General features: G+C 68.6%; 61 protein-coding genes, 1 tRNA gene and 3 pseudogenes (2 of these 65 running past the window's edge). 32 read left to right on the top strand and 33 right to left on the bottom strand.

Annotation, left to right across the window (positions count from 1 at the left end):
* A protein-coding gene (locus LW587_RS00805) for a heavy metal translocating P-type ATPase (protein ID WP_232627751.1) crosses the window boundary here: on the bottom strand, positions 1–1,543 show its 5' portion. 596 nt of this gene lie to the left of the window's left edge; the window shows 1,543 of its 2,139 coding nt (coding positions 1–1,543); its start codon is at positions 1,541–1,543; its stop codon lies off the left edge, out of view.
* Between the two features lie 62 nt (positions 1,544–1,605).
* Here LW587_RS00805 and LW587_RS00810 point away from each other — a divergent pair, with 62 nt between their 5' ends.
* The 6 genes from LW587_RS00810 (at position 1,606) to LW587_RS00835 (ending at position 6,225) form a co-directional block, all read left to right on the top strand.
* Positions 1,606–2,028, top strand: coding sequence for a MerR family transcriptional regulator (locus tag LW587_RS00810; RefSeq protein ID WP_056096954.1), 423 nt, complete (start codon positions 1,606–1,608; stop codon positions 2,026–2,028).
* A gap of 82 nt (positions 2,029–2,110) precedes the next feature.
* Positions 2,111–3,085, top strand: a complete 975-nt coding sequence (locus LW587_RS00815; protein ID WP_232627752.1) for a cation diffusion facilitator family transporter — start codon at positions 2,111–2,113, stop codon at positions 3,083–3,085.
* Positions 3,086–3,092: 7 nt separating this feature from the next.
* Positions 3,093–3,779 carry a ZIP family metal transporter gene (locus LW587_RS00820; RefSeq protein WP_232627753.1) on the top strand — a complete coding sequence of 229 codons (687 nt, stop codon included), beginning with the start codon at positions 3,093–3,095 and terminating at the stop codon, positions 3,777–3,779.
* A 14-nt stretch (positions 3,780–3,793) separates the two neighbouring features.
* The gene (locus LW587_RS00825; protein ID WP_232627754.1) at positions 3,794–4,543 is read left to right on the top strand and encodes a response regulator transcription factor; all 750 of its coding nucleotides are present in this window, start codon (positions 3,794–3,796) and stop codon (positions 4,541–4,543) included.
* Positions 4,540–5,868 carry an ATP-binding protein gene (locus LW587_RS00830; protein ID WP_232627755.1) on the top strand — a complete coding sequence of 443 codons (1,329 nt, stop codon included), beginning with the start codon at positions 4,540–4,542 and terminating at the stop codon, positions 5,866–5,868. Before LW587_RS00825 ends, LW587_RS00830 begins: the two co-directional genes overlap by 4 nt.
* A gap of 99 nt (positions 5,869–5,967) precedes the next feature.
* Entirely contained in the window at positions 5,968–6,225 is a 258-nt protein-coding gene (locus LW587_RS00835; protein WP_232627756.1) for a hypothetical protein, read from the top strand.
* 481 nt (positions 6,226–6,706) lie between these two features.
* Here the strand turns inward: LW587_RS00835 and LW587_RS00840 are convergent, their stop codons facing one another.
* Complete coding sequence (locus LW587_RS00840; protein ID WP_232627757.1) at positions 6,707–6,877, bottom strand: hypothetical protein; 171 nt, start codon at positions 6,875–6,877, stop codon at positions 6,707–6,709.
* 176 nt (positions 6,878–7,053) lie between these two features.
* Here LW587_RS00840 and LW587_RS00845 point away from each other — a divergent pair, with 176 nt between their 5' ends.
* The 7 genes from LW587_RS00845 to LW587_RS00875 all read left to right on the top strand — a co-directional run bounded on the left by LW587_RS00845 (position 7,054) and on the right by LW587_RS00875 (position 15,733).
* Positions 7,054–7,302, top strand: a complete 249-nt coding sequence (locus LW587_RS00845) for a hypothetical protein (RefSeq protein ID WP_056096972.1) — start codon at positions 7,054–7,056, stop codon at positions 7,300–7,302.
* Positions 7,303–7,872: 570 nt separating this feature from the next.
* The gene (locus LW587_RS00850; RefSeq protein ID WP_056096976.1) at positions 7,873–9,279 is read left to right on the top strand and encodes an efflux RND transporter periplasmic adaptor subunit; all 1,407 of its coding nucleotides are present in this window, start codon (positions 7,873–7,875) and stop codon (positions 9,277–9,279) included.
* Between the two features lie 11 nt (positions 9,280–9,290).
* Positions 9,291–12,539 (top strand): efflux RND transporter permease subunit, encoded by a 3,249-nt coding sequence (locus tag LW587_RS00855; RefSeq protein WP_056096979.1) that lies wholly within the window; start codon positions 9,291–9,293, stop codon positions 12,537–12,539.
* A 383-nt stretch (positions 12,540–12,922) separates the two neighbouring features.
* On the top strand, positions 12,923–13,378 hold the full coding sequence (locus tag LW587_RS00860; RefSeq protein ID WP_232627758.1) for a threonyl-trna synthetase: 456 nt from the start codon (positions 12,923–12,925) through the stop codon (positions 13,376–13,378).
* A gap of 305 nt (positions 13,379–13,683) precedes the next feature.
* Positions 13,684–13,950, top strand: a complete 267-nt coding sequence (locus LW587_RS00865) for a metal-sensing transcriptional repressor (RefSeq protein ID WP_056096985.1) — start codon at positions 13,684–13,686, stop codon at positions 13,948–13,950.
* A gap of 7 nt (positions 13,951–13,957) precedes the next feature.
* Complete coding sequence (locus LW587_RS00870) at positions 13,958–15,283, top strand: MFS transporter (protein ID WP_056096988.1); 1,326 nt, start codon at positions 13,958–13,960, stop codon at positions 15,281–15,283.
* A gap of 189 nt (positions 15,284–15,472) precedes the next feature.
* Positions 15,473–15,733 carry a hypothetical protein gene (locus LW587_RS00875; RefSeq protein WP_056096991.1) on the top strand — a complete coding sequence of 87 codons (261 nt, stop codon included), beginning with the start codon at positions 15,473–15,475 and terminating at the stop codon, positions 15,731–15,733.
* A gap of 404 nt (positions 15,734–16,137) precedes the next feature.
* On the opposite strand, the gene LW587_RS00880 is transcribed toward LW587_RS00875, so the two are convergent.
* Together LW587_RS00880 and copM are read right to left on the bottom strand one after the other, a co-directional pair.
* Positions 16,138–17,574, bottom strand: a complete 1,437-nt coding sequence (locus LW587_RS00880) for a YncE family protein (protein WP_055958914.1) — start codon at positions 17,572–17,574, stop codon at positions 16,138–16,140.
* Entirely contained in the window at positions 17,571–18,026 is a 456-nt protein-coding gene (gene copM / locus LW587_RS00885) for a CopM family metallochaperone (RefSeq protein ID WP_055958917.1), read from the bottom strand. Before copM ends, LW587_RS00880 begins: the two co-directional genes overlap by 4 nt.
* Positions 18,027–18,208: 182 nt before the next feature.
* Here copM and LW587_RS00890 point away from each other — a divergent pair, with 182 nt between their 5' ends.
* The 5 genes from LW587_RS00890 to LW587_RS00910 are packed head-to-tail and all read left to right on the top strand — an operon-like array spanning position 18,209 to position 21,176.
* Positions 18,209–18,592 carry a COG4315 family predicted lipoprotein gene (locus LW587_RS00890; RefSeq protein WP_055958920.1) on the top strand — a complete coding sequence of 128 codons (384 nt, stop codon included), beginning with the start codon at positions 18,209–18,211 and terminating at the stop codon, positions 18,590–18,592.
* Positions 18,593–18,605: 13 nt separating this feature from the next.
* Positions 18,606–19,115 carry an RNA polymerase sigma factor gene (locus LW587_RS00895; protein WP_055958922.1) on the top strand — a complete coding sequence of 170 codons (510 nt, stop codon included), beginning with the start codon at positions 18,606–18,608 and terminating at the stop codon, positions 19,113–19,115.
* Complete coding sequence (locus LW587_RS00900) at positions 19,112–19,921, top strand: anti-sigma factor family protein (protein WP_055958925.1); 810 nt, start codon at positions 19,112–19,114, stop codon at positions 19,919–19,921. Before LW587_RS00895 ends, LW587_RS00900 begins: the two co-directional genes overlap by 4 nt.
* Complete coding sequence (locus tag LW587_RS00905) at positions 19,918–20,808, top strand: LysR family transcriptional regulator (RefSeq protein WP_055958927.1); 891 nt, start codon at positions 19,918–19,920, stop codon at positions 20,806–20,808. The genes LW587_RS00900 and LW587_RS00905 overlap by 4 nt, the downstream gene beginning before the upstream one ends.
* The gene (locus tag LW587_RS00910) at positions 20,805–21,176 is read left to right on the top strand and encodes a YidH family protein (RefSeq protein ID WP_055958930.1); all 372 of its coding nucleotides are present in this window, start codon (positions 20,805–20,807) and stop codon (positions 21,174–21,176) included. Before LW587_RS00905 ends, LW587_RS00910 begins: the two co-directional genes overlap by 4 nt.
* 3 nt (positions 21,177–21,179) lie before the next feature.
* On the opposite strand, the gene LW587_RS00915 is transcribed toward LW587_RS00910, so the two are convergent.
* The 17 genes and pseudogenes from LW587_RS00915 to LW587_RS00995 form a co-directional block, all read right to left on the bottom strand.
* On the bottom strand, positions 21,180–22,265 hold the full coding sequence (locus LW587_RS00915) for a molybdopterin-dependent oxidoreductase (RefSeq protein ID WP_056096995.1): 1,086 nt from the start codon (positions 22,263–22,265) through the stop codon (positions 21,180–21,182).
* A 78-nt stretch (positions 22,266–22,343) separates the two neighbouring features.
* Entirely contained in the window at positions 22,344–23,327 is a 984-nt protein-coding gene (locus tag LW587_RS00920; protein WP_055958936.1) for a beta-propeller fold lactonase family protein, read from the bottom strand.
* Positions 23,328–23,512: 185 nt separating this feature from the next.
* Positions 23,513–23,851, bottom strand: coding sequence for a c-type cytochrome (locus LW587_RS00925; protein ID WP_055958939.1), 339 nt, complete (start codon positions 23,849–23,851; stop codon positions 23,513–23,515).
* 11 nt (positions 23,852–23,862) lie between these two features.
* Entirely contained in the window at positions 23,863–25,086 is a 1,224-nt protein-coding gene (locus LW587_RS00930; protein WP_055958942.1) for a molybdopterin-dependent oxidoreductase, read from the bottom strand.
* Between the two features lie 244 nt (positions 25,087–25,330).
* Positions 25,331–26,392: a YeiH family protein gene (locus LW587_RS00935; protein WP_055958946.1), complete on the bottom strand. Its 1,062-nt coding sequence runs from the start codon at positions 26,390–26,392 to the stop codon at positions 25,331–25,333.
* Between the two features lie 182 nt (positions 26,393–26,574).
* On the bottom strand, positions 26,575–27,213 hold the full coding sequence (locus LW587_RS00940) for a 2,3-bisphosphoglycerate-dependent phosphoglycerate mutase (RefSeq protein ID WP_055958948.1): 639 nt from the start codon (positions 27,211–27,213) through the stop codon (positions 26,575–26,577).
* A gap of 284 nt (positions 27,214–27,497) precedes the next feature.
* Positions 27,498–30,656, bottom strand: a complete 3,159-nt coding sequence (locus LW587_RS00945) for an efflux RND transporter permease subunit (RefSeq protein WP_056096999.1) — start codon at positions 30,654–30,656, stop codon at positions 27,498–27,500.
* On the bottom strand, positions 30,653–32,158 hold the full coding sequence (locus tag LW587_RS00950; RefSeq protein WP_056097001.1) for an efflux RND transporter periplasmic adaptor subunit: 1,506 nt from the start codon (positions 32,156–32,158) through the stop codon (positions 30,653–30,655). Before LW587_RS00950 ends, LW587_RS00945 begins: the two co-directional genes overlap by 4 nt.
* On the bottom strand, positions 32,155–32,550 hold the full coding sequence (locus tag LW587_RS00955; RefSeq protein WP_056097005.1) for a FixH family protein: 396 nt from the start codon (positions 32,548–32,550) through the stop codon (positions 32,155–32,157). The genes LW587_RS00950 and LW587_RS00955 overlap by 4 nt, the downstream gene beginning before the upstream one ends.
* Positions 32,551–32,632: 82 nt before the next feature.
* A complete protein-coding gene (locus LW587_RS00960; RefSeq protein WP_056097130.1) occupies positions 32,633–33,028 on the bottom strand; it encodes a hypothetical protein in 396 nt (131 codons plus the stop codon).
* A gap of 53 nt (positions 33,029–33,081) precedes the next feature.
* A pseudogene (locus tag LW587_RS00965) lies at positions 33,082–33,306 on the bottom strand (MFS transporter); the annotation flags it as partial.
* Positions 33,307–33,316: 10 nt separating this feature from the next.
* A complete protein-coding gene (locus LW587_RS00970; protein WP_056097008.1) occupies positions 33,317–34,297 on the bottom strand; it encodes an arsenic resistance protein in 981 nt (326 codons plus the stop codon).
* Positions 34,294–34,680 carry an ArsR/SmtB family transcription factor gene (locus LW587_RS00975; protein ID WP_056097011.1) on the bottom strand — a complete coding sequence of 129 codons (387 nt, stop codon included), beginning with the start codon at positions 34,678–34,680 and terminating at the stop codon, positions 34,294–34,296. Before LW587_RS00975 ends, LW587_RS00970 begins: the two co-directional genes overlap by 4 nt.
* Positions 34,681–34,759: 79 nt before the next feature.
* Positions 34,760–35,965 carry an MFS transporter gene (locus LW587_RS00980; RefSeq protein WP_056097014.1) on the bottom strand — a complete coding sequence of 402 codons (1,206 nt, stop codon included), beginning with the start codon at positions 35,963–35,965 and terminating at the stop codon, positions 34,760–34,762.
* 7 nt (positions 35,966–35,972) lie between these two features.
* Positions 35,973–37,268 carry an arsenic transporter gene (locus LW587_RS00985; RefSeq protein ID WP_056097017.1) on the bottom strand — a complete coding sequence of 432 codons (1,296 nt, stop codon included), beginning with the start codon at positions 37,266–37,268 and terminating at the stop codon, positions 35,973–35,975.
* Positions 37,269–37,303: 35 nt separating this feature from the next.
* Positions 37,304–37,729 (bottom strand): arsenate reductase (glutaredoxin), encoded by a 426-nt coding sequence (gene arsC, locus LW587_RS00990; RefSeq protein WP_232627759.1) that lies wholly within the window; start codon positions 37,727–37,729, stop codon positions 37,304–37,306.
* A complete protein-coding gene (locus LW587_RS00995; RefSeq protein WP_056097023.1) occupies positions 37,729–38,076 on the bottom strand; it encodes an ArsR/SmtB family transcription factor in 348 nt (115 codons plus the stop codon). The genes arsC and LW587_RS00995 overlap by 1 nt, the downstream gene beginning before the upstream one ends.
* Positions 38,077–38,123: 47 nt before the next feature.
* Here LW587_RS00995 and arsH point away from each other — a divergent pair, with 47 nt between their 5' ends.
* Positions 38,124–38,876, top strand: a complete 753-nt coding sequence (gene arsH, locus LW587_RS01000; protein ID WP_056097026.1) for an arsenical resistance protein ArsH — start codon at positions 38,124–38,126, stop codon at positions 38,874–38,876.
* Positions 38,877–39,028: 152 nt separating this feature from the next.
* On the opposite strand, the pseudogene LW587_RS01005 reads toward arsH, so the two are convergent.
* Positions 39,029–39,604: pseudogene (locus LW587_RS01005) on the bottom strand (aldo/keto reductase).
* Between LW587_RS01005 and LW587_RS01010 the strand changes: the two are divergent.
* Positions 39,546–39,890: pseudogene (locus LW587_RS01010) on the top strand (LysR substrate-binding domain-containing protein); the annotation flags it as partial. The pseudogenes LW587_RS01005 and LW587_RS01010 sit on opposite strands and share 59 nt — an antisense overlap.
* A 5-nt stretch (positions 39,891–39,895) precedes the next feature.
* Here the strand turns inward: LW587_RS01010 and qatD are convergent.
* From qatD to LW587_RS01035, 5 genes are all read right to left on the bottom strand, one after another.
* Entirely contained in the window at positions 39,896–40,633 is a 738-nt protein-coding gene (gene qatD / locus LW587_RS01015) for a Qat anti-phage system TatD family nuclease QatD (RefSeq protein WP_056097030.1), read from the bottom strand.
* Between the two features lie 14 nt (positions 40,634–40,647).
* A complete protein-coding gene (gene qatC / locus LW587_RS01020; RefSeq protein WP_156384040.1) occupies positions 40,648–41,883 on the bottom strand; it encodes a Qat anti-phage system QueC-like protein QatC in 1,236 nt (411 codons plus the stop codon).
* Between the two features lie 116 nt (positions 41,884–41,999).
* Positions 42,000–42,920 (bottom strand): Qat anti-phage system associated protein QatB, encoded by a 921-nt coding sequence (qatB, locus tag LW587_RS24115; RefSeq protein ID WP_306424559.1) that lies wholly within the window; start codon positions 42,918–42,920, stop codon positions 42,000–42,002.
* Positions 42,920–44,896, bottom strand: a complete 1,977-nt coding sequence (gene qatA, locus LW587_RS01030; protein ID WP_056097040.1) for a Qat anti-phage system ATPase QatA — start codon at positions 44,894–44,896, stop codon at positions 42,920–42,922. The genes qatB and qatA overlap by 1 nt, the downstream gene beginning before the upstream one ends.
* A 232-nt stretch (positions 44,897–45,128) precedes the next feature.
* Positions 45,129–45,533, bottom strand: coding sequence for a hypothetical protein (locus tag LW587_RS01035; protein ID WP_157085675.1), 405 nt, complete (start codon positions 45,531–45,533; stop codon positions 45,129–45,131).
* On the opposite strand from LW587_RS01035, the gene LW587_RS23960 reads away from it, so the two are divergent.
* Together LW587_RS23960 and LW587_RS01040 are read left to right on the top strand one after the other, a co-directional pair.
* Complete coding sequence (locus LW587_RS23960) at positions 45,532–45,663, top strand: hypothetical protein (protein WP_265223593.1); 132 nt, start codon at positions 45,532–45,534, stop codon at positions 45,661–45,663. The two genes, LW587_RS01035 and LW587_RS23960, sit on opposite strands and share 2 nt — an antisense overlap.
* 233 nt (positions 45,664–45,896) lie before the next feature.
* On the top strand, positions 45,897–46,211 hold the full coding sequence (locus LW587_RS01040) for a hypothetical protein (RefSeq protein WP_056097041.1): 315 nt from the start codon (positions 45,897–45,899) through the stop codon (positions 46,209–46,211).
* 210 nt (positions 46,212–46,421) lie between these two features.
* On the opposite strand, the gene LW587_RS01045 is transcribed toward LW587_RS01040, so the two are convergent.
* The 3 genes from LW587_RS01045 to LW587_RS01055 form a co-directional block, all read right to left on the bottom strand.
* Positions 46,422–47,051 (bottom strand): hypothetical protein, encoded by a 630-nt coding sequence (locus tag LW587_RS01045; RefSeq protein WP_056097044.1) that lies wholly within the window; start codon positions 47,049–47,051, stop codon positions 46,422–46,424.
* 89 nt (positions 47,052–47,140) lie between these two features.
* Positions 47,141–47,950 carry a hypothetical protein gene (locus tag LW587_RS01050; RefSeq protein WP_056097047.1) on the bottom strand — a complete coding sequence of 270 codons (810 nt, stop codon included), beginning with the start codon at positions 47,948–47,950 and terminating at the stop codon, positions 47,141–47,143.
* The gene (locus tag LW587_RS01055) at positions 47,950–48,882 is read right to left on the bottom strand and encodes a hypothetical protein (protein WP_056097050.1); all 933 of its coding nucleotides are present in this window, start codon (positions 48,880–48,882) and stop codon (positions 47,950–47,952) included. The genes LW587_RS01050 and LW587_RS01055 overlap by 1 nt, the downstream gene beginning before the upstream one ends.
* A 427-nt stretch (positions 48,883–49,309) precedes the next feature.
* On the opposite strand from LW587_RS01055, the gene LW587_RS01060 reads away from it, so the two are divergent.
* From LW587_RS01060 to LW587_RS01100, 9 genes are all read left to right on the top strand, one after another.
* Complete coding sequence (locus LW587_RS01060; protein WP_056097054.1) at positions 49,310–49,714, top strand: hypothetical protein; 405 nt, start codon at positions 49,310–49,312, stop codon at positions 49,712–49,714.
* Positions 49,711–50,001: a hypothetical protein gene (locus LW587_RS01065; RefSeq protein WP_056097056.1), complete on the top strand. Its 291-nt coding sequence runs from the start codon at positions 49,711–49,713 to the stop codon at positions 49,999–50,001. Before LW587_RS01060 ends, LW587_RS01065 begins: the two co-directional genes overlap by 4 nt.
* The gene (locus LW587_RS01070; RefSeq protein WP_056097059.1) at positions 49,998–50,219 is read left to right on the top strand and encodes a hypothetical protein; all 222 of its coding nucleotides are present in this window, start codon (positions 49,998–50,000) and stop codon (positions 50,217–50,219) included. The genes LW587_RS01065 and LW587_RS01070 overlap by 4 nt, the downstream gene beginning before the upstream one ends.
* Before the next feature lie 66 nt (positions 50,220–50,285).
* Entirely contained in the window at positions 50,286–50,627 is a 342-nt protein-coding gene (locus tag LW587_RS01075; RefSeq protein WP_056097062.1) for a hypothetical protein, read from the top strand.
* A 77-nt stretch (positions 50,628–50,704) separates the two neighbouring features.
* A complete protein-coding gene (locus LW587_RS01080) occupies positions 50,705–51,985 on the top strand; it encodes a hypothetical protein (protein ID WP_056097065.1) in 1,281 nt (426 codons plus the stop codon).
* Positions 51,985–52,242, top strand: a complete 258-nt coding sequence (locus tag LW587_RS01085) for a hypothetical protein (protein WP_056246687.1) — start codon at positions 51,985–51,987, stop codon at positions 52,240–52,242. Before LW587_RS01080 ends, LW587_RS01085 begins: the two co-directional genes overlap by 1 nt.
* Positions 52,229–52,423, top strand: coding sequence for a hypothetical protein (locus LW587_RS01090; RefSeq protein WP_056500594.1), 195 nt, complete (start codon positions 52,229–52,231; stop codon positions 52,421–52,423). The genes LW587_RS01085 and LW587_RS01090 overlap by 14 nt, the downstream gene beginning before the upstream one ends.
* Positions 52,424–52,433: 10 nt before the next feature.
* Positions 52,434–52,613 carry a hypothetical protein gene (locus LW587_RS01095; RefSeq protein WP_156384043.1) on the top strand — a complete coding sequence of 60 codons (180 nt, stop codon included), beginning with the start codon at positions 52,434–52,436 and terminating at the stop codon, positions 52,611–52,613.
* 229 nt (positions 52,614–52,842) lie between these two features.
* Entirely contained in the window at positions 52,843–53,385 is a 543-nt protein-coding gene (locus LW587_RS01100) for a hypothetical protein (RefSeq protein ID WP_056097074.1), read from the top strand.
* Here LW587_RS01100 and LW587_RS01105 read toward each other — a convergent pair.
* The gene (locus LW587_RS01105; protein ID WP_056097078.1) at positions 53,382–53,945 is read right to left on the bottom strand and encodes a metallophosphoesterase family protein; all 564 of its coding nucleotides are present in this window, start codon (positions 53,943–53,945) and stop codon (positions 53,382–53,384) included. The two genes, LW587_RS01100 and LW587_RS01105, sit on opposite strands and share 4 nt — an antisense overlap.
* Positions 53,946–54,267: 322 nt before the next feature.
* Positions 54,268–54,534 carry a hypothetical protein gene (locus tag LW587_RS01110; protein WP_056097081.1) on the bottom strand — a complete coding sequence of 89 codons (267 nt, stop codon included), beginning with the start codon at positions 54,532–54,534 and terminating at the stop codon, positions 54,268–54,270.
* A gap of 61 nt (positions 54,535–54,595) precedes the next feature.
* On the opposite strand from LW587_RS01110, the gene LW587_RS01115 reads away from it, so the two are divergent.
* Positions 54,596–54,793 carry a hypothetical protein gene (locus tag LW587_RS01115; protein WP_056097086.1) on the top strand — a complete coding sequence of 66 codons (198 nt, stop codon included), beginning with the start codon at positions 54,596–54,598 and terminating at the stop codon, positions 54,791–54,793.
* Between the two features lie 182 nt (positions 54,794–54,975).
* Here the strand turns inward: LW587_RS01115 and LW587_RS01120 are convergent.
* Positions 54,976–55,008, bottom strand: a tRNA-Met gene (locus tag LW587_RS01120) (it continues 44 nt past the right edge of the window).

Consider the following 55,008-nt stretch of genomic DNA (forward strand, 5'->3'; position numbering starts at 1 on the left):
CGCCCTGCAGGGTGGAGATCCGCGCCTCCTGCTCCGCCTCGAGGGTCACGCGCGCTGCCGCCTCCCGCGGCGATCCGAGGAACAGGTCGAGGCCGCCGACATTGCCGGTGATCCCCTTGCCGCCGAGCGCCTTCGACCCGAATGCCGGAGGCATCGGTGCGCCGGCTTCCGCGGCCTTGGCAAGCACCGCCTTGGCGAGCGGATGCGAGGAGCCTGCCTCAAGCGCGGCAGCCAAGGAGAGGACCTCCCGTTCGGACCGGCCGAACGCTAGGACGTCGGTGACCACGGGCTTGCCCTCGGTCAGGGTGCCGGTCTTGTCGAAGGCCACCATGGTAACGGCGGCCAGCCGCTCCAGGACGGCGCCGCCCTTGATGAGCAGGCCCCGGCGGGCGCCGGCCGAGAGCCCGGCCGCGATGGCGGCGGGCGTCGAGATGACCAGGGCGCAGGGGCAGCCGATCAGCAGGATGGCGAGCCCCTTGTAGACCCACTCGTTCCACGAGCACCCGAACAGCAGCGGCGGCAGGATCGCGACGAGCGTGGCCACCGCGACCACGGCCGGTGTGTAGACCCGTGAGAATCGGTCGATCAGGCGCTCGGTCGGGGCCTTCGCCTCCTGGGCATCCTCCACCAGCCGCACGACCCGGGCGATGGTGTTGTCCCGCGCCGCCGCGGTCACCCGCACCCGAAGCGCGCCGTCCCCGTTCACGGTCCCGGCGAACACCGCATCGCCCGGTGCCTTGCGCCGCGGCACGCTCTCGCCGGTGACCGGCGCCTCGTCCACCGCGCTCTCCCCGTCGAGGACGGTCCCGTCCGCCGGGACCCGGTCACCCGGCCTCACCAGGACGGTCGCCCCGACCCGCAGGCTCGCCGCGGGCACCCGCTCCGTCGATCCGTCGCCCTCCAGCAGGGCCGTGTCCGGCACCAGGCCGGTGAGGCCGCGGATGCTCGCCCTGGCCCGGCCTGCGGCCACCCCTTCCAGCACCTCGCCAACCAGGAACAGGAAGACGACCGTGGCCGCTTCCTCGGTCGCCCCGATGGCGGTCGCGCCGATGGCGGCCACGGACATCAGTGTCTCGATGGAGAACGGCGTCCCGTGCCGGGCGGCTGCGACGGCACGTCGTGCAATCGGCACCAGGCCGACCGCCATGGCCGCCAGGAAGGCCCAGCGCTCCGTCGCCGGCGCGGCATGGCCGACGGCGAAAGCCAGCACCAGGGCCGCCCCGCAGGCGAACGCCAGCAGCGCCTTCGGGGCACGCCACCAGACCGGCTCCGGCCGTTCGGCATCCGACACCGCGTCGTCGGCAGGGTCCTCCGCGCCGTAGCCCAGGCTTCGGACCGTTTCGGCTATGGCCCGGGCGTCGGTGGCGGGTCCATGCCGCACCGTCAGCGTCTCGGTCGCCACCGAGACCGAGATGTCCTCGATGCCGGGTAGGCGCCGAACGGCGTTCTCGACCTTGGCGGCGCACGAGGCGCAATCCATCCCCGACACGCGCAGGCGCGTCGGGGGGCTATCGGTTCGGTCCAAGGTCGTCGCGTCTTTCATGAGGTGCCTTCCGCAATTCCCCAGGCACCCTACTTCCTCCAGCGACTAGAGGAGCAAGCGGCATGAAGTCCATCGCCATCGGGGAGTTGTCGCGCCGCGCCGCGGTGAAGGTCCCCACCATTCGGTTCTACGAGGAACGCGGATTGCTGCCGACGCCGGTGCGTACGGAGGGCAATCGCCGCACCTACGGAGAGGGCGACGTCCGGACGCTGCGGTTCATCCGGCACGCCCGCGAGCTCGGCTTCGAGATCGAGGATATCCGAACCCTTCTCGACCTGGCCGGACATCCGGACCGGCCTTGTGGGGAGGCCGACGCCATCGCCCGGAAACATCTCGCCGACATCGACGACCGGATCGCCCGGCTGACCGGCCTCCGGCGGGAGATGCAGGCCATGGTCGAGCAGTGCTCGGGCGGCGACGTCGGGGAATGCCGGATCATCGAGGTGCTGGCCGACCACGGCGAGTGTCTCAGCGACCGGCACTGACCGAGGCCGAAACGGGCGCTTGCTCCTCTAGTGGGTAGAGGAGTTAGGCATCAATGCTTGCATCCTCAGACCGGAAGCCGAGATGACGGAACACCACGACCACGCCGGACACGACCACGCCGGACACGACCATTCCCAAGCCCACGCCGGGCACGCCCACGGCCCCGGGCACAGCCACGCACCGGCGAGCTTCGGGAAGGCGTTCGCCATCGGCATCGCCCTCAACGTCGGCTTCGTCGTCGTGGAAGCCACCTACGGGGTGCTGGCGAACTCGATGGCCCTGCTGGCCGATGCCGGGCACAACCTCTCGGACGTCCTCGGACTGGTGGTGGCCTGGGTCGCCATGGTGCTGGCGAAGCGCGCCCCGAGCGCGCGCTACACCTACGGGATGAAGGGCTCGTCGATCCTGGCGGCCCTGTTCAACGCGGTGTTCCTGCTGGTCGCCGTCGGCGCCATCGCCTGGGAGGCGATCCAGCGCTTCGGCGAGCCAGCCCCGGTCGCCGGCAAGACCGTGATGGTCGTGGCCGCGGTCGGCATCCTGGTGAACGGCATCACCGCCTGGCTGTTCGCCTCGGGCGCCAAGGGCGACATCAACATCAAGGGCGCCTTCCTGCACATGGCCGCCGACGCCGCCGTCTCGGCGGGCGTGGTCATCGCCGGCCTCGTCATCCTCTACACCGGGTGGACCTGGCTCGATCCCGTCGTCAGCCTCGCCATCGTGGCGGTCATCGTCTGGAGCACCTGGGGCCTCCTGCGCGACAGCCTCACGCTGTCCCTCGCCGCCGTCCCGCCGGGCATCGACCCGGCCGCCGTCCGAAGCCACCTCGAAGGACTGCCGGGCGTCACCGCCCTCCACGACCTGCACATCTGGGCGATGAGCACCACGGAGACATGCCTGACCGCCCACCTCATCATGCCGGGCGGCCGTCCCGACGACGCCTTCCTGATGGACGCGGCAGGCGGCATCAAGAAACGGTTCGGCATCGGCCACACCACCCTGCAGGTGGAGCTGAGCGCGGACAACGCCTGCGCCCTCGCGCCCGACCACGTCGTCTGAGAGCGTGATGCAAGCCTGGGCCTACACACTGATCCCCGCGGCGGCGGCCGTCATCGGCGCCGCGGTCGCGGTCAACCTTCGACCCGGACCCATCCTGGTCAGCGCCATCCAGCACTTCGCGGCGGGCGTGGTCTTCGCCGCGGCGGCCGGCGAGATCCTGCCGGACCTCAAGCATGCCGGCTCGCCCTTGGCCATGCTGGCAGGCGGCGCGCTCGGCGTCGCGGCGATGCTGCTGGTGAAGACGCTGGGGAAGCGGGCGAGCGGCCCCGTCGGGCTGATGGCTGTCACGGGCATCGACATCCTCGTCGACGGGCTCGTGCTCGGCATCGCCTTCGCCGCCGGCGCCAAGGCCGGCATCCTGCTCACGGTCGCCCTCACCATCGAGGTGCTGTTCCTCGGCCTGACGGTCGCGAACGAGCTCGGCGCCGCGGGGACCTCGAAGCGCAAGGTCGTCGGCATGACCGCCGGCCTCGTCGTCCTGTTGCCGCTGGGGGCGTTGCTGGGAGGACCCGTCGCCACCCTGTCGTCGCCGATCCAGGCCGCCTTCCTCTCCTTCGGCCTGATCGCCCTGCTGTACCTCGTCACCGAGGAACTCCTGGTCGAGGCGCACGAGACCGAGGACCGTCCCTGGGTGACGGCGATGTTCTTCGCCGGCTTCCTGCTGCTGCTCATGCTCGACCAGGCCATCGCCTGAGCGGGGGGGAATCGATGGCTTCGCAAGACCCTCAGATCCCACCGGCCGTCGACGGGGGCCACATCGTGCTCGTCGAGGACGACGACGGCCTGCGCATGCTCGTCACGCGTCTCCTCGGGGAAAGCGGCTACCGCGTCACCGGCTGCAGGAACGCCATCGATTTCTGGCGGCACCTGCCTGCCGGTGGCATCGACCTCGTCCTGCTCGACGTGATGCTGCCCGGAACCTCGGGCCTCGACCTGCTCCGGGCGTTGCGGGCCAGGAGCACGGTACCGGTGATCATGGTCAGCGCCAGAAACGAGGAGGCAGACCGGGTGCTCGGGCTCGAACTCGGCGCCGACGACTACGTCGCCAAGCCGTTCGGCCGTCCCGAACTCCTGGCCCGGGTCCGTGCCGTGCTCCGCCGCGCCTCCATGGCAGCGTCGTCGCCCTCGACCCCGACATCGGAGGTCCTCACGTTCTCGGGGTGGAGGCTCGACATGCGCAGCCGGTCGCTCGTCGATCCCGAGGAGGCGGCCGTCGACCTGTCCGGCGCCGAGTACGACCTCCTTCTCGTCTTCCTCGAACACCCGGGGCGCGTGCTCGGCCGGGAGACGATCCTCGAACTGTCCCGTGCCAGGCTCGGGTCGCCCACGGACCGAAGCGTCGATACCCTGGTGAGCCGCCTTAGACGTAAGCTCGAACCGCCCGAGGGCATGCCCCCGGTCATCAAGACCGTGCGCGGGGCCGGCTACATGCTCGCCGCGAAGGTCGAGCGCGCGTGAGGCGCCTCGCACCCTTGGCCCGCAGCCTCGAAGCCCGCACGGTCGCCGTCCTGCTTCTCGCCATCCTCGCCGTCCACGGCGGGGCCCTGCTTCTCTATCGGCAGTCCGCGACCGCCGCGGCGGACGATGCGTTCGCGCGACAGGTCGCCAATCAGCTTACCCTGGCGCGCGAGGCGGTGCTCCGACGCCCCCGGACCGAGCGCGACGCGGAGGCGAAGGCCCTGTCGTCCGCGCATTTCGAGCTGGGGTGGTCCGCGACCTCGCCCCTGCGCCAGGACGAGGCCGGCGATCCGGTGACGTGGTCGCTCAGGTCCCGGATGATCGCATCCGAGCCGAGCCTCGGGCCCGGTCTCGCACTGGCGATGGACGGCGGGGACGAGGCCCTACACCAGGACGACCTCGGCGGCGCGCTCGCCCTGGCCGACGGAAGCTTCCTGACCTTCCGCTCGGCGCATGGCCCCGGCCTCGCCCGGCTCGGATCGTGGGCCTACCTCGCCACCGCGATGGCCATCCTCGTCGGCGTCGCGGCCGTCGTCCTGATGCACCGGATCGCGGGACCGCTGCGCGACCTCACCCGAGCCACGGGGGAGATCGGGCACGGCAAGGTCGTTCCTGTGCGGGAAGCCGGCCCGGACGAGACCCGAGGGATCGCCCGGGCCCTCAACGCGATGCAGGACCGCATCCATCGGCTGGTGACGGAGCGGACCCAGGCCCTGGCGGCCGTCTCCCACGACCTGCGCACCCCCATCGCGCGGCTACGCCTGCGCCTCGACGGCCTGCCCGAGGGCGACGAGACCCGGGCGATGGGCTCTGACCTCGACGACATGCAGGCCATGGTCGATTCGACCCTGGCGTACCTCAGGGGCGACGCCGATCCCGAACCGCGCCAGGTCACGAACGTCGCGAGCGTCCTCATGAGCATCGCCGACGCGTCCTCGGACGCGGGCCGCGACGTTTCCTATGCGGGGCCCGGCCGCGCCCTCGCGACGGTGCGCCCGGTGGCCCTGAGACGCGCGCTCGACAACGTCGTCGACAACGCCGTGCGTTACGGGACCCGTGCCCGCATCTCGCTCGCGGTGGAGCCGGAGGAACTCCTGCTCTCCATCGAGGACGACGGTCCCGGCATCGCGCCCGACGAGGTCTCCCGCGCCTTCGAGCCGTTCACCCGCCTGGAAGCGTCGCGGAACCGAAACACCGGCGGCACCGGCCTCGGCCTGACCATCGCGCGTCGGATCGTCGAGGCGGAGCGCGGGGACATCGTCCTATCCAGTCGACCAGAAGGCGGCCTGCGGGTGCTGATCTCCCTGCCGCGCGCCGGTCGCTGACACACTTCGTCACGAACCGGGCGTCCGGGTGTCAAACAGGGTCGCTATCTCAGGTGTCGAGGCGGTCGCAGCGGCCGCCGAGCCCTGGAGACCATCATCATGAAGCGTACCGTCGCCGCCCTTCTCGCCGCCGGCCTGCTGGCGAGCCTCTCGGCTCCCGCCCTCGCCGCCGAGGACGGGCATGGGAACGCGAACAATCCCGAGCGCTCCGTGCCGAACACCGGCGGCGTCGCGGGTGGCCCGGCCCATCGCGACGACCCGCGCAAGAGCGAGGCCCGCGAGGTCGGCAAGGACGGCAAGCCGATCCATTCCGACAAGGACGGGCATGCCCACGGTCACTCCCACGACAAGAAGTGAGCGGACGTCGCCGACCTCGCGCGGCCGGGAGGATGCACCGATGCGTATGCTTCCCCTCCTGGTCGCCTTCGCCTTCCTTGCGGTCGGCATCGGCTACGCCCTGGCGGGGGGATGACCTGTCCGCTCCCGCCCGACAGCTTCATGGGACCGTTGTGCCCCCCTCGGTCCCGTGAACCGCCCGCCTCGGCCCCGTGCCGGGGCGGGCACCCCGCGATCCCCCCGGGCTTACACGGTCGATGAAGGCCGGCTGCACGGTCATGCCGTGATCCGCATGCCGGCGCCATCGAGGATCATCGCCCAAGCAAGCATCGCGGATGATCCGGCGACGCACGAATGCCCGTTGCCGAATATTCCCGGGTCCCACCGGGATAATTCGGATCGGTTTCCCCTATCGGTACGTTCCTGCGTCGTCATCGATAGAGGGGAACCCAACATGAAGACCAAGTTCGGAGCCATCGCCGCCATCGTCACCTTGGCCCTTTCACCGGTCGCGGCCCTGGCCCAGCATATCGACGTCGGCCCGGGCGGCGTGGGCGTCCACGGCGACAGCCACGGCGAGCGCCATGGCGAGGGTCACCGGGATCGCCACGACGACCACCATGAGGTCGTTCGCGAGCATCACCACCATGACGACCACCATGACGATCATCATGGCGGCGAGCGTCGCACGACGATCATCGAGCGCAACTGATCCCTTCCGGTCCGGGACCTCGTGAACCGCTATCACGGGGTCCCGGATCTCCATCCGCATTTCGATGAACGGGGGTTTCAGGGTCCGTTCAACTCAAGGGGCCCATCCTGCCGCCATACCCTCTTGAGGAACGAGCCATGCGAGTTCGCATTCCGGCCCTGGTCGCCGTCAGCCTGATCCTGGCGCCCGCCGCCGCGTCCGCCCAATACTACGGCGGCGACTTCGACCGGCGCGGCGACGTCCACGTCGACCGGTACCACCATGGCGACCACGACGACGTCGTCATCCACCGTCCGCATCGGGATTACGGCGACCGGGCGTTCTACGGGGAACGTCGGTTCTACGGCGAGCGCAGGCACCACCATCACCATCACGACGATGACTAGGCTCGGCCCTCGTCTTCGGCCATCCGGCATGTACGGGCGGCCCTGAATCGTTCATAAGGCGACCATGACAAAGGGACCCCGGATCAGGGCCTGCGAGACAATGCGCGGCTGGTGGGCGACCACCGTCCGCGTGCTCTCGCTCGTCCTTGTCCTGGCGCTCGTCGTCCCCGGCGCCATCCACTCCGCCGAGGCCCATCGTCCGGCCGGTCACGAACTGTCCGTGTCCGCGCCGACGCAGGCGGCCGGCGCCGATCACGCCGATGCCTGCCCGGCCTGCCATGCCAATTGCGGGTGCCACCAGGCCCTGAACGTGGACGGGACGCCCGCCTTGCCATCCCGCGGGACAGCGCGCGCCTCCTACGCGACCGAGATTACCCCCGTCGGTTCGGTTTCGCCCGACCGCCTTCCCAGGCCGCCTCGCGCCTGAGGCGACGTCGCCACGTCCGTGGCGCGTCCCGGTCGGCCCCTCACGGGTCGCGGCCGCCTCGTCATCGCGAAATACCCAGTACGGGACCGTCCCCTGCCGCATGAGCGGAGGTGCGACGTCCCTGGCGGACCCGGCCCATTCCCATGCGTGCATTCCTCTCCGTGGCCTTCCTGGCCATCGGCATCGCCATCGGCGGTGCCTTCCCCCGCGTGTCCGAGGTCGTGCAAGGCGCGCTCGCCGCCGCCGGCCTCACGAACGCCCGGGCGGCGCCACCGACCAACGCCGCCATGACCAAGCCGGCGACACCCGCAGCCGACGATGGCCACGGTCATGGCGAGCATGGCCACGAGCATGCCGAAGGCGAGCCCAAGCCTGCCGGGGAGCACAAGCATTCGGATGGCGAGGCCAAGCCGGAGGCCGGAGGCCACAAACACGCCGAGGGCGAGGCGCACGGCCACGACGAGGAGGGCGAGGGCAAGATCAAGATGACGGCCGAGCAGGCCGCCGAGCAGGACATCAAGCTGGCGACGGTCGAGGGCGGCATCCTCTCGCGCCACCTGCTGGTGCCGGGCACCATCACCCAGGACGCCGACCGGATCGCCCGGGTGCCCGTGCGGGTGATCGGCACCGTGTCCGAAATGCGCAAACGCCTCGGCGAGGCGGTGGCCAAGGGCGAGGTCGTCGCCGTCCTCGACAGCCGCGAGGTCGCCGAGGCGAAGAGCGACTTCCTCACCGCGACGGTGAAGGCGGACCTGGAGAAGACGAACTTCGACCGCCAGCAGGCCCTCTGGGACAAGCGTATCTCGGCCGAGTCGGCATTCCTGAACGCCAAGGCCGCCTACTCGGAGGCGACCCTGCGCGTCGACCTCGCCCGGCAGAAGCTGTCGGCCCTGGGGCTGAACGCGGCCGAGGTCGCCACCTCCGCCAAGAAGGACGAGACCACCCCGAACCTGTCGAGCCTGCGCCGCTACGAACTGCGGTCGCCGCTGGCCGGTCGGGTGGTCGAGCGCAAGGTCGACGTCGGCACCGCCGTCGGCAAGGAAGGCGATCCGGCCGACGTCTACACCGTCGCCGACCTGTCCTCGGTGTGGATCGAGCTTTCCGTCCCGACCACCGAGCTGTCGAAGGTCCGCGAGGGCGCCAAGGTGACCATCGTCGGCGGCGACGACGCCTCCCGCGCCGAGGGCAAGGTCGTGTTCGTCAGCCCGATCCTCAACCCGGAGACCCGCTCGGCCCGGGTCATCGTCTCCCTGCCGAACAAGGACATGGCCTGGCGGCCCGGCACCTTCGTGACCACCGAGGTCGAGATCGCCCAGGACAAGGTCGGGGTCCGGTTGCCGAAGTCCGCGATCCAGACCATCGGCGGAGAGAAGGTGGCTTTCGTACGCACCCAGGAGGGCTTCGAGCGCCGGGACGTGACCATCGGCAAGGCCGACGACGACGCCTTCGAGATCCTGTCCGGCCTCAAGCCCGGGGACGAGGTCGCGGTGGCCAACTCCTTCGTCCTGAAGGCCGAGCTCGGCAAGGCCGAAGCCGACCACGCGCACTGAGGGCGGCCATCATGATCTCCAAGATCCTCGACTTCTCCGTCCACCAGCGCTGGCTCGTGGTGCTCCTGTCGCTGCTCGCGGCGGGCTTCGGCGTGTTCTCGCTGACCAAGCTCCCCATCGACGCGGTGCCGGACATCACCAACAACCAGGTGCAGATCAACACCACGGCGCCGTCGCTCTCCCCGGTCGATATCGAGAAGCAGGTCACCTACCCGGTCGAGACCGCGCTCGCCGGGATCAAGGGCCTGGAATACACGCGCTCGCTCTCGCGTAACGGCTTCTCCCAGGTCACGGCGGTCTTTTCCGAAAAGTTGGACATCTATTTTGCCCGCCAGCAGGTTGCCGAGCGCATCGGCGAGGCGAAGTCGACCCTGCCGCCGGGGGCCGAGCCGCACATGGGCCCGATCTCGACGGGCCTGGGCGAGATCTACATGTGGTCGATCCACTACGCCCAACCGAAGGATCGCAAGGTCTCCCCGGACGGCAAGGCCGGATGGCAATCGGACGGGAGCTACCTGACTCCCGAGGGCCAGCGGCTCACGACCGAGCTCGAACGCACCGCCTACCTGCGCACGGTCCAGGATTGGATCATCCGACCCCAGGTGAAGACCGTGCCGGGGGTCGCCGGCGTCGACAGCATCGGCGGCTTTGACAAGCAGTACCACGTCCAGCCGGACCCGATGAAGCTCACCGCCCTCGACCTGTCCTTCGCCGACATCGGACGGGCGCTGGAGGCCAACAACGCCAACCAGGGCGCCCGCTACCTGGAGGACAACGGCGAGGGCTACGTCGTCCGTGCCGCCGGCCGCCTGGAGACCATGGAGGACATCGGCAACGTCGTCGTCACCACGCGTGGCGGCGTGCCGGTCCGCATCTCCGACATTTCCGAGGTGCGGATCGGGCGCGACCTGCGCACCGGGTCGGGCAGCGAGGACGGGCGCGAGGTCGTCATCGGCACCGCCCTGATGCTGATCGGCGAGAACAGCCGCACGGTGGCGGCCACAGTCGACAACAAGATGACCGAGATCCGCCGCTCGCTACCCCCGGGCGTCGAGGTGCAGACCGTCCTCAACCGCACGGTGCTGGTCGAGGCCACCATCAGGACCGTGGCCAAGAACCTGGCCGAGGGCGCCGCCCTCGTCATCGTCATCCTGTTCCTGCTGCTCGGCAACATCCGGGCGGCCATCGTCACCGCGCTCGTCATCCCGGTGGCGATGCTGATGACCATGACCGGCATGGTCCAGGGCCGCATCAGCGCGAACCTGATGAGCCTCGGCGCCCTCGACTTCGGCCTCATCGTCGACGGCGCGGTCATCATCACCGAGAACGCCCTGCGCCATCTCGCCGAGCGCCAGACCGAGCTCGGGCGCAAGCTCGACCTGGAGGAGCGCCTGGTCACCGTGCGCGCCTCGGCCGAGGAGATGATCAAGCCGTCCCTCTACGGGCAGGCCATCATCATCCTCGTCTACGTGCCGCTCCTCACCTTCACCGGGGTCGAGGGCAAGATGTTCGAGCCGATGGCGCTCACCGTCATTATCGCGCTGGTCTCGGCCTTCGTGCTGTCGCTGACCTTCGTGCCCGCGATGATCGCCATCGTCATCACCGGCAAGGTCACGGAGAAGGACAACGTCCTCATCCGCGGGATCAAGGCCGCCTACCGCCCGGTCCTCGGCGCGGCGCTCAGGATTCCGATGACCTTCGTCGCGGTCGCCCTGGTGCTGCTCGTCGGGGCCGGGTTCCTGTTCACCAAGCTCGGTCAGGAGTTCATCCCCCAACTCGACGAGAAGAGCATCGCGCTCAACGCGCAGCGCATCCCGTCGACCTCCCTGACCCAGTCGCAGGCGATGCAGCTGAAGGTCGAGCAGGCGATCAGCCGCTTCCCCCAGGTCGCCTACGTCTTCTCGAAGACCGGCACCGCGGAGGTCGCTTCCGACCCGATGCCGCCGAGCTCGTCCGACACCTTCGTCATCCTGAAGCCGCAGGAGGAGTGGCCCGACCCGAGCCTTTCCAAGGCAGACCTTCAGGAGGAGATCGAGAAGGCGGTCGGGGCACTCGCCGGCAACGTCTACGAGTTCTCGCAGCCGATCCAGCTTCGCTTCAACGAGCTCCTGGCCGGCACCCGCGGCGACCTCGCCGTGAAGGTGTTCGGCGAGGAGTTCGAACCGATGCTCAAGGCGGCCAACCAGGTCGCCACGATCCTGCGCGGGACCGAGGGGGCCGACGACGTCAAGGTCGAGCAGACGGCGGGCCTGCCTTTCCTGGAGATCAAGATCAACAAGACGGAGGCGGCGCGCCTCGGCCTGAGCACCTCCGCGATCCAGGACGTCATCGGCGCGGCCATCGGCGGCCGGGAGGCCGGCATGGTGTTCGAGGGCGATCGCCGCTTCCCCATCGTCGTGCGCCTGAACGACAAGGTCCGCGAGGACCGCGAGGCCCTGGAGAACATCCCCGTGCCGCTGCCCCCTGGCGTCAACGGGCGGGCGTCGTCGGTACTCCTGAAGCAGGTCGCAAGCTTCTCGGTCACCGAGGGCCCGAACCAGATCTCGCGCGAGAACGGCCGCCGTCGGGTCGTGGTGACCGCCAACGTGCGCGGCCGCGACATCGGCTCGCTCGTGGCCGAGGCCCAGGCCAAGGTCGCGTCCGGGGTGCAGCTTCCGGCCGGGTACTACGTGACCTGGGGCGGGCAGTTCGAGAACCTGGCCTCGGCCCGGCAGCGCCTGATGGTCGTCGTCCCGGTGTGCTTCTTCCTGATCTTCCTGCTGCTGTTCTCAGCCCTGAACTCGGCCAAGGACGCGTTGCTGGTGTTCAGCGCGGTTCCTCTGGCCCTGACCGGCGGCATCGCCGCCCTGTGGCTGCGGGGGATGCCGTTCTCGGTGCCCGCGGCGGTCGGGTTCATCGCCCTGTCCGGGGTGGCGGTGCTCAACGGCCTGGTGATGCTGACCTACATCAAGCAGCTGATCGCCGAAGGGAAACCCCGCCGCGAGGCCATCCTCGAAGGGGCGATGACCCGGCTCCGGCCGGTGGCGATGACCGCGCTCGTGGCGTCGCTCGGCTTCGTGCCGATGGCGCTGGCCACCGAGACCGGGGCCGAGATCCAACGGCCCCTGGCAACCGTGGTGATCGGCGGCCTCATCTCGGCAACCCTGCTGACGCTGGTCATCCTGCCGGCGCTCTACGCCCGCTTCGCCGGGGACGTCCTCCCTGCGAAATCCGCCAAGTCGGACGCAACCGGTCACGCGGTCGCGGTTCCCGCCGAATGAGCCCCCTCGCATCTTCCGGAGACGTGACATGAACGTCGCCACCCTCGTCCTGGCCTCCGCCATCTCCCTCGTCGGAACTCCCGACGCGGCTCGTAGCGGATGCATGGTGCACGACCACCAACCTCTCCAGGTCAGGCGCATGCCGATCACGCCGGCGACCACGTCCAAGCCGCGTAATCCGCTGGAGGACGAAGCCGTCCACTGCGAGGAGGGACAGGGCGTTCCCTCGCCTCATGAAGGCCCGACCAGTCCGAAGGGTCGGCGTTGATGGGCGGGCAGGCGACATGAAGCGACGTCGCGTCCGTTCACCGCTTGCGATGGCGTTGCTGGCGTGGAGCGGAGCGGCCATGGCTGACCCATCCGTCGGAGAGGGGCCATTCGGATTGGCGTGGGGTCCTGTCGACCGGATCGACAAGCCCTCGATGGTCGACCGCGAGGCCAACCTGACCGGGCTGTACTACTTGCACGACCGACCCCTCGCCTCCGGTCCCGATACGGCCGAGGTGGTGCTGGTAATCTGCCGGAATGAGGGTCTCCAGCAGGTCGTCTGGGTCGGGCGACCGCTCGACGACGCGGCCCACGCCACCGCCCGCGACGCCGTCCGGCGCGAGGGGGTTCGCCGCTACGGCGAGCCGCGGCCGGGGCCCGTCACCGGGTCACTCGAATGGCCCTTGGGCCGAACTGTCCTGGCGACGCGCGCGATGCCGGACGGTACCCGGGAATTGGTGATGTCGGCCTCCGGCCCGGGCTATGCGGCCTGCTCGGAAAGCCACCGCGCCGCCACCGGCCATTCCGCCGACGCCCATGTGGCGGACCTGATCGGCGCAGGCGTCCAATGAGCATGCCGACGATGCAAGGGGAGGAACGGTCCACCGTTCATCGCCGTGTCCGTCGGAATCGGTTTCCGGTGCCGTGACGGGCAAGAAGCTTGGTCGCCGGATGGAGACCTGGGGAGGCGGAGGCGGACGACGGCGCAAGGTGAGGCCGCATATCCGCAAGGCCGCCGGACGTGCGTTCCTGATGGCCACGATCCTGATCGCCGGGGTCCTGGTGCTGTTCGGCTGGCTCGCCACGATGCGATGAAGGCCCCGGCAGACGTGCCCGGACGTTTGGAATATCCCCTCCAGGGGGACAGGATCGTCGGATGGAACACGCCTCGCATCCGGATATCGTCAAGCGCCTCAAGCGAGCCCACGGTCACCTCGCCGGCGTCATTTCCATGATCGAGGAGGGACGACCCTGCGTGGACCTCGCCCAGCAACTCCATGCGGTCGAGAGCGCGATCACCAACGCCAAGCGCATCCTGATCCAGGACCACATGGAGCACTGCCTCGGGCACGGGATGGAGAACGGCGCGAAGGGGGCGACCGAGGCATTGGCCGAGTTCAAGGCGCTGGCGAAGTACCTTTGAGGACCCGATGCTGAGCGTCCTCACCCATCGCACCTATCGCCATCTGTTCGCGGCCCAGGTCATCGCCCTGCTCGGCACGGGCCTGCTCACGGTCGCCCTCGGGCTACTGGCATTCCGGATCGCCGGTGACCGCGCCGGCATGGTGCTGGGCACGGCGCTGGCCATCAAGATGATCGCCTATGTCCTCGTCGCCCCGGTGGCCCAGGCTTTCACGAGCCGGTTGCCACGACGCGCCTTCCTGGCGGGCACGGACCTTGTCCGCGCCGCCATCGCCCTGACGCTGCCCTTCGTCGATCAGGTCTGGCAGGTCTACGCCCTGATCTTCGTCCTGCAATCGGCTTCGGCGGCGTTCACCCCGACCTTCCAGGCCACCATCCCGGACATCCTGCCGGACGAACGGAACTACACCCGGGCCCTCTCGCTCTCGCGCCTCGCCTACGACCTGGAGAACCTGCTCAGCCCGACCTTGGCGGCCCTTCTCCTGACCGTGGTGCCCTACAACGCGCTGTTCGGCGGCACGGTCGTCGGCTTCCTGTGCTCGGCGGCTCTGGTGGTGTCCGTGACCTTGCCGACCGCCACCCGGTCCGACCCGCATGGCGGCGTCTACGACCGGACGACGCGCGGCCTTCGGATCTACCTCGCGACGCCGCGCCTGCGCGGGTTGCTCGCCCTGAACCTTGCGGTCGCCGCGGCCGGCGCCATGGTCATCGTCAACACCGTGGTGATCGTGCAGGGCCTTCTAGGACGCCCCCAGACCGACGTGGCCCTCGCCCTCGGGCTGTTCGGGGGCGGCTCCATGATCGCCGCCCTGACGCTGCCCCGCCTCCTCGACCGGCTCTCCGACCGGGCCGTGATGATCCCGGCGGCAGCCCTGCTCGGCGCGGTTCTCCTGGGTGTCGCCGCCATGACCTGGGGTGGGACCATCGGCTGGCCGCTTTTCCTCGGGACCTGGTTGGTGCTCGGCGTCGCCTACTCCGCCGTGCAGACCCCCACCGGCAGACTCCTGCGCCGCTCGGCGACCCCGGAGAACCGGCCGGCCGTCTTCGCCGCCCAATTCGCCCTGTCCCATGCCGCGTGGTTGCTCACCTATCCGTTGGCCGGCTGGCTCGGCCCGTCCATGGGGATGCCCGCCACGCTGGCGATCCTCGGGGGCGTGACGCTTGTAGGCGTCGCCGCGGCTGCCCGACTATGGCCGGTGGACGATCCCGACGTGATCGAGCATGCCCACGCGGACCTCGACGTCCGGCACCCGCACCTGCATGGAGGCCACCATCACGCCCACGCCTTCGTCATCGACGACCTGCATCATCGTTGGCCGGTCAGGGCTGGGTGAAGGCCGTTCGGTGATATTGCCAGCTGAGTCGAAGGTCGGGCCGGCCAGCGCAGTGGAATTCGAATGTACCGTTAGGCACGCGAGCGGGAGGAGAACGTACCCCGCGGAACGGTCTTGGAAGCGGAGCCGTTCCCAAGGCTCGGGTGCCGTCGTTTTCGACGCATTGCCGACAACGACGTGAGGAAGCCCATGAGAAAGTCCCTTTTCGCCGCCGCCATCCTGGCAACCCTGGGTGCGGCTGCGGTCGCCCCCGCCTCGGCCGCCCCCGGCATGATCGGCGCCGTCGATGCCCCGACCGCCGTGACTGAGGTCCGGATGGACGGTATGCACGGTCATCGCGGCCATGGCATGCGCCATCACCATCATCGTGGGCACATGCTGCGGCACCATCATCACCACCGTGGCCACATGATGCGCCACGGGCATGGCCATCGCCACCATCGCATGTGATCTGCAGGGGCCCTTCGGGGCCCCTTATCGTATCCGACGACACCCGGGCTCAGGTGTCGCGACGTGATGGCGGGGACCTGACACAGGAGCCCTCGCAGTCCAAGCGCGGTCCGTACTTCCAAAACTCAACTTTTATCAGGCGAAGAGGGCGTAACAGGTTGACCAGCGTCATCCCGCTTTGCAGCGCTAGTGTTGAAAATCTGACGCTGTGTACCGCCACAAACGTCCGGGATGAAGGGGGAGCGGACCTTGGCTTTTCGCGCTGGAGCGGACGTGCCGTATCCGACCCAACTAGGTCATAGGAGCAATCTAACGGCGGCCTCGAAAGCAGACGTTGCAGTCGGACGCGCGCTGCGAACGCATGCTCTCGGATTCCCGCTTCCCGCGCTCGTGAGGCCGCCCGTTCAATCCACAGTCTGCATCTGGACGACGCCGCCGAGTTCACCGGGCTTGCCCGAGACCACCACGAGGTAGCGCCGGCTCGCGCCGGCATCCGTGCGGGTGATCTGGCGGATCGGGCCGATGGCGTTGACGATGGCCGCGCCGGCCGGGTTGGTCATGAAGGCGGCGAGCGGCTCCAGGCCGGCGGCCCCCTTCGGATCGGCGGCGAGCGCCAGGACGAACGGCGTCTTCGGCGCCAGTCCCGTGACCGCGGCCTGCAGGGTCTGCAGCACGCCCTGGTCGAACAGGGTCACCTGCGTCGCCGGCTTGCCATCGGTGCCTGCGAGCGTCAGCGCGCTGGTCTTGCCGGCTGCGCCCAGCGGCTGGAGGTTCTGCTTTCCGTCCCCCTCCGGCACGGCGTTCGGGACGTAGGCCACGCCCTGCGGCCCCTGGCCGATCGGAACCTCGGCGATCACGGTGTTCGATGCGGTGTCGATCACCGCCGCCTTGTCGGCGTTCTCTAGGCCGACATAGACGCGGCTGCCGTCGCCCGAGGGCCAGAGCCCGTGCGGCAGGGCGCCGGTCGGGATGGTGGCGACCTGGGTGAAGTCGTCGGTGCGGAACACCTTGACCTGGTTCAGGCCGCCGATCGTCACGTAGGCGAACTGGCCGGCCTTGGTCGAGACGATGTTGACGTGGTTGGTGATCGGCCCGGTCTCGATGGTCTTCAGCGGCGCGAAGGGCGGCGTCGCAGAGAACACCTGGGTCCGGCCGACATCCTTGAGGGTCAACCACACCTGCTTGCCGTCCGGTGTCGCGGCGATGTCGGGGCAGAACGGGCTCTCCTGCTTCACGCGCCCGACGATGGTGTGGGTCTTCGTGTCGATCACCACCGTCTCGGGGCTGAAGCTGGAGCAGACATAGCCGTAGGCGCCGTCCGGCGAGAAGATCGTCATGCCGGGCCCGTTCGGCACGGTGATCCGGCGCGTCTCCTTGGCGGTCGCGGCATCGAGTACGGCGATGTAGTCCTCGCCGCGCACGCTCACCCAGGCCTCCCGGCCGTCCGGCGTGAAGAAGGCCTCGTGCGGCGCGCGGCCGACATAGGCCGTGTGGCGGACCGTGTTGGTCGCCGTGTCGATGAAGCTCACGGAGTTCGAACCGATCGAGACCGCGAGCAGCGTCCTGTGGTCGGGCGAGAAGCCCATGCCGTGGACGAGGAGCTGGCCGCGATAGAGCGGGCTCAGGTTCATCGGCGTCGGGTCGCCGAGCCGGATCACGCCGAGCAGGACGTTGGCGGCGGGATCGACCACCGAGACCGTGTTGGAGAACTGGTCCGAGGTGTAGAACCGGTCCCTGCCGCTGACCGGCACGTCCGGTGCGGAGGCTGCGCCCGGGGCCTGCCCGGCGAGAGCCGAGCCGGAGAGCAGCGCGAGCGCGAGGAGGGTGAGGGCGGTCTTCATCGGCAGATCTCCGAAGGCATCTCGGCGGCAGGGGCCGTGCCATGGTGGTGAAGGTGGGCGGCTGCGGCGGACGAATCCGGCGCGGGAGGGAGATCGGCGAGCGCCCGGCGCATCACCGCGATCTCCTGGCCCTGTTCGACGATGATCCCCTGCGCGAGGCGGCGCAGGACCGGATCCTTGCCGTAGAGCAGCTCCGCCTGGGCCATCGCGATCGCGCCCTCGTGGTGCGGGATCATCATCGCGGCGAAGTCGCGGTCCGGATCGCCCGAGGGCGGGACCATCATGTCGGCATGCATCCGCGTCATCGACTGCGCCATCACCGCGTCGAAGGACGCGGAGACGACGGCCGGCGGCTCGGCAGCGGCCAGCGTCGGGGGCATCATCATCCGGCCGCCGACGAGGCCGCCGGCCATCACGGCGGCCGTGAGCGCAAATCCCAATGCTCCGCGCATGAGCCGTCCTCCCTGTTCGTTGTCGAGGGGAGAGATGCCGGGGAAACGGTTTTATTCCCTGGCCGGGGACGAATTCGCGGCCCTGCCGATGTGATCGATCTTTTCCAAATGTCAGTGGAATAGACGCGCCCGTTCGGCATCTCTCCCAATGCGGTCATGGTCGACCGCCGGAGACCTCACTCATGCGCACCATGCTGATCCGCGCCGCCTTTGCGGCCTTCGCCTTCTCCGCCGTCGCCGCCCAGGCCGCTGCGCCTGCGATGACGGCCGAGACTGCCAAGGGGCCGGCGCTCGTCGATGCCAAGAGCATGACCCTCTACACCTTCGACAAGGACATGGGCGGCAAGTCGATGTGCAACGGCCCCTGCGCCGCCAACTGGCCCGCCCTGATGGCGGCGCCCGGCTCGGCTGCTAGTGGCGACTGGACGATGGTGACGCGGGACGACGGCACGATGCAGTGGGCCTATAAGGGCAAGCCGCTCTACACCTTCGCCAAGGATACGAAGCCCGGCGACATCACCGGCGACGGATTCCTCAACGGTGCATGGCACATCGCCAAGCCCTGATCGGTAAAGCCTCGTGGACGAGATCGCTGCCCTCATCGAACCGCAGATCCCAGCGTTGCGGCGCTACGCCGTCGCGCTGTTACGGGACCGCGAAGCGGCGGACGACCTCGTCCAGGACACTTTGGAGCGGGCGTTGTCCGGCTGGTCCGGACGCCGCCGCGACGGCGACCTGCGGGCCTGGCTGTTCACGATCGAGCGCAACCTGTTCCTCGGCACTGTTCGACGCCGGGGCCGGCGCGGCGTCGATCTCGGCGCGGAGGCTTTGGAGCAGGTGCCTGATCCGGGTGCCGACCCCGAGACCGCTATGGGAGCCCGTGACGTGCTCACCGGGCTCGATGCGCTGCCCGAGGAGCAGCGCTCGGTGCTGCTGCTCGTCGCGGTTGAGGATCTGTCTTATGCGGAAGCGGCCCAGGTGCTCGGAGTACCGCTCGGCACGGTGATGTCGCGGTTAAGCCGAGCCCGGGAGCGGATGCGAAGTTTTCTGGAAACCGGCCGAACCGGCTTGTTGAGGAGGGTAAAATGAGCGGGGATCCGCGCCCGGTCGGCGAGGACGACCTGCACGGCCTGATCGACGGTCGTCTGGAACCGGAGCGGCAGGCGCTGGTCGAGGCATGGCTCAGGGGAAATCCCGCGCGGGCGGCCGAGGTCTCGGCGGATCGCGCCTTGCGCGAGCGCTTGCGTGCCCGCCTCGCGCCGATCGCCGAGGAGGCGATCCCGGCGCGGCTCAGGGTCGCCAATATCCGCTCGCGACATCGCCCGATAACCGGGCGCTGGCTTCCGGTCGCGGCTGCGGCCGTGCTCTGCCTCGCGGTCGGCGGTGCCGCCGGCTGGTTCGGCCATGCCGTGCGGCAGGTACCCACGGTCACGCTCGCGCGAACCGAGCCGGCGACCGACGACGCAGTGGCGGCCTTCCGCACCTACGTGGTCGAGGCGGTGCATCCGGTGGAGGTGCGCGCCGACGAGAAGCCGCACCTCGTGACGTGGCTCTCGAAGCGCCTCGGCCGGGCGGTGACCACCCCCGACCTCACGGCCTACGGCTTCCGCCTGATGGGCGGCCGGCTGCTGCCGGCGGGTTCCGAATCCGCCGCGATGCTGATGTACGATGACGATCACGGCACCCGGCTGACGCTCTACAGCCGCGTGGGCGATGCGGATGGCCGCACGGTGTTCCGCTTCGCCCGCGAGGGCGATGTCGCTGCCTTCTCCTGGGTCGATGGCGGCATGTCCTACGTCGTGACGGGTCGCACCGACGAGGCGCGGCTGTTGACCGTCGCGCAGGCGGTTGACGCGCAGGTCCGTGGATTGCCGGTTCCGCCGCGGCAACCATGACCCTCGACCAACTCCGCATCTTCGTGGCCGTGGCGGAGCGGCAGCACGTGACCCGGGCTGCAGAGGCGCTGAACCTCGTCCAGTCGGCAGTCAGCACGGCGATCGCCAACATCGAGGGGCGGCACGCCACCAAGCTGTTTCACCGGGTCGGCCGCGGGATCGAGCTGACCGAGGCGGGACGCGTGTTCCTCGTCGAGGCCCGCGCCGTACTCGCCCGGGCCGAGGCCGCCGAACTGGTGCTCGCCGACCTCAGTGGCATGCGACGCGGGACGCTGGCCCTCTATGCCAGCCAGACCATCGCCAGCGACTGGCTGCCGCGCCACCTCGTCGCCTTCCGCCGGGCCTACCCTGAGATCGCCATCCGGTTGGCGGTGGGCAACACCACCGACGCCGCCGACGCGGTGCGCGCGGGGCAGGCCGAACTCGGCTTTGTCGAGGGGGCGCTGGACGACCCGACGCTCGCGAGCACGACCATCGCGCAGGACCAACTGGTCCTCGTGGTCGCCCCTGGCCATGCCTTCGCCGAGGCGACCCACCTCGAACCCGAAAACCTCGCCGGGGTCGATTGGGTGCTGCGCGAGGCGGGATCGGGAACCCGCTCGGCCTTCGAGGCGGCCCTGGGTGCGGCCGGCCTCGCAGCCGCCCAGCTTCGGGTCACGCTCGAACTGCCCTCTAACGAGGCGGTCCGCGCCGCCGTCGAGGCCGGGGGCGGGGCCGCCGTCCTGTCCGAGACCGTGGTCGCCGCCGCGCTTCGGGCCGGGACCCTGGTCCGGGCGGCGTTCGACTTACCGAGCCGGCCGTTCCGGGTGCTGCGCCACAAGGAGCGCTACCGCAGCCGGGCCGCCGACGCGCTTCTCGACCTGATCGCGACAGCGAATGCCGGATGAGCGAGCTCGCGAAACCCGTGCCCCCCGACGATCCCCGGGTGAGACTCGCCGAGGATCGGACGGTTCTAGCGGCCGAACGCACCTTCGTGGCGTGGCTTCGCACCGGGCTCGCGTTCCTAGGCGTCGGCCTCGCCGCGCAGCGCTTCCTGCGGGAGGTGCTCGCGGTCTGGCCGCTGAAGGTATTGTCGCTGACGCTGATCGGCTGCGCGCTCGCCTCATTCGCCGGCGCCGTGTGGCGGGACCGGGCGATCCGGGCACGGCTCGCCCATTCCGAGATCCCGATGATGCCGCGCCTCCTCACCGTCGGGATTGCGGCCCTGCTCATCGCGATCTCCGGCCTCGCGGCCACCGCCCTGCTCTGGGCGTGAGGGTCAGGCCACCGTCACTCGCACCCGGTGCCAGGCGGCGCTGAGGTAACCCTTGTAGTTCCAGGTGTCGTCGGGGGCGGCCGGCTGGGTCTGGCCGGCGGAATCCCAGGCCCGCACCGCGAGCTCGTGCTCGCCCGCGGTCAGTTCGCGCTCGATCTCCCAGAACGTCCAGGCGTAGGGCGCGTCGGCATCGCGCTCGATCCGGGCTTGCGCCCAGCTGCGGCCGCCATCCGTCGAGACGTCGACGCGGGCGACCGCGCGGTCGCTGGCGATGGCGTAGCCGCGGATCGCGTGCCGGCCGGCCTTCAACGCAGCGCCGCGGGCGGGCTCGCAGATCGCGCTGTTCAACGGCATCGCCTCGATGGTGATGCCGTGGGCCGGGTCGGCGGTCTCGGCCGTCACGTCGGGCGGAAACAGCTTGTAGTCGTCGGCCTGCATCGGGTTGTCGGAGGGCCGGTCCTGCACCGTGATCCGGGCGAGCCATTTCGGGCTGCGGATGCCGGCAAAGCCCGGCACCACCACGCGTAACGGATGGCCGTGCTCGGGGGCGAGAGGCTCGCCGTTCATCGCGAAGGCAAGCAGCGTCTCGGGCGCCAGCGCCTTGGCGAGCGGGATCGAGGCGCCGAAGCGCGTGTCCGTGTCCGCGATCCGGTCGTGGCTCTCGAAGGCGACGTGGCGCTCATCATCCGCTTTGATGCCGGCCGCGCGCAGCACGTCGGCGAGCCGCACGCCGGTCCATTCCGCATTACCGATGGCGCCGGGCGCCCACGGGTCGCCGGAGACCGGGGCCACCGCCAGCATGTCGGCCCGGCGGTTGCCGGCGCATTGCATCACCGCCGTCACGGTGACGGGCGCGAAGCGTTCTTTGAGATCGGCGAGGGAGAGGTCGAGGGGCGTCGCGACCATCCCGTCGACGGTCAGGCGGTAGCCGTCGGCGTCGAGGTCCGGGATGTCGCCGTGGCTGCGGACGTAGAAGTCGGCTTGATCAGTCAGGAAGGCGGCCCGCAGGCGATCGAGCGGCGGCTCGGCGTTGTAGGGCGTCTTTCCGTGGACGATGAGGCGGTCCTTGCGCTGGAACAGGCCGAGCATGGGGTCTTTGTCCTGCGTTCGCGACGTGTCGAGATCGAGAACGCGCCGGGCGCCGAAAGGCACCCGGCGCGCGACGCTTCACGGCTTCATCGTCGAAACCACCGCGTTCTTCGCGCGGTCGACCACGGCCACGCTGAGGTCGCGGTTGAGGACGTACGCGTGGGCGTTGTCACTGGAGAATGCGATCGCCTGGCGCGGCTCGTTCAGCCCGGTCACCGTGGCGACGACCTTGAGCGTGTCGGTGTCGATCACCGAGAGCGAGTTGTCCTTGAGGTTGCCCGAATAGACGAAGCGCCCGTCCGGGGTCAGCGCGGCACCGTAGGGGTCCTTGCCCACCGCGACTTCTGACGTGACCTTGCGGGCGGCGACATCGACCACACTGACGGTGTTGCGGCCGCTGTTGGCGGCAAACAGCGTCTTGCCGTCCTTGGTGATCGAGATGGCGCGCAGCTTGTCGAACCCGGCGATCTCGCTGGTGATCTTGTTGGTGGCGGTGTCGACCAACGTGATCTTGTCGCCGAGGAAGTTCGTCACGAACACGGTCTTGCCGTCCGGCGACAGCTTCACGCCTTGGCGCGGCTGCGCAAAGCCGGGGATCACGGCGACTGCGAGCATGGTCTTGGTGTCGAACACGGTCAGCGTGCTCGCGGCCTCGTTGTTGACGTAGAGCTTTGTCCCGTCGGCCGAGAGCACCGTGCCGAACGCACCGGGGCCCGCGGCAAGAACGCCGGCTTCTTTGCCGGTGCCGGTCTCGTAGACCGTGATCCGGCCCGTGCCGCTGTCGGAGACGTAGAAGCGGGCGCCGTCCGGCGCGAACACGATGTTGCGCGGCGTGACGAAGCCGTCGAGGCGGCGGAGCACCGTGCCCTTGGCGACGTCGTAGACGATGACGGCGCTCTCCTCGCTGTTCGACACCGCGGCGACCGTGCCGGCGGCGTTCAGGGCGAGCGCGTTGTTCTTGATTGCGCCGTCGAAGCCGGCGGCGAATCCAGGTTGGTTCTGGGTGAGGAGCAAGGCAGCTCCGGCGAGGAGGGCGCGGAGGCTGGTACGGACGTGGGTCATGAAGCGTGTCTCTCGGGCATGCGCCCTCGTTCGACGGCCTGGGGCCGGCCGTGCGGGCGAGTTCGAAATCGGATTGCGTCGTGCGGGACCGGTCAGGCCGTGCATCGCCTTAGGGAGATGCCAGCGAGGGCGGTCTATTCCCCGAGGCCGGCGAAAAAAGCACGGCGGCCTCGGGATTCGAGGGTTCAGGGCGTGGGCTTCAACGCCGTGAGGTAATCGACGATGGTCTGCACATCGGCCTGATCGACCGGCGCTTTGTAGACGTGGACCATCTTGTTCACGGTCTCGGTCCACTGCGCCTTCGTGAGCTTGGGCTGGGTCAGCACCATCCCGGCCGAGTGGCAGGCGAGGCAATTGTTATTGACCGCCTCGGCTCCCGGCCCGTCCGGAAAGATCCGGTCGGACGTCGGAAATTCGATCGATTGCGAACTGAAGCGCATCGGCTCGGGAGCAGGCGCCGCGAGCGCCACCAGGGGAGACAGGATGAGCGCGGCGATGAGGGCCGCAGGGCGAATTGTGTTCATGGCTGTTCTCCTCAAGCGGCCTGGAAGGACACGGTCTCGATGCCGTTCTGCATGAAGCCGTTGGCGTTCCAGACCCGGTCCATGCCTTGCGCGACGCCCTTGGTATTGGTGCAGCGGACCCTGACCGTGTGGGTCCCGGCGGCCAGCGCCGGCAGGCTGCCGTCGAAGCGGCGGAAGCTGTAGGGGCCCTCGTCGGCACCGAGTTGCGCCGGGAACCACGTCGCCCCGCCGTCGCCGGAGAACTCGACCGCCTTCACCCCACAATCGCCGCCGAACGCGATGCCGCGGATGGCCACCGGCGTTCCGGCCGCCACCTTGGCGCCGTCGGTCAGGTTGGTGACGAACGAGCGCGGCACCATCCTGTTAATCGGCACTGTCTTGAACCCTGTCTGCCCGGGCTTGATGTTAGCACCCGGCACGTCGGGAATACGGTAGGCGGTCTTCATCCAATATTGTTCGTCGGGCTTGTCCAGCACCTCGATGTCGGACAGCATCTTGACCCAGTAGGTTGAGTACCAGCCCGGCACCACGAGCCGGAGCGGGAAACCGTTGAGCAGCGGGAGCTGCTCGCCGTTCATCGCGTAGGCGATCATCACCTCACCATTGTTGGCGTGGTCGAGATCGAGGGACTTCTTGAAGTCCGGCGCGTCGTCGACCACGGGCTCGTCGAGGCCGTTGAAGCGCACCTGCACGGCACCGGCCTTCACCCCGGCCTTTTCGAGCACGTCCTTGAGGCGCACCCCGGTCCAGCGGGCGTTGCCCATTGAGCCGTTGGCCCATTGCGCGCCGGGCACCCGCGGCTCGAACAGCCCGCGTGAATTGCCCGAGCACTGGTTGACCGCGGCGATCTCGAAGCGCGGCAGGCCGGCGATGGCATCGAGGGAGAGCGAGAGTTCCTTCTCCACATGGCCGTGGACCTTGAGCCGGAAGGTGCCGGCATCGACCTCGGTCGGGATCGAGGCCCAGTGCCAGCGCACGTAGAAGCGGTCGTTGGGGGTGAACACGCCCGCGTCGAACACCGAGAACGGCGTCTCCAGCAGCGGCGGATGGGTGCGCTGGAGGATCATCTCGCCCTTGCCCGGAAAGGCGGTGGTCAGCGCCCGCTCGTCCGGGCCGCCGGGCAGCGGCAGCTTCACCGAGCCCGCGGCCCAGGCCGGCAACGCGGCGCCGAGGCTGCCGAGCCCGAGTCCACCCAGGACGAGGCGGCGGTTCGTCGGTCTGTCCAATCCGTGCATGGTCTCTCCCCTTGAAGAATGTCGGCGTCGATGCGTTCGAGCGCATCGGGCCTCGTGGCGATTCCTCGCGACAAGGGAGATGCTACGGAAAGCGATTTATTCCCTCCAACGGTCTTTCGCGATGCGAACGATCTCCCGGTGCGATGATTCGAGAATTTTCAATCTCCCGCTTAATCCGGATTTCTTCGGGGCATCGCGCCGGATGAAAACCTGGATCGGTGGTGGAGCCGGATCCACACCCGGATCAGACAAGGCCCAGCACGTGGATCAGGCCGAGGCTGACGGCGCCGAGCGCGAGGAGCGAGGCGACTACCGCCAGCGTCACCCGCGCCCCGGCCTTGGCGACGCTGCGCACGTCGACCCCGAGGCCGAGCGCCGCCATCGAGACCACGGTCAGCACGTTGGCGGTCTCCGACATCGGCGCGAGCGCGACCTGCGGGATCAGCCCGGCCGAGCGAAGTCCCGCGAGCGCGAGGAATGCGAGGATGAACCACGGCACCAGGCGGTGGATCGCGAGGCTGGCGCGGGCCGGGCGGTCGCCGGCTGTGACGCCGGGGGCGGCCTCGTCGGTCTTCTCGCCCAGCCGGCTCGCGCCGAGCGAGAGCACCAGGACGACCGGGCCGAGCATCAGCACCCGGACGAGCTTCACCAGGGTTCCGACCTGGACGCTGAGTGCCGCGACCGGCGCGGTGGCGGCGAGAACCTGCGGAACAGCGTAGACGGTGAGGCCGGCGAGCACCCCGTACTGCATCGGCGAGAGACCGAGCAGGGGCACCAGTAGCGGCAGCCCGAGCACCACCAGCACGCCTAGAACCGCGGTGAAGGCGATGGAGGCGGCGACGTCCTCGCCGTCGGCACCAATCACCGGCGCCGTGGCGGCGATGGCCGAGTTGCCGCAGATCGAGTTACCGCAGGCGACGAGGATCGCCATGCGCGGGTGCAGCCCGAGCGCCCGACCGATGCCGTAACTCGACAGGATCGCCACCGTGACGACGCCCGCGATGCCGAAGAGCAGACCCGGACCGGCCGCCAAGATCGTCGCGAGGCTGAGCGAGGCCCCGAGAAGAACAACCGCGATCTCCAGTACGGTCTTGGCCCCGAAGGCGATGCCGGGAAAGAAACGTTGCGACGGGGTCCAGGCCGTGCGGATCGCGCTGCCGAGCAGGATCGCCAGCACCAGGGCTTCGAGCCAGGCGCGACCGAACAGATGCGCCTCGACGGCCTCGAAGCCGACCGCTGCGGCGGTGACCGCCACGCAGAGGCCCAGTCCCGGAAGGATGGCTTTCGTGCCGGCCAAGGCGCCCATCGATCGAGGGTGGGAGAAAAGTCTGGGCATGGACATGGATGGCTCCGATGTGATGCCAGAGAATCCCATGTCCCTTTCATTCACTCCAACGGAATGATCAGATGTTTCCCATCAACGGAATAGATGAAAAGGGGCCCCTTCGCGGCTTGCGGAGATCCATTCTGGGGGGCCGACAAGCGCATTCACCCGTCAATCCAGCGTGCCTTGATCGTCGTGTCCGCGGCAAACTCATAGATCCTGACGGAGCCCGTCGCGAGTTCGAGGTGCTCGACCTCCGCCGGGTTGAGGTCTTCGAGCGCCATCACAAGCGCCCGCAGGCAATTACCGTGGGCGACGACCAGCACGTCCCCGCCCATGACCGCCGGTAGGATGGATCGGAGGTAGCAGGGCACGATGCGCGCGACAGTGTCGCGCAGGCTCTCACCATTCGGCGGCGCATCAGCGTAGGAGCGGCGCCAGGTCTCAATCCGCACCGCCCCCCAGCGCGCATCGGCGGTGGTCTTGTCGAGCCCGCTGAGGTCGCCGTAGTCTCGCTCGTCGAGCGCGGCGAAGCGTTGGGGGATTAATCCGGGTTGCCCGAGCGCATCGAGGATAAGCCGGCCGCTCACGACGGCCCGCGTCAGCGTCGAGGTGAAGGCAACAGAAAAGCGCCAGCGGCGCTCGGCCAAACGCCGGCCGGCTGCCTCGGCTTCCATCCGGCCCTGCTCGGTCAAGGGCGAGTCCAGCAATCCCGTGAACAGGCCGGATCGGTTGGCTACGCTCTGGCCATGCCGGACCAGCACGAGACGTCGCGTGACCGGGGCTTTGCAATCGTGAATCACGCTGTCTCCCGAGGCAGAGCACTTTCGCGCCGGTGGCATCGCCTCTGATGAAGTCGGCATCCGGCTTTAACAAAATTCGACCCTGAGATGAGTTGGACCGACCGTCCGGAGACGGTGATTCATCCTTGGTCCGCTTTAGAACGTCTTGCGACTGAAAGCAGCCAAGCTGCTTGCCACCCAACCCGGTCGTTGGCCTCTGCCTCGACAGCCTGGGAGCGGACCTTCGGAGTGTCGGCAAGGGGCCGGGAGTCGGCCCAGGGCATGGTTTCAATCCGTCAGATTGTTCATAACGTTACAAGTCGGGCCTCGGGGTCGATGGTATTCGGTTCGGACCGCGGCAGCCCCCACCCTTTCACGAAGCCGTAGACCGCCGGGATCACCAGGAGGGTCAGCAGGGTCGAGGAGACCATGCCGCCGATCATCGGCACGGCGATCCGTTGCATGACCTCGGAGCCCGAGCCGGTGCTCCACAGGATCGGCAGGAGCCCGGCCATGATCGCCACCACCGTCATCATCTTCGGGCGCACCCGCTCGACCGCGCCGACCATGATCGCCCGCCGCAGGTCGGCCCTGGTGAACGTCAGCCCGGCCCTATCGCGCTCGGCCCGGATCTCGGCCAGCGCGTGGTCGAGGTAAACCAGCATGATCACCCCGGTCTCGGCGGCCACGCCTGCCAGCGCGATGAAGCCCACCGCCACGGCCACCGACAGATTGAAGCCCATCCACCACATCAGCCAGACCCCGCCGACGAGGGCGAAGGGCAACGACAGCATGACGATGAGCGTCTCGGTCAGCCTACGGAAGTTCAGGTAGAGCAGCAGGAACACGATCAGCAGCGTCAGGGGCACCACGATCTTGAGCCGGGCGGTCGCCCGGTCGAGGTACTCCACCTGCCCGCTCCACTGCACGAGGGTACCCTGGGGAAGCCTGACCTCGTTGGTCACCGCCGCTCTAGCCTCAGCAACGTAGCCCCCGAGGTCGCGACCGGCGACGTCGACGTAAATGAAGACCGCGAGTTGCCCGTTCTCCGTCCGGATCTGCGTCGGGCCGCGGTTCAACTGCACCTTGGCGACCTCGCCGAGCGGCACGGTCCCCCCGCCCGGGATCGGCACCTGGACCTCGGAGGCGATGGATCGCGGGTCGGACCGAAAGGCCCGGGGGTAGCGCACGTTGACGGTGTAGCGCTCCCTGCCCTCGACGGTGTTGGTGACGCTCTCGCCGCCGAGCGCCATCCCGATCACGTCCTGCACGTCCCCGACCGTCAGCCCGTACCGGCCAAGCGCCTCGCGGTTGGGGGTGATGTCGAGGAAGTAGCCGCCCTGGACGCGCTCGGCGTAGGCGCTCGACGTGCCCGGCACCACCTTCACCACCGCCTCGACCTGGCGGGCGACCTTTTCCATCTCGGTCAGGTCCGTCCCGAGCACCTTGATCCCGACCGGCGTGCGGATGCCGGTGGAGAGCATGTCGATGCGGGCGCGGATCGGCTGGGTCCAGGCGTTCGAGACCCCGGGGAACTGGAGCGCGGCGTCCATCTCGGCCTTCAGGCTCGCCGTCGTGACCCCGGGACGCCAATCCACCTTCGGCTTCAGGTTGACGATGGTCTCGAACATCTCGCTCGGCGCCGGATCGGTCGCGGTGTTGGCCCGTCCGGCCTTGCCGTAGACCGAGGCGACCTCGGGGAACGACTTGATGATCCTGTCCTGGGTCGCCAGCAGGTCGCCGGCCTTGGTCACCGAAATGCCCGGCAGGGTGGTGGGCATGTACATCAAAGTCCCCTCGTCGAGGTCGGGCATGAACTCCGAGCCGAGCCGGCTCGCCGGCCACGCCGTCACCGCCAGGACGACCAAGGCCAGCAGGATCGTCAGCACACGCGCCCGCAGGACGCCGGCGATGAGAGGGCGGTAGATCCAGATCAGGAGCCTGTTCACCGGGTTGCGGTGCTCGGGGATGATCCGGCCGCGGACGAACAGGACCATCAGCGCCGGGACGAGTGTCAGGGACAGGACTGCCGCCGCGGCCATCGCGAAGGTCTTGGTGAAGGCCAGCGGACCGAACAGGCGGCCCTCCTGGCTCTCCAGCGTGAAGATCGGCAGGAAGCTCACCGTGATGATGAGGAGCGAGAAGAACAGCGACGGCCCAACCTCGCTTGCGGCCTCGATTAGGATCTCGACCCGGCGCTTGCCGGGGTCCGCCCGCTCCAGGTGCTTGTGGGCGTTCTCGATCATCACGATGGCGGCGTCGATCATGGCGCCCACCGCGATGGCGATGCCGCCCAGGCTCATGATGTTGGCCCCGAGCCCGAGGGCCTTCATGCCCGCGAACGCCATCAGGATGCCGACCGGCAGCATCAGGATCGCGACCAGCGCGCTGCGGACGTGAAGCAGGAACACGACGCAGACGAGGGCGACGATGACGCTTTCCTCGATCAGCGTGCCCTTGAGGGTCTCGATGGCCGCCTCGATGAGGTGCGAGCGGTCGTAGACCGGCAGGATCTCCGTGCCCTTGGGCAGGCTGGCGGCGACATCGGAAAGCCGGGCCTTCACGTTCTCGATGACGTTCAGGGCGTTGGCACCGAACCGTTGCAGGACGATCCCGCCGGCGACCTCGCCGTCGCCGTTCATCTCGGTGATGCCGCGGCGCTCGTCGGGACCGAGCTCTACCCGAGCCACGTCCTTCACCCGCAGGGGTGTGCCCGCCTCCGTCCTCAGGACGATGCTCTCGATGTCGGCGACGCTCTTGAGGTAGCCGCGGCCACGGACGACGAACTCGAACTCGGAGAGCTCGACGGTACGGCCGCCGGCGTCGGCGTTGCTCGCCCGGATGGCCTCCCGGAGCTTGGACAGGGTGATGCCCTGCGCCCGCAACCGGTTGGGATCGACGACCACGTTGTACTGCTTCACGAAGCCGCCGACGCCCGCGACCTCGGCCACGCCCTCGGCACGCGACGCCCCGAAGCGGACGACCCAGTCCTGAAGCGAGCGGAGCTCGGCCAGCGTGCGTTCCTTGGCGACCACCACGTACTGGTAGACCCAGCCGACCCCGGTCGCGTCGGGTCCCAGGTTCGGGGTCACGCCGGCCGGCAGGCGCCTGGCCACGGTGTTCAGGTATTCGAGCACCCGGCTCCGGGCCCAGTACGGGTCGGTGCCGTCCTCGAAGATGACGTAGACGAACGAGACCCCGAAGAACGAGAAGCCGCGCACGACCTTCGACCGGGGCACCGTCAGCATCGCGGTGGTCAGCGGGTAGGTGACCTGGTCCTCGATGACCTGGGGCGCCTGCCCGGGGTACTCGGTGTAGACGATGGTCTGGACGTCCGAGAGGTCCGGGATCGCGTCGAGCGGCAGGGTCCTCAGGGCGTAGAGCCCGGCTCCCACCGCGAAGACGGTCCCGATCAGCACCAGCACTAGATTCTTCGCCGACCAGGCGATGAGGCGGGCGATCATGGCGCCTTCCCCTCGACGGCGGCCTGCGGGCCGGGATCGGGCTTCGGCTCGGAAAGACCTTGGAGGGCCGCCTTCAGGTTGCTCTCGGCGTCGATGAGGAAGTTGGCCGAGGTCACCACGCGGTCCCCGGCGACGATGCCGTCGCGGATCTCGACGTAGCCGTCGCCGCGGGTGCCGAGCCTGACCGGTCGCGGTTCGAAGCGACCCTCGCCCCTGTCGAGCAGGACGACTTGCCTGATGCCGGTGTCGATGACCGCGTCGTCGGGCACCGCCACCACCGGCCTGTCGCTGCCGGTGGCGATCGTCACGTCGGCGAACATACCCGGGCGCAGGTCGCCGTTCGGGTTCGGCAACTCGATCCGCAGGCGGGCGGTCCGGGTCGCCATGGCGAGGTGCGGGTAGATCCGGGTCACCGCGCCGGTGAAGACGCGGTCCGGGAACGTCCGGGCGCGCACGGTCGCCGTCTGGCCCTCCGCCACGGCCGCCAAGTCGCGTTCGGTCACGTCGGCCAGGACCCAGACCCTGGAATGGTCGACGAGCTTGAAGAGGGTGTCGCCGGACTTGGCGCGCATGCCGTCGGAGACGTTGCGCTCGACCACGACCCCGTCGCGGGGCGCCGACCACGTGATGGTGGAAGGCACCTTCCGGGATCGCTCGATCTCGTCGATGACCTCGGGCGGGATGCCGAGGTTCTCCAGGCGCCGGCGGGCGCCCTCGTAGCCGATGCCGGTAAGGTACTGCGCGGCGGCCGCGTTCATCTCCGGCGAGAACAGGCGGAGGAGTGGCTGGCCCTTATGCACGTGGTCGCCGGTGGTGACGGGCTCGACCTTCTCGATGAAGGCGTCGGTACGCATCGCGATGACCGAGATCCGGCGCTCGTCCTCCTCGATGGCGCCGGGCGCGCGCACCGGCATCGACAGGACCCGTCGCTCGACGATTGCCGTCCGGACCCCGGTGCGTTGGAGCTTGCCGGGCGAGATCCTCACGGTGCCGTCGTCGGTGTCCTCGCCCCAGTAGACGGGAAGGTAGTCCATCCCCATCGAATCTTTCTTCGGAATCGGCGAGGTGTCCGGCAAACCCATCGGGTTGCGGTAGAAGCGCACCTTTCGGGCACCTGTCGCCGGCATCGTGGTCTGACCCATGGCCATGTCGCCGTGCCCGGGGTCGGGCATCGCCTTGGGCTCGTCGGGTTCGTCGAAGCGCACGTCCTCGCTTGCGTGGACGGCGCGATAGTCTCGACCGTCCGCTGTGCGCTTGGGCTCGGCGGAGTAGTCCGGCTTCCCGTCCGGGTCCCGGTAGTAGACCACGGGACCGGTCGCCTTGGTCGGGACCCGAGCGGGCACAGCGGACCTTGTCTCGGCACCCGGCAGCCAGTGGACGAACCCGGTCCGCGCCTGCTGGACGAGCGCCGGCACGGGGCTGCCCTCATGCCCCGCGCCATACCCCAAAACCCCCGCCGCGAGCGCGGCGAGGGTCCCGGCCAGCCATGCTCTCCGGCTCACTTGGTGGCCTTGAACACCAGCTTGTTCTCGACGGTGCCGGTCTCGCCTTGGACCTTGGCCCCGAGCGAGAGGCGCCAGCTGCCAGCCATCGTCAGCTTCACCTTGAACCGGTAGAGACCCGGCTCCGGCGACGGCAGCTGCTCGATCTTGGAGGTCATCTCCTCCATGCTGTCAGGCGCCATGTCGATGCGCTTGGCGAAGATGACGGCGTTCGGCACAGGCTTGGACGTGCGCTTGTCAACGAGGCGGACGTCGAGGATGGCCTCGCCCTGCTTGGCCTCGTCCTTCACCAGTTGGAACTCGTAGTCCTTGGTGTCGGCCCGGGCCGCGGCGGTCAGGGCGAGGCCGAGCAGCGCAGCCGTGAGCGCGCGCGAAAACGATGTGTTGGACACGGTCGATGATCTCCTGAAAACGATGGGACCCGGGCCTTCAGGCGCGCGGGATCTGCCGGCGCAGGCGCCGGCGGCATCGGGTTCAGGCTCGGGGAGGCTCGGTGGGCGGCCCTTGCGACAGGCTGTCGAAGGAGGCGGTGACGCCCCAGGTCGGCCCCTCGACGCCGCCGACGCGGCCCGGAAGTCCGACGGCGACCGGCAGCCCGGTGGCGACCTTCGCCAGGCAAAGCGCCATCAGGGGGCAGCCCTTGGAGCAGTCGGGCATATCCGGCCGCTCCTTGGGACAGCACGGCATCTCGTCCATGGCCATCCCGGCCATGTCGGCCATGGCTTCGTCGGGCATCGCCATGGCGTGCCCCTGAACGGCCGTCGGCGCGCGCATGCCTGCGGCGGCCGCGGATGCGGTCACCGGCGCAAGGGCGAGGCCGATCACCGCCAGGAGCGGGAGCAGCCTGCGAAGGGCGAGCCAAAAGGTCACGAACGGACGATGCCACATCGCGTGTCGGCGCGGAAGGGATAGGCACTACCTGACGAAAGCCCCACCCGCGGAGATAGCAAACCCGCGACGAGGAAGCCGAGGGACAGGCCCCCGATGACCCATCTCAGAGGCCACCCCGTATACTCCGATATCAGGTTGGCGAGCACACACAGCAGGTAGAACGAGGCCCCCCCGGTCAGGATTTGGATCGAGCCAAGGGCCGAGATCACCACGAGACGGTGGCGATGCGGGATCACGGGTACGCTCTGCCGTCTCATCGGGGGCGACTTAGACGGCCGGGACCGGCGACGCCGCCGTTGGGCCGAGCCTGGGCACGAGGCGGACGTAAACGAGTTCGCTCAGGAGCTCGATCAGCGTCTGTGTGACGATGACGGCGGGCAGGAGCGGGACGGCGCCTGGAACGGCGAAGGCCAGCGGCAGGACCACCATAGAGTTTCGGGTGGCGGCGCTGAAGGCCAGCGTGCGGACGGTGGGGGCATCCAGGCGGAACGCGCGCCCGACCGCCCAACCCAGCAGCGGGGCAGCCACGGCGAAGGCGACGTAGACGGGGACCACCCGCAGGGCGTCGTCTAGGGCCGGCCCGAGTTGGGGCAGGACGGACGCGATCACCACGAACAGGACGAGGGCCGTCGACGGCACCGGCAGAAGTCCGAGCCCGGTGGCGATCCGGTGGCCGGCGCGGCTGTGTCCGGCCCAGATCTGCACGGCCGCAGCAAGTCCGAGGGGAACCGCGATGAGCCAGACGAAGGCGTGCACGAACGGACCGACCTGGACGAACCTGGCGGCGTCCTCGCCGAGGAAGACGTTGAGGTAGACCGGCAGCAGCAGCATCTGCGCGATCAGCAGCGCCGGGGTGGAGGCCAGCAGCACCTTGGCGTCCGCGCGGCCGAGGTGGGCGAAGGTGACGACGTAGTCGATGCACGGCGTGAGCAGGACCATGAGCACGCCCAGCCGCAGCATCGGATTGGCGGGCAGGAACTGGATCAGGCAGGCCACCAGGATCGGCAGCGCGACGAAGTTCGTGGCGAGGAGCGCCGCCAGGAAACGGACCCGCGTAAAGGCTTTCCCCAACTCGGGCAGGGGTACCTGGAGGAAGGTGACGAACAGCATCAACGCCAGGGCCGGGTTGATCCCGACGTCCAGGGCCGTGGTTCCGGGGACCATCAGCGCAACGACGACGGCCAGGCCGATGGCGGCGAAGTAGATCGGGATCTGCCGGCCTTCGAGGATGTCGCGCAAGGTGGTCATGCTTCCTCGCAGGCGATCTTGGGGGCTTGCTCGACCCGCTGGGGCCGGCCCGTGCATTTGGCGAACAGGTCGATGGCGCGGTCGCAGACCTCGCAGTGACCCTCGCAGCAATCGCGCATGAGGAAGGCGACGAGGTCGGACAGGGCCGGGAAGATCGCACTGTAGATGATCGAGCGACCTTCGCGGCGGCTCTCGACGAGGCCGGCGTTCTCCAGGTGGCTAAGGTGGAACGAGATGCGCGGCGCCGAGGCACCTGCGATGGCCTCGGTGATGGCACCAGCCGCCATGCCCTTCGCCCCGGCCGTGACCAGCAGGCGGATGATGCGCAGGCGGGTCTCCTGCGCGATGGCCGCGAAGCCGTCGAGCGCTTGTTTCTCTTGCACGACACTTAAACCGTTATGGAATCGTTTAAGCGTCAGTAGGCTCGCGACGGGTCGGAGGCAAGATCGGATCGGGACTGGATCACGGCGACCGTCGAAGGCGGCCGCCGGCTCCCTGGCTTCGCGGCCGGACGCGCCAGAGCGATAGGGCGAGCGCGACGTTCGCCACGGCGAGCACGCTGAGCAGGGCGTAGGTCGCGTCCGCGCCCGCGTGGGTCAGGACCACGGCTCCGACGGAGGGTGCAAGCGCCTGCGCCACCAGCCCCGGACGGGCGAGGCGACCGACGAGCGCGGCGTATCGTTCGGGACCGAACAGGGCCAGGGGCACCGTACCACGTGCAATCGAGTAGATCCCGTTCCCGGCCCCGTAGAGGACCAGCGCCAGCCCGACCAAGGGTAGGCCGGCCGTCAGCATCGCGATCCCCAGGATCACCAGGACCATGGCGGCGGTCAGGGTCCAGAGGGGGTGATGCCGTCCCTTGCCGGCCATCTCGATGATGCGGGCGCCGACCTGGGAGGGTCCGATCAGCGCCCCGTAGGCCACGGCCGAGGTGAGAGCCACGCCACGGGCCTGTAGCAGGGTGATGAGGTGCACCGAGACCATGGCCATCACCGTGCCGCCGAGGGTCAGCACCCCGGCCATGAGGAGGAAGGCGCGTCGCTCCCGCCCATCCAGCCGAGCGCTTGCGTTTGATCCCTTAAGCCGTCGAGCCGTAGGCGGCGGAGGGGACGGGATCACGACGAGCACGAGGGGGAGTGTGACCGTAAGGTGGAGCGCCGCATAGGCGAGGCAGGTGCCGCGCCAGCCGACCTGCTCGAGCAGGAAGGCGGAAAGCGGCCAGCACACCGTGCTGGCGAAGCCGCCCCACAGGGTCAGCGTCGTGATGGCGGACCTCGCCTCGGCACCGTAGAGCCGGCCGAGGGTGGCGAAGGCGGGATCGTACAGTCCGGTGCCCATGCCGAGGCCGATGAGGAGCCAAGCCGCCAAGTAAGCCGTAACGTACGGGGCCAGGGCAAGGCCCGTGAGGCCCAGCGCCAGGGCGATGGCGGCGAAGGCCAGCATCGGCCGGCCGCCATGCTCCCCGATGAAGGCTCCCACCCGCGGCGAGACGAGGCCCGCGACGAGGAGGCCGAGGGATAGGCCCCCGATGACCCAGCCGAGGGGCCATCCCGTATCCCTCGACATCGGGGTGGCCAGAACCGACAGGAGGTAGAACGATGAGCCCCAGGTCAGGATTTGGATCACGCCCAGGGCCGAGGTCACGGGCCAGCGGTGCGGCGGGGTCATCGCCGTGCTACCGGGCCCCGATCATGGGTAGCCACAACGCCAGGGCCGCCAGGGTGACGAGTAGCACCGGCGGCGTGATGACGAGGCCGACCCGCATGTACTGGCCCCAGGTGATGCGCTGGCCCTTGGTGTCGAGCACATGCAGCCACAGCAGGGTCGCCAGACTCCCGATGGGCGTGAACTTCGGGCCGAGGTCGCAGCCGATGACGTTGGCGTAGACCATGAGCTCGCGCATCAGCGGCGACAGGTCCGGGGCCTGCTGGATCGACAGCGCGCCAACCAGCACGCTCGGCATGTTGTTCATCACCGAGGACAGGATCGCGGCTGCGACCCCCGTGCCTATGGTGGCGACGAACGGCCCATGGCCCGAGAGCCAGACGAGGCCTTGCGCCAGGTAGTCGGTCAGGCCGGCATTCTTCAGCCCGTAGACGACGAGGTACATGCCGAGGCTGAACAGGACGATCTGCCAGGGGGCCCCCGCTAGCACCTTGCGGATCGGAATGACGCGGCTCCGGTTCGCCAGCGCCAGCAGGATCACGGCGCCGGCGCAGGTGACCACCGAGACGGGCACGCCGAACGGCGCCGTCACGAAGTAGGCGACCAGCAGCAGCCCGAGGAGCGGGAAGGCTGCCTTGAACACCAGCGCGTCCATGATCGCGTGGCGCGGCGCTTCGAGCTCGGCCACGGGGTACGTGGCCGGAAGGTCGCGCCGGTAGAACAGCCACAGCACCACCAGGGTCGCCGCGAGCGAGACGAGGTTCACCGGCACCATCACGGCCGCGTAGCGGCTGAAGGAGATGTCGAAGAAGTTCGCCGAGACGATGTTGACGAGGTTCGAGATCACCAGCGGCAAGCTGGTGGAGTCCGCAACGAACCCGCAGGCGACGATGAAGGCCAGCGCCGCGGCCGGCTTGAAGTCGAGGCGCAGCAGGATGGCCAGCACGATGGGGGTGAGCAGCAGGGCCGCGCCGTCGTTGGCGAACACCGCGGCGATGGCGGCGCCGAGCAGGATCACCAACGGGAACAGCAGGCGCCCCCGTCCGCCGCCCCACCGGGCGATGTGGAGCGCCGCCCAGTGGAAGAAGCCGGCCTCGTCGAGCAGCAGCGAGATGATGATCAGCGCGACGAAGGTGAACGTGGCGTCCCAGACGATGTGCCAGACGACCGGGATGTCGCCCGGGTGGATGACCCCGGTGGCGAGCGCGACCGCGGCTCCGATCAGGGCGCTCCATCCGATCCCGAACCCCTTCGGCTGCCAGATGACGAACACGAGGGTGACGACGAAGATGGCGAGCGCGAGCATCGGGACCGTTTCTTGTTCTTGATTATGTGGAGCGATCAGGCGGTGGCGATGCGCCGGCCGTGCTCGTCGACGACGCGCTCGCCGTCCTCCTTGACGAACTCGCCCTGCTGGGCAGGCAGGAGGTCGAGGACCGCCTCGGACGGTCGGCAGAGGGCGACGCCCTGAGGGGTGACGACCAGGGGGCGGTTCAACAGGATCGGGTGAGCCTCGATGGCATCGAGAAGCCGGTCATCCGTAAGGCTCGGGTCCCCAAGGCCGAGATCGGCGTAGGGCGTGCCCTTCTCCCGCAGGAGGTCGCGCACGGTGAGGCCGGCACGCTCCGCGAGTTGACGGACCATCACCCGGCTCGGCGGCGTCTTCAGGTACTCGATCACGTGCGGCTCGATGCCGGCGTTGCGGATGAGTGCCAGGGTGTTGCGGGACGTGCCGCAATCCGTGTTGTGGTAAATCACGACGTCCATCAGGCGGTTTCCTCGCAGCAGGCGGATAGGGCGGCTACGGCCGGGGCGCAGACCTCGGGGCGGCCCTGGCAGCAATCGCGCATCAGGAACTGGATGAGCTCGGACAGGTCCGGGTAGGCGGCGCTGTAGATGATCGACCGCCCCTCGCGCCGGGAGGTGACCAGGCCGGAATGGCTGAGTTCCTTCAGGTGGAACGACAGGTTGGTGCCGGACACGCCGACCGCCTCGGCCAGCATGCCGGCCGCCATCCCGTCAGGCCCCGCTGTGACGAGCTGGCGCACGATGCGCAGCCGATGCTCCTGGCCGAGGGCCGCGAAGGCAGCGACAGCTTGCCGTTCGTCCATCATGATGTCAATATCTCAACCATCATTGAAACGTAGAGGATAGACGTTCCTTGGACAAGCCTCGACAGCCCTTCGCCGACGGCCTGCCGAACCTGAGCGAGGGACACTTCATCGTTCCGGCGAGCGCCGACCTGCAGGTGGCGACGCCGTTCGCCCACGCCCCGCGCTTCCTGATCCTCTACGGGTCGCTCCGGGAGCGCTCGTTCAGCCGCTTCCTCGCCTACGAGGCGGCGCGCCTGCTTGAGGCGATGGGCGGCGAGGTCCGCATCTACGACGCGCACGGCCTCCCTCTGCCCGACGACGCCACCGCCGATCACCCAAAGGTCCAGGAACTCCGGAACCTCTCGATCTGGTCGGAAGGGCACGTCTGGGTCAGCCCGGAGCGACACGGGGCCATGTCCGGGGTGATGAAGAGCCAGATCGACTGGCTGCCCCTGTCCGAGGGGTCGGTGCGCCCGACCCAAGGGCGGACGCTGGCCGTGATGCAGGTCTCCGGCGGCTCGCAGTCCTTCAACGCCGTCAACGGCCTGCGCGTGCTCGGGCGCTGGATGCGGATGGTCACCATCCCGAACCAGTCCTCGGTGCCGATGGCCTACAAGGAGTTCGACGAAACCGGCCGGATGAAACCCGGGCCGCTCTACGACCGGGTCGTCGATGTCTGCGAGGAGCTGATGAAGTTCACGCTCCTGACCCGCGAGCGATCCGACTACCTCGTGGACCGCTACTCGGAACGAAAGGAGCGGGAACCGGATCGGCTCAAGGCCGTCGCCGCCGACATCGGGTTCGTCAGGAGACCCTCGTAACCGTCCCGGGGACCGGCGGCGGATCGTGACGCACGATCCCGGGCCAGACGGTCATAGTTTACGGGCCGTTGACTCCGGAAGCGGGCAACGGGACGCGCGTCCCGCTATGCGCTGCCTTAGGAGTCGTGAATCCCGACGCCCCTTGGATGGGGTCAGCGGTAGGAGAACTGCAGGACGGCAGCGGGCAAACGTTCTCCCTCGATAGGAATGGCGGAGGCGGACGCCTCAATCTCGGCCATGTCCTGGGGCGTGAGCACGACCCGGTCGAGCCGGCGCGTGCCGGGGATGGGCACGATGAATGGCTTTCGCGAGAGCAACCAAGCCAACGCGATCTGCGCCGCCGTCGCCTCCTTGGCCTCGGCGAAGCGTTGCAGGAGCTCGACCAGCGCCTGGTTGGCCGCTCGCGGACCTCAGGGGAGAAGGGTGGGATATGCTTCGTCATGGCTCCAGTCTCTCAAGAGTTGGAGCCTCCGAAAATCCCGGGGCGGTTCAATCTCCGGTTCCGGGTCGCGGGTCCAAAGCGAATACTCGCTTTGGATGGCGGCCACGGGCTGGACCGCGTGCGCCCGACGAACGGTCTGCGCTCCAGGCTCGGACAAGCCGAAATGCTTGACCTTGCCCTGGGCGATCAACTCCTTCACCGCGCCGGCGACCTCCTCGATGGGGAAGCCGCAGGACCTGATGCACCACCGCTGCATCAACCTACGCCTGCCGACGCGTGGGAACATCTACGCCTGGGAGTTCGAGAAGGCCGGCCGCGAGCTCAACGTCCGGGTCGAGGGCCAGATGGCGTTCAACAACACCGGGCTGATCCTGAAGGCCGCCCTCGGCGGGCTGGGCCTCGCCTACCTGCCGGAGGACCGGGTGCGGCCTTACGTCGAGGAGGGCCGACTCAAGCGGGTCCTGGCCGAATGGTGCCCCCCGTTCGCCGGCTACCACCTGTACTACCCGAGCCGGCACCAGCACGCCCCGGCCTTCGCCCTGGTGGTCGAGGCGCTGCGCTACCGAGGCTGAGACGACTAGGCTGGGATATCGAAGTTTCCAAGCAAGCGGGATGCATTGCCGTCGGTGATGGCTTCCAAGTCCGCCGTGTCCTTTCCCAGCATCTCCGCAAGGCGGTTCACCGTAGCCCTCAGGTCGCCCTTGCCACCCCGGAAAGGGGCATCGCTCTCGATCAGCAGCGCATCGAGGGGAACTGCAGCCATGAGGGAAGATGCCCGTGCCCCCTTCAACATGCTGCCGTTGACGGAGAACCAGCAGCCCGCTGCGATGGCCCGACCGAGTTCGGAGGCCGTACCGGAAAACCAATGCAGGACGGGCAGGAAGCCTCCCCTCGACGGGCAGGCACGGATCTCGTCGAGGACCTGTCCGGCGGCGCGACGGCTGTGGATGCTCAGCACCCGGCCACCCAGCGAGCCTGCCCGGTGCAGGACCTCCCTGAACACGCGTCGTTGCGCCTCGAAGGCATCCGCCAGGTGCGGACTGCCGTCGAGGCCGATCTCCCCGATGAGCCTCGCCTGGGGCATGAGGTCCAGCATCAGGCCGACCTCGTCCTGTGCCTGCCCGACCAATTCCGGGTGAAGCCCCAGCGCCGGTCGCGTCCAAGGGTTTCCCTTGGACCATGCAAGGTTCTGTTGCCAGGCGCGCGGGGTCGTCGTGACGGCGACGGTGGTCACCCGATAGGCACCGCGCGTTTCGTACTCCGCCTTCGGATCGGCCATCAGGTCGAGGTGGCAATGGAAATCGTGCAAGGCCACCGCCGTCGGGAGCTTCAGGGAGCGAAGGACTGCAGGTTTCCGATAGCTCGTCCCACCTCGTCTATACCCTCCGCGAAGACCTTGGTGTAGTCGCGTATCTCCCCGGGGGCGTAGTCAGTGAGCGGCCCAGGTTTTCGCACGAGCGCGACCGCGGTTTCCGGCTTTCGCCGCAGACGTTGGGCCATGAACTCGAAACTCCTGACGTGTTCTCCCTTGGCGCCCCGCGGATCGACCGTGCCGCCCAACACGGGAAGGTCAAGATACGTCGTGGGTTCGTAGCCGTAGGCATGGACCTCGGCGGCGCGCCGTATGAGGCACGGTACGCAATATCCGCAATGACCGGGCGGCCTTCCCTCCCACCGGGCCTTCGATACCGAGGAGCAGGATATCGTGCTCGGCATGGCGGCTTCGACGAAGCTGCGTCGGGCCACCTCGTCCAGCATCTGTCCCTTCGTCCTGAATCGATAACGGTTCTCGACGTTCTCCGCGAGGTCCAGCCGCCTCAGCAACTCCTGCCAGCGAGCCAGGTAGAACGGATGTGTCGTGCGTGTACTCCATGCTCCCACTCGGAGCGGATCGAGCGGGACGTTGAGGGAGATGAGGCCGTTCTCGGGAACGTCCACCACCCGGGACCCACGGGGCATCGCGCTGGTTCCGGCGGCGGCGAGGGCGAGGAATAGGAACGACCTGGCACGCTGCGTGTCCTCGCTGCCAAGGGAGGCCATGTCGCCGGCCGTGACGCCGACCCGTGCACGAACGTGGCGCGTGCCGAAGGCTCCGAACTGCTGATCGAGCATTCGGACGCATGCCGCCTGGCTCGACGTGCCGGCATCCCAGTAGTGGCTGACGAACAACGTCTTGCTTCCGCTGGCGAGGAGATCTGTCGCGCCGACGAAGCTGTCGACCCCGCCGGAGAACAAGGCCACCCGGTCGAACGGGAGAAGCGGTAGACCCAGAGGAGCCGGCGCGAGCGGACCGTCGTCGGGCCTGGATCGAAAGAACACGCGCCAGATGTCCCCCGACAGGAAGCCCAGCATCCGCTCGATCAGGTCCGCCACGCCGGACCATAGCGTGGGATCCGAGACCGGGACCCAAAGCGCGATCTCCCGCGTGAAGGAGTCCTCCGCGTTACGGACCCTGGAGATCCGCGTGTCGGCCGCCTGCACGGCTACGGCAAGAACCAGCAGGTCGACGCCTACCTCGGTCGGACGCAACCCGCGTGTGGCCATCTCGCCGAGGATCTGGCCCATGCCGAACCTCAGGCCCGCTACGTCGGGACGGACGTCGAGGGTACGCTGCGGCTCTCCGGCGGGGGCGGCGATGGATGCGCGGTCGGAGGGTCCGAGACGAACGACGATGTGGCATCTCATGAGGATTCGCCTTCATCGCCGTAGGTTTCCAACAGGGACCACGCCACCTCGTAGATCTCGTCCACGATGCGTCCCAGGCTCGGGCCGGTGAGGTCGCCGAACGATTGCGGGGTTAGGCCGATGATGCCGTCGCGCGTGGCGGCGGACACGTAGTCCCGCAACTCGCGCTCGACGGTACGGAAGTCGGCTATGACCGGGGCGACCTTGAAACCGCGAACCGCGATATCGTGGAAAATGCGCCCCACGATGCTGTTGGAGAGGAAGGCGGCGAAAAAGCCTTGCTTCTGGGCGGCCTCGAACGCGTCGAGGCTTTCGATCCCAAGGGCGCCGAGCTGGTCGACGGTCTCGGCCCATGCGTCACGAGCGATGGCTTCGTCCACGAGGCCACCGTCGGCGCAGATCACGTCCGTGAGCCCCGCGAATGCCTCCGCAACCCCTCCGTCGAGGAGCGCATCGAGCCCAAGGCGCTCGAAGGTCTCGCGGACGCCGACCGTGTCGAAGTCGCGGAACAGGCCGAGCACGCCCGCCGCAGCCTGACGGGCCGCTCCCATCCGGCGCGTCGCGTTGCGTGCCCCACCGGCGGCGTTGCGGGCGTACCCCCTGACGGCCCTGCCCAGGGCACGGTCATCGGTTCCGCCGCTCCGGGAGAACCTGGTGAAGTTGGACCTGCTCGGGCCGAAGCGGTTGGGTTCGGGCGGAGGGGCTGGCGGAGGGGCCGGGACCAAGGGAAGTGCGGGAGTTGCGCCAGGCGGGGTCGGAGGGCCTGGGACCGGGACAGGAGGCACGGGTCCGGGGGGGACGACGGGGGGCGGAGGCATGCCGGGCGGCGGGACCGGCGGCGGTGCCGGACCGCCCAGCCAACCCGGGACCAGAGGGGTCGTCGGACGTTGCCCGCGTGGCAGTGCGGACGTTCCCATCAGCGGCGCTCCGGTCCGTCCAGACTTCTCAAAGTGGCCTTGGCGGTGATCTGGAGTTGACGGCTTCCCCTGGTTGACCAGGACCGCAACATGTCCCGCGCCCGCGTCTTCGGCCCATCCTGGAAGGCCTGCGGGGACCAACCGGCAGCGGCCCAACTGCCGAGCTCGTCGGCTGGCAGTTCGCCGAGGAAGTCCAGGAGCCGACCCTGGAACCTGGGGTGGTGGCGCACAAGCGCACACAGGCCGGCAAAGTGCGGAGGCGAGGCCGAGAGCTGATCGACGGCCAGGATCTGGTCCTTCAACGTGTTGAAAAGCAGGTTGGCACCGGTTTCGTCCAGTGCTCGGATGTCGCCGTCCACTTGCGTCGCCCCGAGCGCACCCGAACCCACGGACGACAGGATACGGTCGAGCAGGGCGTTGGACGAGGCACGACCGAACGCGCTCTTGCGGTCGCGGGTCGCGAACACGTACGGGCGTAGGTCGACGGTACTGAGGAGCTTGTCGGGGTCCAGCCGTGCCCAGTTGCGCAGCCAAGCGTCCCCCGCCCAATCGGCCACGGCCTCAGGCAGTGTCCTGGAGCCGTCCGCTTGGGGCGATCCAGCGGACGGTCCACCCGGTCTCGGAGGTGTCGCCTCGTCGCTTTCAAGCAGCTTCAACTCCACGACGATGCCACCCGCGACCGTCATCGCCTGCTTGGCGACCTGCGTGAAGAAATCCGGTTTGAAGCGCTCGATCAGCATCACGCGCCCTAGGACGGAGATCTCGACCTCGCTTGAGAGACCGCGCGCGTCGGCGACGGCTTTCCGCAACGCGACGGCGTTCAGGAAGCGCTTGATCTGTCGGGGGTTGCCCTCAAGCCCTTCCGCGACCGTCGGCCCTAGCTGCTGCGCAAGCCGGTAGGCGGCCGTCAGCTCCGTTCGCTTGTCGGGCCCGGCAGCGATGATGTCCTCCAACGTGAGGGCATTCGAAATCCAGGGCGTCTTGATGACGGCCCGGGCCTTCTCGACCAGCGTCACGAAACCCCGGGCCTCCTCTCCCAGGATCGCCTGCGCGAGGAGCAGGGTGACGTAGACCTTGGCCTCCTCCATCCCGAGCGCAGGGATGCGGAACGGCACCTGGATCAACTTCTCCAGGTAGTTCCGCGCATAGGAGGTCGGCCCCGCCGCAGCCGGCAGGTCGGGGAAGTGCTGCCGGACAGCATACTCGATCATCGCCTCGTCCGTCGCGATGATGAAGGCCGTCTGCGGAGTGAAAAGGAAGAGGCGGATCGCCTCCAGGGTCTCGATTGCGGTCTTGGGCAGGCAACGGTCGAGGTCGTCGATCAGGACGACGAGCTTCTTGATGCCCGCCTCCTTCAGGAGCGTTTCGAACTCCTTCTGGAACGCACGTATGTGCGTGACCGCGGACTCGGCCGCCTCGGGTTCGGCGAGGTATTCCTTCGCCTCCTCCACGACCTTCTTGAGCGCTTCGCCGTCGACGGCTTCCCCCGGCGCGTTGAGAATGCCGGAAAGCTTACCTAGGATCTCGGTGACCTGATCCGGGCTCGGCAGGCCGCTCGCATAGTTCCAGGCCAACTGGCCGCCTCGCTTGGCCAGCTTCATCCAGCGGACGCGCTTGAGCAGGCCCTTGGCCGCCTTCTTCGTCTTGGCACCGAAGGTCTCGGAGTCGCGCAACTCCTCGACGATGGTTTCCAGTAATGCCGTCTTGGCATCGTCGAACCCCTGGAAACGCCACCCGTCGAAGTGGAGGCACAGAACGCCCTCCCGCTTCTTGAGCCGAGCCTCGGCCATTCGCAGCACGCTCGACTTGCCGGCCCCCCAATCACCGTGAATGCCGACGGTGAGTGGCTTGTTGGGTGTCGCATCGATCAGGTTGACGACCGTTTGCGCGATGGCCTCGAAATAGAGGAGATCGACCGCTGTCTCGTGGTCGGGGACAACGACAAGCGCAGCTGCCGCCACTCCGTTGCTGGCCATCGCAATGCTCCACCCAGGACCTTACTGCCTAGATGGTATCCTACCGCGACGGCCGCAACTCTACATCAGCACATTCGACTCGTTTCAAGGGACGGTAGCGCGGTTTTCATGGGGAGAGACTGATGCCGAGTAGAACGACAGTGGTGTCCGGCGCTCTCCGACGCCATCACACGACTGGTTGTCCCGGTAAGAATGCCGTTGTTCCGCTTGCCCCCCGGATCGGGAACCCCGCTTATCCGGCCTTGCGCACGAGGGTGCCGTCCGGAGCCTTCTCGAAATACTTCCCGTGCTCCCACCGGCCGATCATCTTCTTCTTCAGCGTGTCCTCGTCGAGCGGCTCCTTGTGCAGCCGAGCCCCGCGGTGGATCGAGTCCTTCAGGCCCGCCAAGATCTCGTCCAGCGGCCGCGTCCCGCCGACCGGCATCATCTCCGCCACCTCGGCCATGACCCGGTCCCAGAACTCCTCCGCGCGTATCCTGTCCAGGCGCCGCCGCATCTGCTCGTTCTCGGCCCGCAGCTTCAGCACCTCGGCGGCCTCCCGCGCCAGACGGACATTCTCCTCTCGTAGGTAATCGCATTCCGCCAGGGCGTCGTCGCGCATCTCGTCATTGGCTCGGAGCCTGGCCTCCAGCTTCATGCAGTCGTCCTCGAAGTGCTTCGTCTGGCTCGCCTGCGCGGACTCGACGACACTCTGGAACGTGGTCGTGCACCCGACGGATACCGTCTGGCACTTGAGCGACTTCGCTCACATCATCTGGCACTGGTAATGGAGACCTTCGACAATCCGTTACGCAAGTCGGAGCACTCGTTACACAGCATAGGTGTAACGGGGCGCTCTGTTACCGTACGAACCCAGCCCTGCAGGCCGATCCAAAGTTGGCCCGCACGTAACGGGTTCTCCACAGGCGGCCAGGAGATCAGTAACCACTACAAGCGACCGACTCTCGACAAGTGAATCCGAGTAGCGATCTCCTGGTCTCACGCACCAGGGGAGGCCCCTATGAACGCAGACCGTTTCGTTTCCAGCTTCGAGAACGGCGCCTACGGTCTCGCGGCCGGCCTCGCTGCCGCCCATGCTGCCGGCCTCGCCCGGGGTGACCGGTTGGTCGCCGAGGCCCGGGCTGCCGAGGAGGAGGCGGTGACCTCGGAGAACCTGGCGACCGTCGCCCGGGTCCTCCTGGAGCAGCGCCGGGAGCTCGCTGCGCTCCGGGCCGAGAACGCCCGCCTGAAGGGCGAGCTCGCCACCAGCCGCCGGGCTGATGCGGTCCGGGCCGTCGCGGTCGCCGCCCGCCGTACGAACGCCCGCCGCGCGTGACGTACGCGGCACCGGGGCCGCGTACGTACGGGGCTCCACGTGCTGACGGAATGCTTTCGCGTGCTGACGACGTGTGCACACGTGCGCACAGGGAAAGTCGCAACCCCTAAAATGCACGGGGACGCATTTTTCTTCGATGGCATCCAGACCTGAAAAAGCCCGCCCCGGGGTGACCGAGGCGGGCTTCGTTGCGTCAGGGATGCGGGGTGATCAGACGCCCTGGCAGGGCACGTACGAGGGGCTGTCGATCAGGTCCTGGATCGCGTCGCTGATGGCCTTGCGGCCCTCGGCCATGCGCTCGCGCTTCTCCGCGGTCATCTGGGCCATCTCGCGCTTGCCCTGCTCCCACTCCTCAAGCGTCGGGCACGGCGGCAGGGACGCCAGCGGCTTCATGCCGAGCATGTGGCGCCCGATCATCAAGGCGTCCCCGTTGGCGACGTTCATCAGGTCCATCCAGGGGAGGCCCCGGAGCCAAGCCTGCGCCGCCTCGTCGAGGGCGCGGAGATCGGGCTCCTCGTCCGTGAGCGTCCCCTGGGACAGGGCGAAACGCTGGGCGAGGGAGCCCCACTCCCTGGCGGCCTCGTCGGGGGTGATTGCCTTCTTGGGGGCCGGCGCGGCGGTCAGGGCGGCAGGCGATCCGACCGGGGCGGTCGCGGCCTCGGCCAGCGCGGCGGCCATGTCGGCGGAACCACCACCGGCGGGGGCGGCGCGGCGGGGAGCGGGGGTGATCGATTCGACGACCCAGCGGCCCGCCTTCCAGACGAGGCGGGTTGCGGTGACGGCCATCTCGGCGACGGCGGCGATGGCGGCGAGGATGTAGGCGAGAAGCTGACGGGCCACGGGTTGTCTCCTTGGTTGGTGGTGAGGGAATCGTGCCGCGCCGGCTCGAAAGGCACAGCGGGGAAATCCGCAAAAATGCGGATTTTTCTTCAGGCGGCGATCTTCGATGCCCGTGCCTCGGCGATTGCGGCGAGCCCGGCCTCGGTGAAGGCCGCCTCGATCTCGCGCTTGCCCTTCATGCGCTTGGGGGTTGCCCAGCCGAGCTCGATGGCGCGGACGGAGCCCCAGCCGTGCAGGTAGTTGTTGGTTACCGACGCGCCGAACGGCTTCGCCCACGAGCCGAGGATTGCCGGGCGTGCGTCGGCGGGCTCCGGCTCGCCGATCCTTTCGAGAAGGGCGCGTGCGTTGCCGACCGACAGTTCCCCCCAGAACACATTGAGGCCGACGGCGTGGAGCACGTGGCTGATCTTCGTGTGCTCCATGCTCCCGGCTAGGCGTTCCCAGCCGGCATCGGTCGCGAGATCGATGGCGTGGTGCCACATGCCCCCGTCGCAGTTTGAAGGCGCCCACACGGCCTTCAGCCCCGTGACCTCCTCGACCCTGCGCACGTACGGCAGGTCGGCGCAGGCCGGCGTCGATAGGAAAAGGTATGGGCGACCGCCCCGGTCGCGCCGGAGCGTCACCGGGAAGGCGATGCTCCGTGGTGCGAAGGGCACCGTCATGTCTCGCAGCGCGTACCCCATCGAGAGGGAGTAGAGGTTCGCGAGGCCGGCCTCGATCAGGGCGGCGTCCATCGGGGTACGACCCGGAACGACCCCCATGATCGAGGCGTCGACGAACGGCGTGATCTCGTCGTCGCGGCGATCCGGTTGCCGGACGACGGTCTCCGCCGGCTCCGGGGTTGGCTCTGTGACGCTGGCGAACAGGTCGAGTTGATTCGGATGCGGTCGCCGGGCCATCACGCGGCCTCCCCGAAGAGCTCGCGGCGCATGTTGTCGGGGATCTGCCGCCGGTGGACGTGGACGGCCCACAGGGCCTGGGACGCCTCGCACTGACCGAGCCGCGGCAGGCCGGAGAGGACGTGCCCCAACGCGGTGTGAGCCTTCGACCAGCCCGCATCGTTAGAAACCGTCGCCCAGTCGTCGTCCATGGCGGACAGGTGCTTCGTGGCCGAGTGGACGAGGAGTTGGATCGCCGGGTCAGCGGCCAGCGCCCACCACTTCTCCTTCCTCTCCGTCTGCGCCCGATCCGTGACCCGGGCGACCATCTCGTCGCAGGTCTCGACCAGGCGCCGGGCCATCTTGGCGGCCGACGCTGACGGCTGATCGCCCTCGGCGAAGATCGCGGTCGCCTTGTCCCGCTGCGACCGCGTCCACGCCCACGGCAGCGCCTTCATCCGGTCGCGCAGGAGGGAGACGGCGGCGAGGCGCTCCTCACCCTCCTGCGCCCACAGGCGAGCCATGTTCTCGGCCACCCGGGCCCGGCGTTCGGCCTCCTCGGCTGCGCGGCGTCCTTCTTCCTCGCGCGCGATCCCGTCGGCCCGGGCGAAGGCCGCCTCGAATCGGTCGTTCGACGGCGCGGGCTGCGGCTCCCAGCAGACCGGCTTGTCGTACTCGCCCTGGCGGTCGCCACCCCAGGAGAAGCCCAGCTCGCGCATCCCGTCGCGATCCGCCCGGTAGAGCCGGCTGTAGGAGCTCTCGTCACCGGCATCGGCGAGCCACAGGGTCTTGAGGCCGCCCTTGGTCTGGCGCTCCCCGACGCGGCGCCATGCCAGGCCGAGGGCACCGACGGGCAGGGCCTCGGTCAGGGGCGGGAGCGGGCGCTGGGCCGCCCCGTAGGCCGAGGCGCAGACGGCCCCGACGGCGACAAGGAGCAAGATGAGGGTGAGCATGGCGACCTCCGATGATCCGCAGATCAGAGTAGATTGCCATGAATTCCAAGGCCGACAAGGGCCGATGATTTATTATGGATTGTGGAATAAATCGAAATGCCAAAATAGTCCCTGATCATCCGTTACACATCTAGCGGATCAGCGGATCGCGGGTACATTCTCTCTTGTCACGTCGACAGGAGGGCCCGATGGTGGCTGACGATAGCCTCGAACGACCAGTAGTCCTCGGAGACGAAGCAATCGTCCGCATGCTCCTGGCCGAGTGCCGGGCTGCCGGTACCCAGGCGAAATGGGCGTCCGCGAACGGGGTCTCGCCTCAGTACGTGAGCGACGTCCTGAGGGGGCACCGGGTCCCCGGGGACAGGCTTCTCCGCCGCCTCGGTCTGCGACGCGAGATCACCTACGTCCCGGTCGACGAGGTGGTGTCGTGAGCCGCGGCAAGAGCCTCGCCACGGACGTTTGGATTCGCCCCAAACCCGAGACCGTCGCGCTGCTGTTGTCCCGCGAGGACGGGATGATTGCGGCTCGCGAGCGCTGGCACTGGTGCTCCGTGAACGTCCTTCTGGAGTTGGCGGCCGAGGGTCGCCAGACGCTCGGGCTCCCCCGCCCTGCGCGGGGGAGCAGGCCGCTCAAGACCCCCGGCCTCGCTGACGCCGTTGTCGCTGCCGTCGAGCGCCTCGCTAGCGTGCCGGCCGCGGCCGTCGAGACCGGGCTGTCGCAGGACAGCGTGCGCCGCGTGCTCCGCCAGCGCGGCCTGCCGATCCCCCGCGTGGACCGGGTCACCGCCGCCCGGCGCGCCGCCGAGGTCCGGCGCCAGAGGAGTGCAGCATGACGTCCGTCCGTAGCGAGTTCGTCACCGGCCTGCAGCGCCTCGACAAGGCGGCGACGAAGGCCCGGCTCATCACGGTCCGCGCGGCTGTCCACCGCCGGATCGACGAGCTCACTGACCCGGCCCTGAAGTGCGCGCTGATGGATGTCTCGGACTCGGTCGACCGCCTCCTCATGGAGACGTCGCGCATCAGCATCGAGCGCCTCGCGAACGGGCTCGCCGAGAGCCACGGCGAGCCGCCGCAGCCGTCCACTCTCCCCCGCGTCCCACCCAGAAGGAGCCAGCCGTGATCCATCGCGTAGGGTCCGCCTTCACCGTCGATTGCCTCGTCGAGGTCGAGCCGGGCCGCAGGGTCACCGTGTTCGCCCAAGGCACCGTCCCGGTCGAGGGCGACCTCCTGATCCTCCGGACGGAGCCCCCGCGGTGGCGGGCGGCCGAGGTCTACGCCGACGACACCGGCTGGCACGCCAAGGCGGTCCCGGCCCTCGGGCTCACCATCGCCGCCTGATCCGCCCCGCCGACGAGCCAGGCGACAGTGGCCACCGAGATCAGCGCAACTCCTTGGGAGACCACCATGAGCATTGAGAACACACGCAGGATCATCGCCGGCGAGATCGTCGCATCTGGCAACGTCGCCGCCCACGAGGTCGCCGAGCGCATCATGAAGCGCTTGGCGCGCGAGGGGCTGTTCGTCGTCGATGCCAGCCAGACCGAGGCGGTCGAGGCCCTCAAGAAGCTCGACTGCATCTTCGATTTCCCCACCGACGAGGCTGACGTGAAGGTCCTCGCCGAGCAGATCGGGATCGAGGACCCCACGGCCCTCACGGTCGCTTGCCTCGCCGTCCGGGAGGTCCTCGACGGTCCGAAGATCGCCGAGCAAGTCGCCTCCTACTACCGGCAGCCCGCAGCCGCCTGAGGCTGCCCCGTCGCGCGCCCGGCGGCAGGGGCGCTCCTCGATTCCCCCAGCAACCCCACACATGAAGGAGCGTCCCCATGCGGCGCGAGACCATGGACATCCAGACCAAGTTCCACGTCACCGGCACGAGGGCCGTCATCCACGCGGCGGTGCGCGCCGACCATGGTGGCTTATCGTCTGCGATAGAGCGGACCGACCGCATCCTGGCCGCTCTGGCCAAGGCCGACCTCATCATCGTGCCGAAGCCGACCGGCAACGCCGAGGCCGTTCGGGAGGCTGTCCGCACCGGCAACTGGACCGCCGTCTCGGAGAAGGATCTCCTGGCATGGCGTGAGGCCCCCGTGCAGGGGCTCGACATCGTCCTCGATGAGGAGGGTGAGCGAGCCATCAAGGCCGCGGCAGAAGCTCCCGTCCCACGTGGCATGGAGATCCTCGTCGCATCGGAGCGGCCGCACGGTCTCACCGACCGGGATCACGCCGTCCTGGACGCCGAGATGGTGATTGTCCGAGACATCAAGGCGGCAGTGCAAGGCTGCGCCCCCCACCGAGCCGAGGAGCTAGCCCACGAGATCACCCAGTCCCTCGCCAAGGCCGGGTTCGAGATCCGGTACGTGCCCCTCGACCTGGTCGATGACGTGGGGCCTCTTCAGCAGGTGTTCGCCGTCCGGATCGGCTGGCCGGAGTTCACGTCGAGCACCATCCTCGTTGAGGACGGAGCCGACGTCGCTACCGTGACCAAAGCGGCGAAGCTTCATGCGTTGAACGGGTATGGCAGCAAGGTAGACCGCGAGCGTTGGGTCGCCTTCAGCATGACCCAACGTCGCTTCCTGGCACCCGACGAGCCGGCGCCGTCAACGCTGATCGTGGGGCCCTACGAGGCCCTGGTGCGCGAATGCCGTACGCCTGAGCAGCCCAAGGAGGCCGCCGACGCCGATCTCAAACGCTACCAGGCGCGGTGGGAAAACGGCCTCCGAAACATCGTCACCATCCTGCACGGGCCCAGCTACTCGTTCGAGATCGACCAGATCGTCGAGGAGGTCCGCACGCTGACAGGCATCGTGTCCCGCCTTCCGGACGAGAGCCTCCGCCGGACGGAACACCACAGCTTCGGCGAGGACGATCCGTTCACGACCATCTCCGGGGACGCCTCGTCCGTGGAGCGCATCCTCGACCTGATCGAGAAGGGTGAGGCGGCGGTGAAGGCGGAGCGAGAGCCCGAGATCTCCATCTCACTCGGCGAGGACACCTTCTACCTGCAGGGCACACCCGAGGTCCGGAAGGAGCTGATGCAGTTCCTCCTGAAGGACATGGGTCGCTTCGCCAAGGCGGACGCCAATCTGGTGAGGGGGGCATCCTGATGCGGTCCTTCCTCACCCTCATCGCCGGCGGCCCGGGCAGGGTCGCCGTCTCCGCCGCGGGAATCGTGACCTGCGGCTTCATCCTCGACGGGCGCGGGGACGCCCTGCTGCGGGCGGTGTTCGTCACCGCGGTGTGGGGCTCCGCGTTCGTCCTGGCCTTCCTGACGCTGTGCTTCCTGGCGGCGGCGTGCGGGATCGACGTCGAGGGCGCGGTCGCCAAGCCCCAGCCGAAGGAGGCCGATCATGGCGAAGCGTGAACCACGGCTCAGCGTCTCGGTGACGGAAGGCGCCCGGGACGCCGATACCGGAAGGACGGCGTTCCGCATGGTCATCGTGCAAGCGTCGGGCGAGGCCGGCATCAACGCGGCACTGAAGCTCGTCGACGCCGTGACGGGCGTCCTCGACCGGCCCAAGCCGAAGGTGATCGGGCGTGGGTAGGATCGACCTGTTGACGTGGAGAGCCGAGACGGACGCGGTCGACAGGCTCGTGGACGGGCTCCTCGCCCGCGACGGGCGGGCCCAGGCCGAGGCGGTGGGCGCCATCCCCGACGACGACGGCGCCCACCGCCGGGTGTGGGAGCGCGCCCTGCTGCTGCTGTCCTGGCACGCCGCGCACGGGCCGGACTGAGCGCCCCATTCCCAAAACGGGAATCACCGGATCTGCGCTTGGTAACCACCTGTTAACCACTATTCGCCCCAGGGGTTGCAGGCGATCCGCGACCCTGCGAAGGTCTGGCATCGGGTTAACCTACCCAAACCGTCTTAACCAAGCTCCCAGGTGTCGATAGACTCCGCCCGGGACTTGGGGATTCCTTCGCGCATCGAGGCCGCCGGCCTCTGCGGGAGGAGCACATCCCATGACAATCATCTGTGGATTCGACGAGCCGACGACCGAAGACGAAGCCAAGAGCGTCATCCTGGATCGGGCGTGCGACGCCGCCAGGATCATGCACGCCAAGTGGCCCGGCGACCGCGTCAAGCAGGCCGACTACATGCTGCTGACGCTGTACCGGGCCTACGTCCTCGTGAACCTCGTGAAGGAGGAAGGCCGGGACGACCTGCGCATGTTCTACGTGAAGGGCCAGGGACGGTCGGACTCGATCCCTCAGGATTGGTTCATGGCCTACATCGCGGACGAGTGGACGCATACGGCGTGGCGCCTGGCGTACGGAGACAGTGAGGACGACGTGTTCGTCCGCAAGTGCCTTGTCGACAAGGACAAGGCCGCCTTCGACCGCCTGACGCAGTGGCTCACTCCGGCCGGCATGGCCCAGCGCATCAGCTTGAACGGCGACTACTCCGAGCATCCGGAACTCGCCGCCGTTCAGCACTACCACGACATCTTCATGGAGCATTCGGATGTCGAGGTCTGCGACCGTACAGTCGAGGTGAACTTCTAGCCCTCGCCGTCGTCCTCGGCCTCCAGCGCGGCGCCACGGACCTTCTCCTCGGGCTGGTCCGTGGTCGCCGCCAGGCGCTCCCGGATCTCCCCGAGGGTGACCGGCCTATAGCTCCACCGGTCGACCCCGACGTCGCAGGACTGCGAGGTGTCCGGGAGCAGGCCATGGGTATGCCCGAAAAGCTGGATGCTCCCCCTCCACGCGCCGACCCAGGCCCTCATCGGGTAGTGGCAGAGGATGACGCGCTGGCCCTCGATCCGGCGCGAGACGAGCTCGTGCTGCTCGTGCCATCCGAGGCTGGTCGTCTTCGTGCGGTCGTGATTCCCGCGAACGAGGTACTTGCGGCCCCGGAGGCGCTTGAAGAGCGCCGCGTACTGCTCCGGCGTGCCACCCATGCCGAAGTCGCCGAGGTGCCAGACCTCGTCGCGTGGGCCGACGACCGCGTTCCACGATTGCACGAGGAGCTCGTTGTGCTCGGCGATATCGACGAACGGCCTGTCGCTCATACGCAGGACGCCGGCGTGGAAAAAATGGGTGTCGGCGGTGAAAAAGGTCGTCATTTTGGCAGCCTCAAAGGGGGCTGCCGCGCACGCGGTCACGCCCCGGGATTAGGGATCTCGGCGAGGGGACGGCGGCGTATCGGTTTCACGGGTCTCTCCGGAGCGGCGAACCGTTTCCAAAACGGAAAGGGTTGGCGGTGGAATCGGTGTCGTAGCACGGGCCGGGTTAACGGGGCCTGGCCTGGGGGCATCAACGAAACTGTCCCCAACAGGATGATTCGACAGCTTCGGAAGCGGGTTAGACCATCAACGTCGGCCATGTTGCCCGAGCGTTAGATTTGTCGTTGGAGCCCCCCGCAGCTTTAGATCCGTCGGTCCGCCGTTAGCTTTGTCGGTCGGGCGGCCGGTCCGTGCCGAGGTCCACGAGGTAGGCCCGGCACCAGGGCACGTACTGGTTCGGGCCGCGCTTCCCCCACGCCTTCGGCCACCGGCACGTGACCGTCACGGCCAGCAGCACCGCGTCGAGCGAGGCGTTCGGCCCGAGGCGCGCGATCATCCTCTCGGTGCAGTAGTCCCCCCGCCGGCGCGGGCACCACAGGCAGGCCACCCGGACCCGCCGGTAGGGGAAGTCGCCCAGCCGAAGGATCACCGCCCCAGTCCTTGCTCCGCCGCGTTTGTTCTCTATCTGTTCCTGCGACGGAGGGTTGGCAATGCCTGATTACGCGGACATCCTGGATGCAGTGGCCGGCGAGGAACGCGACGCGATCCTGCGGGCCCTGGCGGAGGACATGCTGGAGGTGAGGTCGACGCGGCGGCCCGGGCTGGTGAAGGCCGAGCGGCCGGCGGACCTAGCGAGGGCGCTGGGGCGGGACCGGCGGCGGGCGCGTCCCGTGCGGCTGGCATCCTGATCCCGGGTGGGATCACCGGCTGCCGGTGATACCGGGTGGGATCATCCACAGGCGTCGCGACGGGGGCGGACGGGGGCGGGACGGAACGGGGGCGGATCGCGAGGTCCCGCCCCAAATCCGCCCCGGAACGAAAAAGCCCCGGCGTCCAGGCCAGGGCTTCGCGTCTAAGTCGTTGAATTCTTTGGTAGCGGGAGAGGGACTCGAACCCCCGACAC

The sequence above is a fragment of the Methylobacterium sp. Leaf118 genome (assembly GCF_920984675.1).
In the GTDB taxonomy this organism is placed as follows: Bacteria; Pseudomonadota; Alphaproteobacteria; order Rhizobiales; family Beijerinckiaceae; genus Methylobacterium.

Bases quoted from the DNA above. Each gene is read 5' to 3' on its own strand.
- LW587_RS00810 (WP_056096954.1), top strand. From the start codon at position 1,606: ATGAAGTCCATCGCCATCGGGGAGTTGTCGCGCCGCGCCGCGGTGAAG.
- LW587_RS00815 (WP_232627752.1), top strand. From the start codon at position 2,111: ATGACGGAACACCACGACCACGCCGGACACGACCACGCCGGACACGAC.
- LW587_RS00820 (WP_232627753.1), top strand. From the start codon at position 3,093: ATGCAAGCCTGGGCCTACACACTGATCCCCGCGGCGGCGGCCGTCATC.
- LW587_RS00825 (WP_232627754.1), top strand. From the start codon at position 3,794: ATGGCTTCGCAAGACCCTCAGATCCCACCGGCCGTCGACGGGGGCCAC.
- LW587_RS00835 (WP_232627756.1), top strand. From the start codon at position 5,968: ATGAAGCGTACCGTCGCCGCCCTTCTCGCCGCCGGCCTGCTGGCGAGC.
- LW587_RS00840 (WP_232627757.1), bottom strand. From the start codon at position 6,877: ATGATGATCGTCATGGTGGTCGTCATGGTGGTGATGCTCGCGAACGAC.
- LW587_RS00845 (WP_056096972.1), top strand. From the start codon at position 7,054: ATGCGAGTTCGCATTCCGGCCCTGGTCGCCGTCAGCCTGATCCTGGCG.
- LW587_RS00850 (WP_056096976.1), top strand. From the start codon at position 7,873: ATGCGTGCATTCCTCTCCGTGGCCTTCCTGGCCATCGGCATCGCCATC.
- LW587_RS00855 (WP_056096979.1), top strand. From the start codon at position 9,291: ATGATCTCCAAGATCCTCGACTTCTCCGTCCACCAGCGCTGGCTCGTG.
- LW587_RS00865 (WP_056096985.1), top strand. From the start codon at position 13,684: ATGGAACACGCCTCGCATCCGGATATCGTCAAGCGCCTCAAGCGAGCC.
- LW587_RS00870 (WP_056096988.1), top strand. From the start codon at position 13,958: ATGCTGAGCGTCCTCACCCATCGCACCTATCGCCATCTGTTCGCGGCC.
- LW587_RS00875 (WP_056096991.1), top strand. From the start codon at position 15,473: ATGAGAAAGTCCCTTTTCGCCGCCGCCATCCTGGCAACCCTGGGTGCG.
- LW587_RS00880 (WP_055958914.1), bottom strand. From the start codon at position 17,574: ATGAAGACCGCCCTCACCCTCCTCGCGCTCGCGCTGCTCTCCGGCTCG.
- copM (WP_055958917.1), bottom strand. From the start codon at position 18,026: ATGCGCGGAGCATTGGGATTTGCGCTCACGGCCGCCGTGATGGCCGGC.
- LW587_RS00890 (WP_055958920.1), top strand. From the start codon at position 18,209: ATGCGCACCATGCTGATCCGCGCCGCCTTTGCGGCCTTCGCCTTCTCC.
- LW587_RS00900 (WP_055958925.1), top strand. From the start codon at position 19,112: ATGAGCGGGGATCCGCGCCCGGTCGGCGAGGACGACCTGCACGGCCTG.
- LW587_RS00905 (WP_055958927.1), top strand. From the start codon at position 19,918: ATGACCCTCGACCAACTCCGCATCTTCGTGGCCGTGGCGGAGCGGCAG.
- LW587_RS00910 (WP_055958930.1), top strand. From the start codon at position 20,805: ATGAGCGAGCTCGCGAAACCCGTGCCCCCCGACGATCCCCGGGTGAGA.
- LW587_RS00915 (WP_056096995.1), bottom strand. From the start codon at position 22,265: ATGCTCGGCCTGTTCCAGCGCAAGGACCGCCTCATCGTCCACGGAAAG.
- LW587_RS00920 (WP_055958936.1), bottom strand. From the start codon at position 23,327: ATGACCCACGTCCGTACCAGCCTCCGCGCCCTCCTCGCCGGAGCTGCC.
- LW587_RS00925 (WP_055958939.1), bottom strand. From the start codon at position 23,851: ATGAACACAATTCGCCCTGCGGCCCTCATCGCCGCGCTCATCCTGTCT.
- LW587_RS00930 (WP_055958942.1), bottom strand. From the start codon at position 25,086: ATGCACGGATTGGACAGACCGACGAACCGCCGCCTCGTCCTGGGTGGA.
- LW587_RS00935 (WP_055958946.1), bottom strand. From the start codon at position 26,392: ATGGGCGCCTTGGCCGGCACGAAAGCCATCCTTCCGGGACTGGGCCTC.
- LW587_RS00945 (WP_056096999.1), bottom strand. From the start codon at position 30,656: ATGATCGCCCGCCTCATCGCCTGGTCGGCGAAGAATCTAGTGCTGGTG.
- LW587_RS00970 (WP_056097008.1), bottom strand. From the start codon at position 34,297: ATGACCACCTTGCGCGACATCCTCGAAGGCCGGCAGATCCCGATCTAC.
- LW587_RS00980 (WP_056097014.1), bottom strand. From the start codon at position 35,965: ATGACCCCGCCGCACCGCTGGCCCGTGACCTCGGCCCTGGGCGTGATC.
- LW587_RS00985 (WP_056097017.1), bottom strand. From the start codon at position 37,268: ATGCTCGCGCTCGCCATCTTCGTCGTCACCCTCGTGTTCGTCATCTGG.
- arsC (WP_232627759.1), bottom strand. From the start codon at position 37,729: ATGGACGTCGTGATTTACCACAACACGGATTGCGGCACGTCCCGCAAC.
- LW587_RS00995 (WP_056097023.1), bottom strand. From the start codon at position 38,076: ATGATGGACGAACGGCAAGCTGTCGCTGCCTTCGCGGCCCTCGGCCAG.
- qatC (WP_156384040.1), bottom strand. From the start codon at position 41,883: ATGGGCCAGATCCTCGGCGAGATGGCCACACGCGGGTTGCGTCCGACC.
- qatB (WP_306424559.1), bottom strand. From the start codon at position 42,920: ATGGGAACGTCCGCACTGCCACGCGGGCAACGTCCGACGACCCCTCTG.
- qatA (WP_056097040.1), bottom strand. From the start codon at position 44,896: ATGGCCAGCAACGGAGTGGCGGCAGCTGCGCTTGTCGTTGTCCCCGAC.
- LW587_RS23960 (WP_265223593.1), top strand. From the start codon at position 45,532: ATGCAGTCGTCCTCGAAGTGCTTCGTCTGGCTCGCCTGCGCGGACTCG.
- LW587_RS01035 (WP_157085675.1), bottom strand. From the start codon at position 45,533: ATGAAGCTGGAGGCCAGGCTCCGAGCCAATGACGAGATGCGCGACGAC.
- LW587_RS01040 (WP_056097041.1), top strand. From the start codon at position 45,897: ATGAACGCAGACCGTTTCGTTTCCAGCTTCGAGAACGGCGCCTACGGT.
- LW587_RS01050 (WP_056097047.1), bottom strand. From the start codon at position 47,950: ATGGCCCGGCGACCGCATCCGAATCAACTCGACCTGTTCGCCAGCGTC.
- LW587_RS01055 (WP_056097050.1), bottom strand. From the start codon at position 48,882: ATGCTCACCCTCATCTTGCTCCTTGTCGCCGTCGGGGCCGTCTGCGCC.
- LW587_RS01065 (WP_056097056.1), top strand. From the start codon at position 49,711: ATGACGTCCGTCCGTAGCGAGTTCGTCACCGGCCTGCAGCGCCTCGAC.
- LW587_RS01075 (WP_056097062.1), top strand. From the start codon at position 50,286: ATGAGCATTGAGAACACACGCAGGATCATCGCCGGCGAGATCGTCGCA.
- LW587_RS01080 (WP_056097065.1), top strand. From the start codon at position 50,705: ATGCGGCGCGAGACCATGGACATCCAGACCAAGTTCCACGTCACCGGC.
- LW587_RS01085 (WP_056246687.1), top strand. From the start codon at position 51,985: ATGCGGTCCTTCCTCACCCTCATCGCCGGCGGCCCGGGCAGGGTCGCC.
- LW587_RS01090 (WP_056500594.1), top strand. From the start codon at position 52,229: ATGGCGAAGCGTGAACCACGGCTCAGCGTCTCGGTGACGGAAGGCGCC.
- LW587_RS01100 (WP_056097074.1), top strand. From the start codon at position 52,843: ATGACAATCATCTGTGGATTCGACGAGCCGACGACCGAAGACGAAGCC.
- LW587_RS01105 (WP_056097078.1), bottom strand. From the start codon at position 53,945: ATGACGACCTTTTTCACCGCCGACACCCATTTTTTCCACGCCGGCGTC.
- LW587_RS01115 (WP_056097086.1), top strand. From the start codon at position 54,596: ATGCCTGATTACGCGGACATCCTGGATGCAGTGGCCGGCGAGGAACGC.